The sequence below is a fragment of the Paraburkholderia sp. BGA-UO-ETr-F12 genome (assembly GCF_059567945.1).
This window is the reverse complement of the sequence record NZ_JCAQOZ010000058.1, coordinates 1-57,671: the sequence shown is the minus strand read 5'-3', so window position 1 is coordinate 57,671 and position 57,671 is coordinate 1. Positions and strand designations below refer to the sequence as shown.

Here is a 57,671-nt window from a genome sequence, read left to right as displayed (position 1 = left end):
GTTCGCTGCGCGTCGCGCGAATCGAATCAAGGTCGCTTAAGCCCATTTGCAAGGCCTTGCCGCTCGCTTCGGCGCGTTCGCGCAGCAACCGGTCATGCCGCTCGAAAGCGCGCTGATAGGCGACCCGCAGCACATCGCGATGAGGATCGCTGGCAACGGCCTCCGTCAAGTCATCCGCGCCGCGAAGCCGCGTCGCAATGGTGATGCACATGCCGTCGGGTTGCACGAGTTGCCGTTCGATCAGTTGTCCATCGGGGCTCGCCATCAACGATAGCCGCAGCCGCTCTTTCGCCGCCCAGGCGGTCTCAACGAACTCCAGGTCCACGGTACAAGATCCCCTTTCGCCGTGCCAGAAGACGCGGGTAGTCCAGCGTTGCCTGAAAATCATGTGCCCGCAGCCGTGGGAGAGATGCGGGGGCGCCGCCTTGCTGCAGGCAGCACATGGACGCGCGATATTCTTATTGCCATCTCAGGTCACCCGTACGTTCGTTTTTCCTCGGACGTTGAACGATGCGGTCTGTCGTGACGTTAGTGCAAAGCGCTGCAATAGAACATACCTGGAAATGAGTATGTCCATACCGCTTCTGAGGCCCGTTCGACATCCGGTCCGCGAATCTTACGAATATTGCAAACATCGCGCATCGGACTAAAGTCCCATGCCGACGATAAAAATCTGTGGGAGACTCCCGCTGCGAACCGGTCGTGACTCAACGCCAAAGGCCCTGGAACAATGAACCGTCAAGCGGCGCCGATCGCCGTGCCCCCTTCCCCTTATGCCGATCAGATTTTTGCGGCGCAGATGGCGGCGCTGCGCCGCAACTTTCCTGTGGCGCTCGCGGGCTCGTTGCTCACGGTCGGCCTGATCGTCGTTGTATTACACGGTAATTTTTCGCTGCGCGAACTGCTTGCCTGGTTCGCCGCGAATGCGTTAGTCACGCTCACGCGTGCGGTGCTGGTGGCGCGTTATGACCGCGCGAGCCGGCAGATGATGTCACTGCGGCGCTGGGAACGTTCGATACGCTGGTGTACCGCGCTCGCCGGCGCGCTCTGGGGTCTGCCGTATGCGTACTGGCTGTTTCATGCGCCTTTCGAACAGCAGATGTTCCTGATCATCGGTCTGCTCACGCTCGGCACCGGCGCCATTTACGCGTATTGCATTCATCTGCCGCTGCTGTATGCGTTCGAAGTGCCCTATTTCGTGCCGTCGTTCGTCGCGCTTTGCTTGCTGCCGGGCACGATCGCCCATGCGCTTGGACTCGCGGGTGTGTTGTATCTGGCCGTCACGTTCGCCTTTGCGCATCGCATGTACCGGACGCAACTCGACTCGCTGCGCATCCGCTTCGAGAACACCGACTTGCTGCAACGTCTGGCGGTCGAGAAAGAAGCGGCTGAACGCAGCAATCTGGCCAAGTCGCAATTTCTCGCCTCGGCGAGTCACGATCTGCGTCAGCCGGTCCACGCGCTGAGCCTGTATGTCGGAGTCCTGCGCGAACAGCAACTGAATGCAAAGAGCCGCCAACTGGTCGATCACATCGGCCGGGCGACCGCGGCGATGGGTAGTCTGTTCGATGGCCTGTTGAACATCTCGCGTCTCGATGCCGGCGTCATCAAACCGCGACGCCGCCATTTCCCGATCGACTCGCTGCTCGATCAAATTCAACGCGAATATGCACCGCAGGCGGCGGCACGTCGGCTTATCCTGCGTTTGCATTGCAGCGGCGCGCCTGCGGTCTATTCCGATCCCGTGCTGCTCGACCGCGTTCTGCGCAATCTGGTCGACAACTCAATCCGGCACACACGGCAAGGCGGCGTGTTGATCGCGTGCCGTCAGCGCGGCACGACGTTGCGGGTGGAAGTGTGGGATACCGGCGTCGGCATCGCGCCGGAAGAGCACGAGAGCATCTTTCTCGAGTTCCGCCAGCTGAGCAACCCGGAACGCGACCGCAACAAAGGACTGGGGCTCGGCCTTGCTATCGTGCGCCGCACCGCCGACCTGCTCGGCCATCCGCTCGAATTGCGTTCCCGGCCCGGACGCGGCAGTGTGTTCGCGATCACGTTGCCGGTCGGCGAGACAGCGGCAGCCGCACCGCTGCCGCTTACCGCCGATGCGGAAATCGGCGCCGGTGACCACAAGCAACGTCTCCAGGGGCAACTGATCTTTGTCGTCGAAGACGACGCGGACAATCTGCAGGGTCTACGACTGCTGCTCGAAACCTGGGGCTATCGGGTGATGGTCGGCGGCAGTGGCAATGAGATCCTGCAGGCGGCAGCCGACGCCGCCGGGAAGCCGGCGCTGATCGTATGCGACTTCCGGCTGCGCGATCATGAGACCGGCATCGAGGTTATTGACCGACTGCATGAAGAGTATGCAGACGACACGATCCCGGCGATGCTGATTAGCGGCGACACCGATCCGTCGCGGTTGATCGAAGCGTCCGCGCGCGCGTGGCCGCTGCTGCACAAGCCGGTCGACTCGGTTCATCTGCGTCATGTGATTACGGAGTTGCTCGCACCCGCCGCACGCGAACGGAACGGCAACACCGTCTAGCGCGTCAGGTCGGCTTGCCGAATAGCCCGGCACGGCGCGCGATAAGTACCGCTTGCGTGCGATTGATTACGCCGAGCCCGGCCAGGATCGCCGTCATATGCGCCTTGACGGTTTTCTCGCTAGTGCCCAGACGCGTGGAGATTTCGCTATTGCGCAAGCCGTCGCAGACGAGCCGCAACACTTCGATCTGCCGTGGCGTCAATGCGCTTAGCAAGGCTGCGTCGTCGGATTGAGAGAGGCGGCGCCCGTTCGTTTCGATGGCCGCGTAGGTGTCCGGCACGATCTGTTTGCCTTCGATCACACCATTGAGCGCTTCCAGCAATGTCTTGCTCGAAGCCGATTTGTGAATGAAGCCCTGGGCGCCGGCTGACAACGCGGCGTGCACGTCATCAGGGTCCTCCGACGCGGACAGCACGAGTATGTGAACGCCCGGACGCGCCTGCCGAAGACGCCGTAGCAAGACGCTGCCCCCTACGTCCGGCAAGTAGTAGTCCATCATCACAACGCTGATCCCGCTGTGCGCTTCGAGTTCGGCAATGGCCTCGCTGCCATTGGAGACAGCGTGCACGGTGAAATCGGGCGCGGCTTGAGTGAGCGCGAGGACGAGCCCTTCGCGAAACATTGCGTGATCGTCGATCAACAGAACTGCTCGCATCGGATCCTCGGTCTCCGTGGATGGGCCAGGCGGCGCTCAGGTTGTAGTCAGGCGGTAGTCGGGCAGTAGTCTGGCAGGAAGCGGGACAGGGTAGAACAGAAACCGCCAGGAAACGAAAAAGGCCTTACAAGCATTGCTTGTAAGGCCTTGATTTCTTTGGTCGGGGCGAGAGGATTTGAACCTCCGACCACCTGCACCCCATGCAGGTACGCTACCAGGCTGCGCTACGCCCCGAACAGCTAAAAATTATAACAGACACTTCAGGCGATTAGAACTGTCCGAGCCCAACAAAGCCAACTAGTGGCCCAACAGATCGATCACGTGCAGCAACTCTTTGCGCAACTGCTCCACGTCTACCGCAGCCGTTTTTGCTGCTGGTGCCGCTGCACCCTCACCTTCCTCGACGATCTCAGCAGGCGCATTGTGAGCGCCACCGCCGTGCGAATCCAGCCGATTGCGCGCACCGTTGATCGTAAAGCCCTGCTCATACAACAACTCGCGAATCCGCCGGATCAGCAGCACCTCATGATGCTGGTAGTAACGGCGATTGCCGCGCCGCTTGACCGGCCTCAACTGCGTGAACTCCTGTTCCCAGTAGCGCAGCACATGCGGTTTCACACCGCATAGTTCGCTGACCTCACCAATCGTGAAGTAGCGCTTCGCCGGAATCGGAGGCAAGACGACTTTTTCGATCGTCGCTGTCATCGTCAGTTAGCCGTCGTGGTGGGTTGCGCAGGGACGCGCCAGTCGATCAGCGCGTAAAGCTCGCTTCAGCGCCGTTCTCGACCAGCGCTTTCAGCTTTTGACTTGCATGGAACGTCACAACGCGGCGCGCGGCAATCGGAATCGCCTCGCCGGTCTTCGGGTTTCTGCCGGGACGCTGGGGTTTGTCGCGCAACTGGAAGTTGCCGAACCCCGACAGCTTCACGCTATCGCCACTCTCAAGCGCGTCGCGGATCACCTCGAAGAATGCTTCGACCATGTCTTTCGCTTCCCGCTTGTTGAGCCCGACATTGTCGAACAGCAACTCGGCAAGTTCAGCTTTGGTCAGCGTCGGCGTTTCGGTAGAAACGGCCGCGGGTGATGTCGGAATATCGCGAATCATGGCGCTACGCTGCGCCGTAAGAAGGGCTTCGAAATCACTCGAGTTCATTTCATTCATATCTATCAAATGGCGCGCCAAGCAGAAACGGAAGTTGCGGAAAAATGCCGTGCAAATGTTAACTGCGGGTTATCCACGCAACCGTGCGCCATATACTCGAGCCAGACGTTCCACCAGAGTTTGAATGGCCAGATCGACCGTTTCATCCTGAAGGGTCCCGCCAGTATCTTGCAAGGTCACACGGAACGCAAGGCTTTTCTCATGCGCGGCCAGACCACCGGAAGTGTTTGATTTTGGACGGAATTCGTCAAAAAGCGCAACCTTCTGGATAGCCTTGCAGGCCGGTTCGGATTGAGCCTTCTGAAGCTCGTCCAGCAGCGCCTGCACCTCGATTTTCTGATCGACGACTACCGCAATATCACGCCGTACCGGTGGGAATTTCGACACCTCCGCCGGCGTGGGCAATACCCGCTGCATTAATGCTTCCGCTTCGATTTCAAACAGAATTGGCGCATGCGGCAAATCATACTTTTGCATCCAGCGCGGATGCAATTCGCCAATCCAGCCCACTGCGCGGCCATTCAGTTCAATACGCGCACTGCGGCCCGGATGCAATGCCGGATGCTCCGCTTTCACGAAGCTCGCCACGGCCGGCGCAAGCACCGCTTCCAGATCGCCCTTCACGTCGAAGTAGTCGACCGGGCGCGTTTGCGCACCCCATTGCTCTTCCAGAGCGGGACCATAGGCGAGGGCGCCGATCATCTTCGGCTGAGCAAAACCTTCCACCGTCAGTTCACCCGCCTTGATCGACGGATCGTGCAGGAATACGCGGCCGGCTTCGAACACGCGCACGCGGTCGGCCGCGCGACGGTTCAGGTTGGTGCGCAATACATTGATCAGGCTGCCGAACAGCGTGGTACGCATCACCGACAACTGGCTTGCAATCGGATTGAGCAGACGTACCGGCCTGTCGTTGCCGGCGAAATCCTGCTCCCACTCGGCGTCCACGAAACTGAAGTTGACCGTTTCCGCGTAGTCGCGTGCGGCGAGCGCGTGACGGATCACGTGAATCGAGCGCTTCGTTTCGTTGGTCGGCAGCATTTCGCTGGTGGCGACCGGCGGACGCGCGGGGATCTTTTCGAAGCCGTAGATACGCGCGACTTCTTCGATCAGGTCTTCTTCAATTTCGATATCGAAGCGGTATGACGGCGGGTTCACCGCGAAGGTATCGCCGTCGCGTTCGAACGTCAGGCCGAGGCGCGTGAAGATCTGCGCGATTTCGTCCGCGTCGATCTTGATGCCGATAATGCGGTTCGCACGCGAGACACGCATCTTCACGGGCTCGCGCTTCGGCACGTTGACGATCTGATCGTCGACCGGGCCGGCTTCGCCGCCGCAGATATCGAGAATCAGTTGCGTAATGCGTTCGATGTGCTCGACGGTGGTCGCGTAATCCACGCCGCGCTCGAAGCGATGTCCGGCATCAGTCGAGAAGTTGTACTTGCGCGAGCGGCCACGAATGCTATCGGGCCACCAGAACGCGGCTTCGAGATAAATGTTGGTGGTGTCGAGCGTCACGGCGGTGCTGTCGCCGCCCATGATGCCGGCGAGGCTCTCGATGTGCTGTTCATCGGCGATCACGCCGACGGTTTCATCGAGTTCGACGGTACTGCCGTTCAGCAGTTTGAGCGTTTCGCCCTTGCGGCCCCAGCGCACATCCATGCCGCCGTGGATCTTGTCCAGATCGAACACGTGCGACGGACGGCCGAGTTCGAGCATCACATAGTTCGAGATGTCGACGAGCGCGGAAATGCTGCGCTGGCCCGAGCGCTCGAGACGCTGCACCATCCATTGCGGCGATTTCGCGCGCGCATTCACGCCACGAATCACGCGACCCGAAAAACGGCCGCACAGATCGGGAGCCGAGATCTTGACCGGCAATGTTTCGTTGAGCTTCACTTCGGCCGGCTTGATCTCGAGCGGACGCAGCGGCGCGCCGGTAATCGCCGAGGTTTCGCGCGCCACGCCAAACACCGACAGGCAGTCCGCCTTGTTCGGCGTCAGCTTGATTTCGAAAATCGTGTCGTCGAGATTGAGCGTTTCGCGAATGTCCTGGCCGATCGGCGTAGCTTCCGGCAGGATCATCAGGCCGCTATGATCTTCCGAGAGCTTCAACTCGCGTGCCGAGCAAAGCATGCCCTGACTTTCCACCCCGCGCAGCTTCGAGAGCTTGATCGCGAACGGCGCACCGCCCTCTTCGGCCGGCGGCAGTTGCGCGCCTACCAAAGCGACCGGCACCTTGATGCCCGGCGCGACATTCGGCGCACCGCACACGATGTTCAGCGTCGCGCCGGTGCCGGCGTCGACCTGACACACGTTGAGCTTATCCGCATCCGGATGCTTGACGACCTCCAGCACCTGGCCGACGACGATCTTCGAGGTCGGCGGCGCGGCCGGCCGCAGGTCTTCGACTTCGAGACCCGCCATCGTCAAAGCGTGCGACAGTTCATCGGTCGTCAGTTGCGGATCGACAAAGGTTCTCAGCCAGGATTCCGGGAATTGCATGGTTCTGTGTACGTTCTGATCAGGTTAGGTCCATGTCCGGCAAGCGGCCCATTGATTCGCTGGGCACTGCCGGGGACGCTGCTGGCGGCACGCACTGCGTGCGATGCCGCGCTCTATGCTAGTCGCGTTCGTACGCGCCGGTTCACGCGAATTGACGCAGGAAACGCAGGTCGTTTTCGAAGAACAGACGCAGGTCTTGCACGCCGTAACGCAACATGGTGAGCCGTTCGAGGCCGCTGCCGAAAGCAAAACCGATGTAGCGTTCGGGGTCGAGGCCCATGTTGCGGATCACCGTGGGGTGAACCTGGCCGGAACCCGAAATTTCGAGCCACTTGCCGGCGTTCTTGCCCGTTTCGAACAGCATGTCGATTTCAGCCGACGGTTCGGTAAACGGAAAGTACGACGGACGGAAGCGCACCTGAATATCGTCGCGCTCGAAGAATTTCTTAAGAAAGTCGGAGTAGACGCCCTTCAGATCCGCGAAGCTGATGTTCTCGTCGATCCACAGGCCTTCGACCTGATTGAACATGGGCGAGTGAGTCGCGTCGCTGTCCACACGATAGGTGCGGCCCGGCACGATCACCTTGATCGGCGGCGTGTTGGTACGCGCGTAGCGCACCTGCATCGGGCTGGTATGCGTGCGCAACAGCAATTGACGGCCGTCGGCATCTTTGCCGTCGACGTAGAAGGTGTCCTGCATCGAACGCGCCGGATGGTTTTCCGGGCTGTTCAGCGAGGTGAAGTTGTACCAGTCGGTTTCGATCTCGGGGCCGTCGGCCACGTCGAATCCGATCGTACGGAAAATCTGTTCGACGCGCTCCCATGTGCGCATCACCGGGTGCAGGCTGCCCGCACCGGTGCCGCGGCCGGGCAGCGTAACGTCGATGGCCTCGGCGGCGAGGCGCTGGTTCAGCAACGCGTCGGCCAGCGCCTGACGGCGGGCCGTCAACGCGGCTTCCACCTGCTGCTTGACGAGGTTGATCCGTGCGCCTTCGGTCTTGCGCGTTTCGGGGTCAAGTTTGCCAAGGCCCTTCAACAGCTCGGTCAGCGCACCCGATTTACCGAGAAAGCGGGCTTTCTCGTTCTCGAGGGTGGTGACGTCGGAGGCTTCTGCGAAGGCTTTTTGCGCGTCGGCGACAATCTGGTCCAGATCCATTGATCCCATCATTTCAACGTCAGTGTTCAATCGTTGCAAAACTGGTTCTACCAACAAAAACGGGGCTCGGTGAGGAGCCCCGTTTTTGTTGCAGCGTCACCGAAACTACCGGATGTTCGCTGCAACGAACCACGCAGTTTAATTGCCCAAAGCGCAATCAGGCTGCAACGGCGGCTTTCACCTGCTGAACGATCGCAGCAAAAGCAGCCTTGTCGAACACAGCCATGTCGGCCAGCACCTTGCGGTCGAGTTCGATCGAAGCCTTCTTCAGGCCGTTGATGAACACGCTGTACGTCATGTCGTGCTGACGCACCGCCGCGTTGATACGCGTGATCCACAATGCGCGGAACACACGCTTCTTGTTGCGGCGATCGCGGTAGGCGTATTGGCCTGCGCGCATGACCGCCTGCTTGGCGATGCGATAGACGTTATTGCGACGGCCGCGGTAACCCTTGGCCAGCTTGATGATCTTCTTGTGACGGGCCCGTGCGGTAACCCCACGTTTTACTCGAGGCATGTCTTGCTCCTATGAGTGTCGGTTAAGGGTTAAGCGAACGGCAGCATTGCGCGCACGGAGTTCATATCTGCTTCATGAACTGCCGTCGAACCGCGCAAATGGCGTTTGTTCTTGGTGGTCTTCTTGGTAAGAATGTGGCGCTTGAAGGCTTGACCGCGCTTGACGGTACCGCCCGGACGCACCACGAAGCGCTTTGCAGCACTCTTCTTGGTCTTCATCTTCGGCATGACAACTCCATTATTAGATGGATATGGGTGTGCGGTCGGCCAGATGGCCATTACCCGCCCTTCGAAACCCATTCCACTTGGTATGCAGACCGCCGGCAAGTGAGAATGCCGCCGGCAGCCGCTTTTCAGGACACAGTGCCCATTTGCATGGACACCGATCCGAAACCTGCCGATACCGCACCGGACACCCGGCACAGCACCGTTCAATCTTTCACAATGACAACCAGAGCGCGCGCCACACGGCGCGCCGCCGCTCCAATCGCTTACTTCTTTTTCTTCGGCGCGAGCACCATGATCATCTGGCGCCCTTCCATTTTCGGCATCTGCTCGACCTGACCGACTTCGTCGAGGTCAGCACGCAGACGCTCGAGCATGCGCATACCGATTTCCTGGTGAGCCATTTCGCGGCCACGGAAACGCAACGTGATTTTCGTCTTGTCGCCGTCGTCGAGGAAGCGGATGAGGTTACGCAGCTTGACGTTGTAATCGCCGTCATCGGTACCCGGGCGGAATTTGACTTCCTTGACCTGGACCACCTTCTGCTTGAGCTTGGCCTCGTGCTGCTTCTTCGCTTCCGAGTACTTGAACTTGCCGTAATCCATCAAACGGCAGACCGGCGGAACCGCTTGCGGAGCGATTTCGACCAGATCCACATCTTGCTGTTCCGACATGCGGAACGCATCAGCGAGTTTCACGATGCCGAGCGGTTCGTTCTCGACTCCGACCAGACGCACCTCGGGTGCAGTAATCTCACCGTTGATGCGGTGCGCAGACTTATCAGTAGCGATGTTACGTTTCCTCTAAAAATTAAAAAAACGAGCCGGGCTGCCAAGTGGCTCAGTTGAACGACTGCACGTCCTGACGCAGACGCTCAATGAAGGTATCGAGAGGCATCACACCCAGATCGACACCACCACGGGCACGCACGGCTACCGTTTGGGCTTCACGCTCTTTGTCGCCGACCACGAGCAGGTACGGCACCTTTTCTAGCGTGTGCTCACGTATTTTATAGCTAATCTTCTCGTTGCGCAAATCGGCCTCTACTCTAACCCCTTGTTTTTGCAACGATTGGGCTAGAGACTGCGCATATTCGGCCTGATTCTCCGCGATATTCATCACTACGACCTGCATCGGCGCAAGCCACGACGGCATTGCACCAGCATGGTGCTCGATCAGAATCCCGAGGAAGCGCTCCATTGATCCGACGATTGCCCGGTGCAGCATGATCGGGCGGCGGCGGCTATTGTCTTCGGCGACGTATTCGGCGCCCAGACGCTCCGGCAGCACCATATCGAGCTGCAAGGTGCCGCACTGCCACGAGCGGCCGAGCGCGTCCTTGATGTGGTATTCGACCTTCGGACCGTAGAACGCACCTTCACCGGGCAACTCTTCCCAGGTTACGCCGCAGGCCGTCAGCGCCTCGCGCAGACCCTGCTCCGCGCGATCCCACGTCTCGTCCGTGCCGGCGCGCGCATCCGGACGCAACGACAGCTTGATCTCGACATTCTCGAAGCCGAAGTCTTTGTAGACGCTCATCGCCAACGTATTGAACGCGATCGATTCGCTGATGAACTGGTCTTCAGTACAGAAAATGTGGGCGTCGTCCTGCACGAAACCGCGCACGCGCATCAGGCCGTGCAGCGCGCCCGACGATTCGTTGCGGTGGCACGAGCCGAATTCCGCGTAGCGCAGCGGCAGATCGCGATACGAGCGCAGACCGTGGTTGAACACCTGCACGTGACCCGGGCAGTTCATCGGCTTGATCGCGTAGTCGCGCTTTTCCGACTCGGTCGTGAACATGTTTTCACGATAATTCTGCCAGTGGCCCGACGCTTCCCACAGCGAGCGGTCCATGATCATCGGCGTCTTGATTTCGAGGTAGCCGGCGTCGTTCACGCGGCGGCGCATGTACTGCTCGACCTGCTGCCACAGCGTCCAGCCACGCGGGTGCCAGAACACCATGCCCGGCGACTCGTCCTGCATATGGAACAGATCGAGTTGTTTGCCGAGCTTGCGGTGATCGCGCTTTTCCGCCTCTTCGAGCATGTGCAGATACGCGTCCTGGTCTTCTTTCTTCGTCCAGGCCGTGCCGTAAATGCGCTGCAACTGCTCGTTCTTCGAATCGCCGCGCCAGTAGGCGCCGGCCAGCTTCATCAGCTTGAAAACCTTCAGCTTGCCGGTGGACGGCACGTGCGGGCCGCGGCACAGATCGGTGAAGCTGCCGTGCGAGTAGAGCTTGATTTCGTCGGTAGCCGGAATCGATTCGATGATTTCGGCCTTGTACTTCTCGCCGATGCTTTTGAAGTAGTCCACCGCTTCGTCGCGCGACACCACGCGGCGCGAGACCGGCTCGTCTTTCTTCGCCAGTTCCTGCATGCGCTTTTCGATCTTCTCGAGATCTTCGGGCGTGAAGGGACGGTGGTAGGAAAAGTCGTAGTAGAAGCCGTTGTCGATAACCGGGCCGATCGTGACCTGGGCTTCCGGGAACAGATCCTTCACCGCGTACGCGAGCAAGTGCGCCGTGGAGTGGCGAATGATATCGAGGCCGTCTGCGTCTTTCTCGGTGACGATGGCAAGCGCCACGTCGTGATCGATCAGCGTGGACGTGTCGACGAGTTCACCGTCGATCTTGCCGCCGAGCGCGGCCTTCGCGAGGCCGGGGCCGATCGAGGCGGCCACTTCGGCGACGGTCACCGGATGCTCGTACTGTCGAACAGAACCGTCGGGCAGACGTATCGAAACCATTGTGTTCTCCGTGGTGCCGACCGGCGGCGGCACATACAACCATCAAACAAGCCAAAAAAAATGCGGCCCCGCTTTCGAGGGGCCGCATTCACATTTTTTGCAAACTACATTGGCGAAAGTGGTCCTCGACTAGCGTCGCTCCGAAGTAGTTTCGGTCAACGTTCGCGGTGCCATAACCGTATTTGCCTTTTGCGCCGAAGCGCTTACTGCAGTTTGCGAAACCCCGGCAGAACCGGAATTTCTCTTTCGTTGGTAGGCTCGATTGGACTCGAACCAACGACCCCCACCATGTCAAGGTGGTGCTCTAACCAGCTGAGCTACGAGCCTGAAGAAACGAGATTATATGGAGCGCCACACCGCTTGGCAAGTACTTTTATGCATCGACTTTAAATTTCTACGCACGCGCCCGGACGCGCGGAAGCGATGCCGAGGGCAACCCGCCGCCGCGCCCAAACCTCAGTTCTTGCGTGAAGCGCGCATCACGCCCGTCACCTCACCGAGCAACGTGCACGCGCGCTGAATCTGCGCCGCGCTCGATACCTCGACGGTAAATTGCATGAACGCGGCGTTACGCCGCGATTGCGTTTTCACCCCGATCACGTTCATCTTCTCTCGCGCGAAAACTTCGGAGATATCGCGCAGCAGGCCTTGCCGATCCGTTGCCTCGATGCTGAGGTCGACTGGATAGACCGATTGCCCGCGCCCGCTCATCACATCGGCCGACCATGCAGTTTGCAGCACACGCTCCGGCGCGCGTTCGGCCATGCGCAGGAAGCTCGGGCAATCGCTGCGGTGAATCGACATGCCCTTGCCGCGCGTGACGAAGCCACTGATCTCGTCAGGCGGAGCGGGACGGCAACAGCGCGCGAGTTGCGTAAGCAGCGCGTCGACGCCGACCACCAGCACGCCGGTCGAAGCGCCACGGGCGACACTCGCGCCGCTACTGCGCTTCTCGAACTGTTCCGGCGCCTCGACGACAGGCTCGGGCGGCGGCGCATCGTGCAACGCCTGCTCGACGAGCCGCAAGCTGAACTCTTCCTTGCCGACCACCGAGAACAGATCGTCGGTAGTCTTGAAACCGAGTTTGGCGGCGAGCTGATCGAGATTGACGGACGTCTTGCCCTCGCGCTGCAGGGTCTTTTCGACCATCGCACGGCCGCTCGCGATGTGCTCCTGCACTTCGACCGCGTTGAACCAGGCGCGCACTTTCTGCCGCGCCCGATGGCTCTGCAGATATCCGAGTTGCGGGTTGAGCCAGTCGCGCGACGGACCGCCCTCTTTCACCGCGACGATCTCGACCGTTTGACCGTTCTGCAACGGCGTATTGAGCGGCACCATCGCGCCGTCGACGCGCGCGCCACGGCAGCGATGCCCCAGCTCGCTATGCAGGTGATACGCGAAGTCCACCGGCGTCGCGCCATGCGGCAACGGAATCACCCGCGCTTGTGGCGTAAGCACGTAGATGTGGTCGTCGTCGAGCGTGGCCTGGCGCAGTTGCTCCCACGGCTGCGCCGCGCGCTTCTCGCCGTGCTCGCCTTCTGACACTTCGTCTTTCCACGCGAGCAGTTGACGCAACCACGCAATCTTTTCGTCGTACTTCTCGTTGGCGCTGAACTGGCCGCCGTAACCCCGCGTACCCGCTTCCTTGTAGCGCCAGTGCGCCGCCACGCCGTACTCGGCGAACTGATGCATTTCCTGCGTACGGATCTGCACTTCGAACGCACGGCCGTCGTCGCCGATCACAACCGTATGCAGCGATTTATAGCCGTTCGGCTTCGGCCGCGAGATGTAGTCGTCGAACTCTCTGGGCACCGGCTGCCACAGGTTATGCACGATGCCGAGCACCGTGTAGCAATCCTTGATGTCCGGCACGATCACGCGAAACGCGCGCACGTCGTACAGTTCGGCGAAGTCCAGTTCCTTGCCGCGCATCTTGCGCCAGATGCTATAGATATGCTTGGGCCGGCCGCTCACTTCGGCCTGCACGTTCGCCGCGGCCAACTCCTGCTGCAACCGCTCGATCGCCTGTGCGACATAGCTTTCGCGCTCGACGCGTTTCTCGTCGAGCAGCTTGGCGATGCGCTTGTACGTGACCGGCTCTTCGAAACGGAACGCGAGATCCTCGAGCTCCCATTTCAGCTGCCAGATGCCCAGACGGTTGGCAAGCGGCGCATAAATATCGAGCGTCTCACGCGCAACGTCGGGCGACGGTGTGATCTTCGCCGCCGCGTAATAGCGCAGCGATTGCAGGCGCGACGCGAGCCGTATCAGCACGACACGAATGTCCTGCGCGAACGCGAGCAGCATCTTGCGCAGCGCCTCGACCTGGGCACGGCGCGCGGCCTGCGCATCGCGCCCGGCCTCAGGCATTGCGTTCTGCGCGGCGCGCAAGCTCACCGTACCGAGGCGCAGCAGCTTGCGTACATCGCCGACCAGTTGCGCGACTTCTTCGCCGAAGTTGTCGGCGATCACGCGCTCCGGGTCTTGCAGATGCGGCGTCAGCGCGAACAGCGCCGCCGCCAGCACCGCCGGCGGATCGACGTTGAGCGTACGCATGATCGACGCCGTGCCCGCCGCATGATCCGCCAGCAACTCACCCGACGAGAGTCGCACCTCGCCCGCGTGTTCGCGCACGAACGCCATCGCTTCGTCGAAGGAAGGGATGGGGGCTGGCGTGCTCGTAACGATTTCGGTAGTCATGGTGCGACGGCCCACCGGGCCAGACGGATCAACAGAATTTCAACAACTGCGAGACCGGGTGCGGTCACGCTCAATCGCGCTGCGCCGCGACCACGACGATTTCGACGAGGCACTTCGGATTCGCGAGCTTCGCTTCCACGGTAGCGCGCGGCGGCGTGGCGCCTTGTGCGACCCACTCGTCCCACACGGCGTTCATGCCGGCGAAATGCACCATGTCCGAGATGTAGATCTGCACGGACAGCAAATGCGACTTGTCGCTATTCACTTCCTCCAGCAGACGGTCGATGTGGCCGAGCACTTCGCGCGTCTGACCCGTGATGTCCTGATCCGCGTCTTCGGCGATCTGGCCTGCGAGGTACACGGTACCGTTGTATACGGCGGTTTCCGAGAGGCGCTTGCCGACGTGATGACGAATGACTGCCATGAAGAATCCTGAGTTGGGTTGAAAGTTGATCTAAGATGCGTTCCGCATTGCACCCGACCAGAGACGAAAGGGCCGTGTGCGGAACCCTACATTATGACGCGTCAGTGGCCGGCCCGATGAAGAACTGCCTCGCGAGGTCGATCTGATCGGCCGACAGGAACGCCGGCGCATGCCCGACGCCCACGATTTCCGCGCTCGATACGGCACGCCCGGTTTCGACCATCTTCGCGACGGTCTCGCGAGAAAGCAGATCCGATTGCTCGCCGCGCACCACCAGCACCGGCCCCTGAAACGCCGCCAGCGAATGCCACAGCGCGGCTTCGCCCAGTTTGGCCGCCTCTTCGGTGGTCGCGGTAAATGGCTGCGCGATTCGCGGGTCGTAGCGGAACAACCATGCGCCGTCCTGCTCGTGCAAAAGCGGCGTATTGATCTCGCGCCACTCCTCTGGCGTGAGCGGGCCGAACGTTTGCGCAAGCAGCGCGGCGTAATCGATACCCTGCTGCAACGATTCGAAACGCACCGGCTTACCCAGGTAATCGCCGATTCGCTGCACGGCCACCGGTTCCAGATGCGGACCCACGTCGTTCAGCAGCATCTTGCGAATCGGCGTTTCCGGCAGACCGGCCAGCGCGAGCCCGATCAGACCGCCCATCGAAGTGCCGAACCAGTCGACCGTTTCGACGTTCAGGCGCGCGATCAGCGTGACCATATCGGCGACGTATTGCGGCACGGTATAGAAGTTGGGGTTCGCGAGCCATGAAGACAAGCCCCGCCCCGCCACATCCGGACACACCACGCGGTAAGTGCCGGCGAATTCCGCCGCGAGGCGGTCGAAATCGCGCCCCGAGCGCGTCAAGCCGTGCACGCACAGCAGCACACGCGGGTTGGCCGGGTCGCCCCACTCGGTGTAGGCGATACGGTGCAAGCCGCCGCCGCTTGCGCATTGCACATAACGTTGGCGCGGCGCAGGCCGCCCGGTAGTGGAAGTGGACGTGTCGGTCATCGGGTTTCCTTGCAAAAGCGCTGCGGATTCGGCTTGGGCACAGCAGGGATCAATAAGCGTCCAATCTTCGAAAGATTGTAAACCGCTTTGCCGTGCGGCAAGGATCGGCCAAACGTCATAGGACGGCCCGGGACACGTATCGAACGGACTTCAGGCGCAAAAACAAAGCGGGCGAGACTCGCGCCTCGCCCGCTCCGGGTCCTGCCCCGCCGCCACGTTCCCGTCATGCAGACCGAACCCGCGGGCGGCTCATAAAAACATTCAGCTCACCGCGCTCACATCCAGCGGCGCGCCCGTCTTCGCCTTGATTTCCTCGACGCTGACGCCCGGCGCCAGTTCGGTCACTTTCAGACCGTCTTCCGTCACTTCGATCACGCCGAGATCGGTGATGATCTGATCGACCACGCCCACGCCCGTCAACGGCAACGTGCACTCTTCAAGGATCTTGTGCTGGTCGCCCTTGGCGACGTGCTCCATCAGCACGACCACGCGCTTGACGCCCGCGACCAGATCCATCGCGCCGCCCATGCCCTTGATCATCTTGCCGGGGATCATCCAGTTGGCCAGATCGCCCTTCTTGCTGATCTGCATCGCGCCCAGAATCGCCAGGTTGATGTGGCCGCCGCGAATCATCGCGAACGAATCCGCCGACGAGAAAATCGACGAACCCGGCAGCGTGGTCACCGTTTGCTTGCCGGCGTTGATCAGATCGGCATCCACTTCTTCTTCGGTCGGGGACGGGCCGATGCCGAGCAGGCCGTTCTCCGACTGCAGCCACACTTCGACGCCGGGCGGCACATGGTTCGCCACCAGGGTCGGCAAGCCGATGCCGAGGTTCACGTAGAAACCGTCCTGCAATTCCTTCGCCGCGCGGGCGGCCATTTCGTCACGAGTCCATGCCATGATCAGTCTCCTTTCGCGCGGACGACGCGTTGTTCAATGCGTTTTTCCGGATGCGCATTGAGCACAATGCGCTGCACGAAAATGCCCGGCGTGTGGATCGCATCCGGATCGAGCTCGCCCACTTCCACGATTTCCTCGACTTCGGCGACCGTGATCTTGCCGGCCATCGCGCACATCGGGTTGAAGTTGCGCGCGGTGCGGCGATAGATCAGGTTGCCCGATTTATCGGCCTTCCATGCCTTGACCAGCGCGACGTCGGCCGTCAGCGAGTGTTCGAGCACATAGTGGTTCTCGCCGAACTGACGGGTTTCCTTGCCTTCGGCGATCAGCGTGCCGTAGCCGGTGTTCGTGAAGAAAGCCGGAATGCCCGAGCCGCCGGCGCGCAGCTTCTCGGCGAGCGTGCCTTGCGGCGTGAATTCCAGTTCGAGTTCGCCGGCCAGATACTGGCGTTCGAACTCCTTGTTCTCGCCCACGTACGACGAAATCATCTTCTTGACCTGGCGCGTTTCGAGCAACAGACCGAGGCCGAAACCGTCGACGCCCGCGTTGTTGCTGATGCAGGTGATGCCCTGCACCTTCGAATCGCGCAGCGCGCCGATCAGCGCCTCGGGAATGCCGCACAGCCCGAAACCGCCGACGGCAAACGTCTGCCCGTCCTTGACGATGTCTTTCAGCGCCTCGGCAGCGCCTGGATAGACCTTGTTCATCTGTATGTCCCTTCCTTTATGGAAACCCGAAATCGGTTCGTTGCGGCCTCGATATGACGCTCGGCGGGCAAAAGCCCGACACGTCATTCTAGTCATCTGCGGCTGGCCCTGCGCTCAGGTCGTCTAACCTTGCGCCAACGCCCGCCGCGAATGCTTCGCCGCCTTGTCATGTGCCCGAAAGAGTACGCTGGGCGCGCCATGCGGCACAATACGCAAAAATACATAAGTACTTGCCGCCAGCCCATGCCCGCACTGGATTACCAAACCGCGTTTCAACTCGCCCCGATCGGACTCGTGCTGTCGCGCGAACGGATCATTGAAGACTGCAACGACGAACTGGCGTCGATATTCGGCTACCCGCGCGAAACGCTGCTCGGCCAGTCGTTCCAGATGCTGTACCCGTCGACCGACGAATTCGAGCGGATCGGCGCGCGGATTCCGCCGATCATGACCGCGCAAGGCAGCTACGCGGACGACCGGATCATGAAGCGAGCCAATGGCGAACTGTTCTGGTGCCACGTGACGGGCCGCGCGCAGCAACGCGCCGACGCGCACGCAGCCGGAGTCTGGACCTTCGAGGATTTGAGCGCGACGCGGCGCGTGGCGGTCGAACTGACTCCGCGGGAACGTGAAATCGCCGCGCAACTGGTGACGGGCAAAACCAGCAAGCAGATCGGGCGTGCGCTGGATATCAGCCCGCGCACGGTCGACGTCTACCGCGCGCGGCTGATGCGCAAATACGATACCGGGAACGCGACCGAGCTATTGCAGCGGTTGCTCGGTCATTGAGGAGCGATCGGGCCGCCTGAATCAGGCAGCCTTCACCAGCGCCGCGCGCTCGATTGTCTCGCGCAGCAGATCGGGAACCGGCACCGATTTACCGGCCGCGTAGTCGATCCAGACGCAGCGGGCGGCACCACGGGCATAGACGGTGTTCGGATCGTCGGCACGCACGAGCTCGAAGGCCGTGTCAAAACTGCTGCGCCCAGGCGTCGCGACGGACATCCGGCCGATCACGTCGCCGGGATAGTGCAACTGCTTGAGAAACTCCATCGACGCATTGACGATCACCGGCCCCTGCCCGTCGGCGTTGCTGCCGGCCATACCCATCTGTTCGAACCAGGAAATCCGCACCTGCTCCATATAACGAAAATAGACCGTGTTGTTCACATGGCCGAACGCGTCCATGTCGCCCCAACGGATCGGCATAGACATCTCAAAAACTGCGTGAAAATCGCTCATCGTACTTCTTTAACGGGTTGAAACGAGGGTGAAACCGGCGAGTAAGCCGGCGCAAAAAATGACATGCCGCGAAATGCGGCCAGTGTTCCGGCAAACGGTCCGCGCGTTCAGGCAAGTCCGAAGCCATCGTCGGCGGCAATCACCGACCCATTGATGAACTGCGATTCGTCGGCGGCCAGCAGCAGCAACAGCCCGTCCAGATCCTCCGGCTTGCCGACACGATGACGCGGCAGCATCGATACCAGCTTCTGCCCCTGCTCGGTCGACCAGTGATGGTGGTTGATCTCGGTATCGATATAACCCGGGCAAATGGCGTTCACGTTGATACCGTGTTTGCCCCACTCCAGCGCCATAGCCTTGGTCATATGGACCACGGCGGCCTTGCTCATCGAGTACAGGCCAATCTGCGGCAACACCCGCAAGCCCGCCATCGACGCGATATTGATAATCCGGTATGAAGGCTTCTGGGCACTATTGCCGCGCATGATCATGCGCTTGGCAACCTCCTGGGCGACGAAGAAAGCACCGCGCGTGTTCGTGTCGAATACGTACTCGAAATCGGCCGGCGTCACTTCCGCAAGCTTCTGCGTGGTCGACACGCCTGAATTGTTCACCAGAATATCGATCGTGCCCGCTTCGGTTTCCGCGTGCGCGACGGCCGACTTGATGCTCTGATAGTCCGTGACGTCGAGCGAGACAACATGCGCCGCGCCGCCCGCGGCCTCGATCTCGGCGCGCAATTCCTTCAGACGCTCGGTGCGGCGGCTCGCCAGCACGACTTTGGCGCCGGCCTGCGACAATACCTGAGCAAAGCGCTTCCCCAACCCGCTCGAAGCGCCGGTAATCAGCGCGACTTTGCCTTCCAGATTGATCGAACGGCCCATTGTCGTTCCCTTGTTCGGTTGTTGTTACAGACGCGATTGACGGATGCGGCAAGACCGCCACTGCGGGTCACACCGTATCACAAAAATAGAACGATCGTGCTAATCTCCGCTGATCGGGTTGCGGTGGCGGAGACCATCGCCCACAATACGATCCCGAAAAAAGCATTCTAACGGTAACAAGAGGAGCATCAATGACCCCCGCAAGCCTCATTGAGCAATACGGACCACGCGAGTCGATGGAATACGACGTCGTGATCGTCGGCGGCGGCCCGGCTGGCCTGTCCGCAGCGATCCGCCTGAAGCAGCTGGCGGCCGAGAAAGGCGTCGAGATTGGCGTGTGCGTACTGGAAAAAGGCTCGGAGATCGGGGCTCATATCCTGTCGGGCGCGGTGATGGATCCGCGCGCGATCACCGAACTGATCCCCGACTGGAAGGAAAAAGGCGCGCCGCTGACGGTGGACGTGACCGAAGACAAATTCCTGTTCCTGACCGAAACCGGTTCGAAGAGCGTGCCGACCTGGGCGCTGCCGGACAACTTCAAGAACCACGGCAACTACGTGATCAGTCTCGCGAACGTCACGCGCTGGCTCGGTCAGCAGGCCGAAGCGCTCGGCGTCGAGATTTTCCCGGGCTTTCCGGCCGCGGAGATTCTCTACAACGACGACGGCTCGGTCAAAGGCGTCGCCACCGGCAACCTGGGTATCGGCAAGGACGGCCAGCCGACCGAGAACTTCCAGCTCGGCATGGAGCTGCACGCCAAGTACACGCTGTTCTGTGAAGGCGCCCGTGGGCACCTGGGCCGCCAGTTGAACGACAAGTTCAAGCTGCGCGAAGGCGTCGATCCGCAGGTCTACGGCATCGGCATCAAGGAACTGTGGGAAATCGATCCGGCCAAGCACAAGCCGGGTCTGGTGATGCACACCGCCGGCTGGCCGCTGGAGAACGACACGTACGGCGGCTCGTTCCTCTATCACATGGACAACAACCAGGTGGTGGTGGGCTTCGTGGTCGGCCTGGGCTACACGAACCCGTACCTGTCGCCGTTCGAGGAATTCCAGCGCTACAAGACGCATCCGGCGATCCGCGCGATTCTGGAAGGCGGCAAGCGGGTGTCGTACGGCGCGCGGGCCATTACCGCAGGCGGCCTGATGTCGCTGCCGAAGCTGGTGTTCCCGGGCGGCGCACTGGTCGGCGACGATGCGGGCTTCCTGAACGCATCGCGGATCAAGGGTTCGCATGCGGCGATCAAGACCGGCATGCTGGCCGCCGATGCCGCCTTTGAAGCCGTGCAGGCCGGCCGCACCAGCGATGAACTGACGGCCTATCCGGAATCGTTCAAGACCTCGTGGCTGCACACGGAACTGCATCGCGCGCGCAACTTCAAGCAATGGATGAGCAAGGGTCTGTACCTCGGTACGCTGATGGTCGGCATCGAGCAGAAGCTGCTGGGCGGCAATGTGCCGTGGACGCTGCATCACCAGCATTCCGATCACGAGATGCTCAAGCCCGCGTCGCAGTGCAAGCAGATCGTCTATCCGAAGCCGGATGGCAAGCTGACGTTCGACCGGCTCTCGTCGGTGTTCATTTCGAACACGAATCATGAAGAGAACCAGCCGGCGCATCTGACGCTGAAGGATCCGACGGTGCCGGTGAACGTGAACTGGCAGACCTATGCCGGTCCGGAATCGCGCTACTGCCCGGCTGCGGTGTATGAGTTCGTGAAGAACGACGACGGCAGCGAGCGGCTGGTGATCAACGCGCAGAACTGCGTGCACTGCAAGACCTGCGATATCAAGGACCCGACCCAGAACATCGTCTGGGTGACGCCTGAGGGCGGCGGTGGTCCGAACTATCCGAATATGTGATCCGGAGTTGATTTGCCGTGCGCGGAGCTTGTTGGTCTGCCCGCGCACGGTCCGTAACCAACCGTTCTGAGTCGGCAGAAAAGAGGGCGTCTACGGCCGACTCGCTGTCAATGCCAATCCCAAAGCCGCCGCAAGGCAGAAAGCTCAGACACGCCGCATCATTTCAATCCGCTCCCGCACCTTGGCCAGCACCGGCGCCCACGCGCCAATCTCGGGCTGCCGGAATATCTCGATCGAATCGTACCAGGCCGTGGTGCGCGATTCATCCCCCCAGAACCATGCCGACACATGATCGATCATCAGACAGGTCGGCACGCCAAGTGCGCCCGCCAGATGCGCCGGCCCGCTGTCGATCGTGACAACCAGATCCAGATTCGCCAGCAAAGCAGCGACGTCATCGAATCCGGACCGAAAATGGTGAGTCAGATCGGCGACATCGTGACCTTGGGCCCGCCACTGCGCAACCGTCTCGCCGCGCCCGGGCGACAAGGCAAACCAGGTCACGCCGGGCACGCTCAATAGCGGCGCGAGTTGTTCGACGGGCACTGAGCGCCGCCTGTCGCGGACATGGTCAGGATTGCCATTCCACACCAGACCGACTTTGCGATTAGCCGGTTTGCGCGCCGTGTGCGCATGAACCCGCTCGCGCCAAACCTTCACACGCGCGGGCTCGGCGCTCATATACGGCGCACCCCACCCTTTCGCATCGAAGACCCCAAGCCGCAGCGGCAAGCTCATCAATCCGCAATGGAAATCAGGCTGGGTTTCGAGGCTCGTTTCGAGCCGCAGATCGGCAGGCAGCATTCGCTCGAATAGATGCCGCAACGGCCCGTCGTGACCGAAAATTACGCGACCGCCCTCACGGCGCGCCCTCTCCGCCAGCAGCGGCAGAAAGCGCACCGCCCAGAGACAGTCGCCGTTGCCTTGCTCGCCGTACACCACCAGCGTTTTGCCTTGCAGCGATTCGCCCTGCCAATGCGCGCTGATTGCAGCAAGCGCATGCTGCGCATTGTTCAAATCGTCACCGAACGCGACCCGTGATTCGTAATGCGTCCAGCCGGCGGCGAAACGCCCGGTGCGGATTTCGAGCTCCGACAGATCGAATAGCGCATGCACGTTATCCGGCGACAACTCCAGCACCTGCCTGAGCAACGCTTCCGCTTCCTCGAAACGCGCCTGCTCCTTGACGCACAACGCAAGTTTGTGAAGCGCCACCGGATTGCCCGGCGCGACGCGCACCGCTTCGCGCAGCAGGTGCTCGGCCGTGTCGAAGTCGTTGCGTTGTTGCACGGCGGCGGCGCGCCAGATCAACGCGTTGGCGTCTTCGGCGTTGCGTTCGAGAAGCAGCGTAGTGGCGGAGTCGACGAGTGCCCAATCGCGCGCGATGAACGCTGTTTGCGCAATCGTGTGAAGCAAGGTGGGTTCGCAGGAGGGATCAAGCTGATAGGCCCGTACGAGCACTGCAAGCGCTTCGCGCTGGCTGTCTTTGTTACGAGCGGCGTGTTGCAACAGTATTTGCCCGAGCGCGAGGCAATCGGCCGCGCCGGCCTGCGGCGCGGCCGCGCGGGCACGCAGATCCGCGAGTTGGCTAATTGCCGGCTCGATGTTCGGATCGGTCATTGAAACGATGCCGCGCGCACTACGAGGACGCTCGAAACGCGCTCTTTACGGCGCGCTCGCCGCGATCTTCGGCGTGCTGACGGCAACATCGCCGCATTGCGCGCGGTGACGCAGCGCGTGGTCGATCAATACCAGCGCGAGCATGGATTCGGCGATCGGCGTAGCGCGAATGCCGACGCACGGGTCATGGCGCCCGAACGTTTCGACGATGGCCGGCTGCCCCGCCTTGTCGATCGAACGACGCGGCGTGCGGATGCTCGAGGTCGGCTTGATCGCGATGGACACCGTGATGTCCTGCCCGGTCGAAATACCGCCGAGCACGCCGCCCGCGTGGTTGCCGACGAAGCCTTCCGGCGTCAATTCGTCGCCATGCACCGAACCGCGTTGCGCGACGCTGGCGAAGCCCGCGCCGATCTCGACGCCCTTCACCGCATTGATACCCATCATCGCGTGCGCAATGTCCGCGTCGAGACGATCGAACAGCGGCTCGCCAAGCCCAACCGGCACGCCGGAAGCCACGACGTTGATGCGCGCGCCGATGGAATCGCCGTCTTTACGCAGTGCGTCCATATAGGTTTCGAGTTCCGGCACGATCTGCGCATTCGGCACGAAGAACGGATTCTCACGCACATGGGCCCAGTCGACGAACGGCACGTCGATCTCGCCGAGCGCCGCCATGTAGCCGCGAATCTCGGTCCCGAATTTCTCGCGCAGCCATTTCTTCGCCACGGCGCCGGCCGCCACCGTAGGCGCGGTCAGACGGGCCGACGAACGGCCGCCGCCGCGATAGTCGCGAATGCCGTATTTCTGCCAGTAGGTGTAATCGGCGTGGCCGGGACGGAAAGTGTCCGCGATATTGCCGTAATCCTTGCTGCGCTGGTCCGTATTGCGAATCAGCAGTGCGATCGGCGCACCGGTGGTCTGGCCTTCGAACACGCCCGACAGGATCTCGACCTTGTCCTCTTCCTGGCGCTGCGTGACGTGGCGCGACGTGCCCGGCTTGCGGCGGTCGAGTTCGAGCTGGATGTCGGCTTCGTTAAGCGCCATGCCCGGCGGGCAGCCGTCGATCACGCAGCCGATAGCGGGGCCGTGCGATTCGCCGAAGGTCGTGACAGTGAAAAGCGTACCGAGCGTATTGCCGGACATGGGCGTCGTCCAAAGAAATGCGGGGAAAACGCTATTATGCCAGCCTTGATGCGGCCAAGGCCGCGCTACGGGACGGCGATGGGCTCAGGGCCCGACCGGCAGGCCCGTGATCCGGTGGCGCTACTTGCGCGCCCCGCGCAATTCGGTGACGATCTGCTGCAGCAGTTCCGGCGTCGCCTCAGCCGGATCGATCGGCTCACCCACGGCCAGCGTCAGCCGGCTCATCACGCCCTTCTGGATCGGTCGCGGCCAGCGCGCGTCGTCGGCGCGCGAAAACACGCTGCCCCACAATCCGCGCAACGCCATCGGTATCACCGGCGCCGGCGTGCGGCGGATGATCTCGGTCACGCCGTGGCGGAATGGACTCATCTCGCCGGTCTTCGTCAGCTTGCCTTCAGGGAAAATGCAGACCAGATCCCCTTCAGCCAGCGCCTCGGCACAACGCTCGTAAGCGCGCGCCAGCAGCGCCGGATCCTGATGGGCGGGCGCGATCGGAATCGCCTTCGCGTGACGGAACACCCAGCCGGCGAACGGCGACTTGAAGATCTGATGGTCCATCACGAAGCGGATCGGTCGCGGGCTCTCGGCCATGATGACGATCGCATCGACGAAACTCACGTGGTTGCACACCAGCACGGCCGCGCCCTCTTCCGGAATCCGCTCGGCATGAACCAGGCGAATCCGGTAGAACGTGTGCACCAGCACCCAGGCGATAAAGCGCAGCAGAAACTCGGGCACGAGCGAATAGATATACGTCGCGACGACAATATTCAGTAGCGCGGTGACGAGGAAAATCGCTGGAATACTGAACCCCGCCGCGGTTAGCCCCATTGCCATTAACGCCGACACGATCATGAACAGCGAATTCAAAATATTGTTCGCCGCGATGATGCGCGCACGGTGGCTCGGCTGGCTGCGGCTCTGGATCAGCGCGTACAGCGGCACGCTATAGAAGCCGCCGAACATGGCCAGCAGAAACAGATCGGCCAGCACGCGCCAATGGGCCGGCCGCACGAGGAATTCGCCGACGCTCAGCAGATGCCCGGCGGCCGGCAGCGCATGGCTCGCGAAGAACAGATCGATCGCGAACACACTCATGCCGATCGAGCCGAGCGGCACAAGGCCGATTTCGATGCGCCGCTTGGAGAGCTTTTCGCATAGCAGCGAGCCGATGCCGATGCCAATCGAGAAGGTGCCGAGCAGCACGGTCACGACGTCCGGATCGGCGGACAGCACGTTTTTCGCGAAGCTGAAAAACGAGGACAGAAAGGTCGCGCCGACGAACCACAGCCAGGAAATCCCCAGCAGGCTCAGAAACACCGTCCGGTTTTCGCGCGCGAGCTTCAGGTTGCGCCACGTTTCGCTGACCGGATTCCAGTTGATGCGCAGATCGGACTGCGGCGCCGCCGTCGCAGGCACGAAGCTCGATACCAGCCGCCCCACCAGCGCAATCGCGACACATGCGCAAGCGAGCACCACGGCGCCATGCTCGACGAAACCCGCACCCACGCCACCGACGATCGTGCCGATCAGAATGGCGACGAAGGTGCCCATCTCGACCATGCCGTTACCGCCGACCAGTTCCGACTTCGACAGATGCTGCGGCAGGTACGAATACTTGACCGGCCCGAACACGGTCGAATGGACGCCCATCAGGAACGTGCACAAATAGAGCAGCGACGCGCTATGCAGCCAGAAACCCGCGCCGCCGATCAGCATCACGACGATTTCGAAGCTTTTGACGAAGCGCGTGAGCATCGCCTTGTCGTACTTGTCCGCGATCTGACCCGAGGTCGCCGACAGCAGCACGAACGGCAGAATGAAAATCGCCGAAATCAGGAACGCGGCCGTTTTCGGATCGACGCCGGAAAAGCGCGCCGCCTGATACGTGACTAGCGACGTGAAGCCGATCTTGAACACGTTGTCGTTCATTGCGCCGAGAAACTGGGTCCAGAAAAACGGCGCGAAGCGGCGTTGACTGAGCAGGCGGAACTGCGACTCGTGCGCCTCGTGAGAGCGGGCGGGACGGCGGGCGGCAGGTATCGGACGATCGCTCATGAAGTTCGGGAACGGGCTAGAAACTGGCTAATGGCAACAAAGGAGAAATAGAGGGGAAACAAAAAAGCAAACAATAAGCAAACAAAAGGACTCCGGCCGGAAAAGCGCGCGCACAAAAAAAGCGCACGCTTTCGCGCGCGCCTTGAGCGCATCTTCACACTCACGCTAACGGCGCGGACGCCGCGGTGAGCCCACGCGCGTTCTGCTTAGCGCGGCGCCGATTGCTGTTCCTGCTGCTCTTCCGGCCAATCGCGAATGTACGCCTTCAGCATGCGATTTTCGAAGCCCTGCTCTTCGACCACCGCCTTCGCGACGTCGTAAAACGAGATCACGCCCATCAGCGTGCGGCTTTCCAGCACCGGCAAATAGCGCACGTGATGCTCGAGCATCATGCGACGCACCTCGTTGACGTCCGTTTCGGGCGTGCACGTGAGCGGATGGTCGTCCATCAACTTGCGGATCGTGGAGGTGCCGAGGCTGCCGTGATGTTTGCTCAAGGTCAGAATAACTTCACGAAACGTCAGCATGCCGACGAGGTCGCCGTACTCCATCACGACCAGCGAGCCGATATCGTGCTCGGCCATGGTATTGACTGCGTCGTGCAGCGTGGTATCCGGCGTAACCGTGAAAAGGGTGTTGCCTTTGACTTTAAGAATGTCGCTGACTCGCATGGTCTGTCTCCGTGATGCCCGCTAAGCTGATAATGCCTGATTGACTTTCGATCCTAGCGGAAAGGCCCGTAAAAGGAAAGCGGCCCGCCCATCAAGGCGCAGCGGGCATTTTCAGCTTCTGTGCGGTGCCGTCCGAAGCGCGCGCATCGGGAAAACCGCGCTTGATGCGATTCACGCCGGTGATAGGATGGCCGCCACTTTCACCTTTCGCGAGGCCGTCCGTGGCTTCGCCGCCCAGGATGTCCGCCAACCGTTTCGACACGCTTGCGCTGCACGCCGGCGCAGCGCCCGACCCAGCCACCGGCGCGCGCGCCACGCCGATTTACCAGACTACCTCGTTTTCGTTCCGCGACTCGGACCACGCCGCGGCGCTCTTCAATATGGAGCGCGCCGGCCACGTCTACTCCCGCATCTCGAATCCGACCGTGGCCGTGTTCGAGGAACGTGTTGCCGCGCTGGAAAACGGCGCGGGGGCGATCGGCACGGCCAGCGGCCAGGCCGCGCTGCATCTGGCGATCGCGACGCTGATGGGCGCCGGCGCCCATATCGTCGCCTCCAGCGCGTTGTACGGCGGCTCGCACAACCTGCTGCACTACACGCTGCGGCGCTTCGGCATCGAGACGACCTTCGTCAAACCGGGCGACCTCGACGCCTGGCGCGCCGCGCTACGCCCTAACACACGCCTGCTGTTCGGCGAGACGCTCGGCAACCCGGGCCTCGACGTGCTCGATATTGCCGCCGTGGCACAACTCGCCCATGAGCACCGCGTGCCGCTGCTGGTCGATTCGACCTTTACCACGCCCTATCTGCTCAAGCCGTTCGAGCACGGCGCCGACTTCGTCTACCACTCGGCGACCAAATTCCTCGGCGGCCACGGCACGACGATCGGCGGCGTACTGGTGGACGGCGGCCTGTTCGACTTCACCGCGTCCGGACGTTTCCCCGAATTTACCGAACCGTACGAGGGCTTTCACGGCATGGTGTTCGCCGAGGAAAGCACCGTCGCGCCGTTCCTCCTGCGCGCGCGCCGCGAGGGCTTGCGCGACTTCGGCGCCTGCCTGCATCCGCAGGCCGCGTGGCAACTGCTGCAAGGCATCGAGACGCTGCCGCTGCGCATGGAGCGGCACGTCGCGAACACGCGCAAGGTCGTCGAGTTCCTGTGCGCCCACCCTGCCGTCGAAGCCGTGGCCTACCCGGAGCTGCCGTCGCATCCGGACTACGCGCTCGCGAAGCGTTTGCTGCCACGGGGCGCGGGCGCGGTATTCAGCTTCAATCTGCGCGGTGATCGCGCCGCCGGACGCAGCTTCATCGAAGCGCTTTCGCTGTTCTCGCATCTCGCGAACGTCGGCGACGCGCGCTCACTGGTCATCCACCCCGCATCGACGACGCATTTCCGCATGGACGCCGCCGCTCTCGCCGCAGCCGGCATCGCCGAAGGCACGATCCGTCTGTCAATCGGTCTTGAAGACCCCGACGATCTGATTGACGACCTCAAGCGGGCGCTGAAGGCCGCGCAGAAAGCGGGCGGCGCGAGCGCGACTGCGACCGGACAAGCCGCTGCGTCCAATACTGCAAAAAACAGCTCCGCCGGTTCATCCGCTGCTTCGGCTCAAGGCGAGCCGTCCGCTGCGCCCGCCAATGCGGCCAACCCCCGCCCGGAGTCGGCATGATTCTCACCGTTCAAGGCAAGCCCGCCTATGCGTACACCGGCGGCAAACCATTCGACGCCAGCCTGCCGACCGCGGTCTTCATCCACGGCGCGGAGCACGACCATAGCGTGTGGGCATTGCAAACACGTTACTTCGCGCACCATGGCTTCGGCGTACTGGCGGTCGATCTGCCCGGCCACTGCCGCAGCGCCGGCCCGGCGCTCACCACCGTGACAGCCATGGCCGACTGGCTGGCCGCCCTGCTCGACGCCGCCGGCGTACAGCGCGCATTCGTGGCCGGCCACAGCATGGGCTCGCTGATCGCGCTCGACTTCGCCGCCCGCTATGCGCAGCGTGCAACGCACCTCGCATTGCTCGCCACCGCCGTGCCGATGGCCGTCTCGGACGCCCTGCTCGAGGCTGCCCGGCACCGCGAGCCCGATGCAATCGGCATGGTCAATCAGTGGTCGCATTCCACGCTCGCCGCCAAGCCGTCGTGCCCCGGCCCGGGCTTCTGGCTGCATGGCATGAATCAACGGCTGATGGAGCGGGTCTCGGCAAGCGGCGAGCCGCAGTTGTTCCACACCGACTTCACCGCCTGCAATAGCTACGCGGACGGCCTCGCACGCGCCGCCGAAGTACGCTGCCCGGCGCGACTGATCGTGGGCCGGCGCGATGCGATGACGCCGCCACGCGCGGCCAAAGCGCTCGCCGACGCGCTCGCCCGGGCCGGCGTACCGGTCGACACCGTGACGCTCGAAGCCGGCCACGCGTTGATGACCGAGCAGCCCGATGCCACGCTCGACGCGCTGTTCAGCTTCGCCTCGAAGGCCGCCAGCGCCGTTCAGTAGCCACTGCGAGTGGTCACAATAACCTCACAGGCAAGCGCGCACCATCGCCGAATGGCCAGGTTGCGCGCGTGGCCCGATAGCCGCACAATGGGCCAGACCTGTCCAGTTTCAAGCGCGCTGCGGGCATCCGGCGCGACGAAGTAGCAGAAGTAGTGGAAGTACAAGACGTAAAGAGAGCGACGGGCACGGAATCGAGTAGCGTCGACATTCGGAGGCCGCAATGGCTCAAACCGCACATACCGATCACTTCGCGAGTTTCGCGGAGTTCTATCCGTACTATCTGAGCGAGCATCGCAATACGGTGTCGCGGCGGCTGCATTTCGTGGGATCGCTCGGCGTAATCGGTTGCCTCGCCATGGCGCTCGCCACCGGTAACTGGCTATGGCTGCCGGCTGCTGTTATCTGCGGATATGGCTTTGCCTGGGTCGGGCATTTCTTCTTCGAGAAAAACAGGCCGGCGACCTTCCGGCATCCGCTTTATAGCCTGATGGGCGATTGGGTGATGTTCAAGGACATCTGTGTGGGGAAGATTTCGCTGTAGATGGCGATCAAGTGGTGATCAAGCGGCGATCGGATTGCGCCCGCTCCCGGCACCCCGCTCAAGCAGCCTGATGCGGCATTGAAGAAGCGGCCTGTTCGTCTTCCCGAGCGCGCGCCGCCCGCGCGGCAGCACGCGCCGCCAGCAGCGTAGCGAGCGTCACCTTCAGTTTGTCGTTTTCCAGCGCCGTCAGAAGCATCTGGCCATCCACCCGCGTGGAGTTCAGTTCAAGCTGATATTCGAGCTCCGCGCGATCGATCACAAACAGGTCGAACAGACGCTCAACCGTAATCTGCGCCGGATTTGCCAGCAACAGGAAATGCGGCCGCGTACCGTCCTCCTGCAAGCGCGCAATCCATTCGATCTCCTCGAGCTTTTGCAGCAGATTGACCGTGGTATCCATCTCGCGGCGAAGCATCCTGGAAAGTTCCTGCACCGTGTAGCCACGCTTACCCGCGTCGCGCGCTTCCGAGAGCCGCGCGAGAAGTTCAAGCGAATCGAACAGATCGCTGCCCTCGAACGTCGGCCGGTGAAACTGCCCTATGCGAATCGCAGGTAACGCCGATGCGATCATTGCGCCGGCCAGCGCAATGAACCAGCATAGATACATCCACAGCAGGAATAGCGGCACGGCAGCAAACGCACCGTACACCGCGGTATAGGTGGGAATCCGGCGTACGTAATAGCCAAAGCCGCGCTTGGCGAGTTCGAAGGCGATCGCGGCAGCAACCCCGCCGATCACCGCGTCGCGCCATTCGACCCGACAATTCGGCAGAAACACGTAAAGCATCGTGAAGGCGAGTGCCGTCAATGGCAGCACGGCACTGGTCAACGCCCAGTCGATCACCGGCGGAATATGTTGAGCGGCCGTGAACGCCATGGAGCGCGTGAACAGATAGGACGACATCGACAGGCTCACGCCGATCAGAATCGGACCCAGCGTGATGATCGCCCAGTAGACCAGAATGCGCTGCGCGATCGGCCGCGCCTTGCGCACCCGCCAGATCACGTTGAAAGCGGATTCCACCGTCATCATCGTCATGACGGCGGTGACAAACAGAAAAATCATGCCGATGGTCGTCAACCCTTTCGCCTTCGACGCGAACTGGTTCAGGTAATTGAAAATCTGAGTGTTGAGCTGCGCGGGCATCAGATGATCGGCAAGGAAAATCTGCAGCGACATCTGAAACGAGCTGAAAATCGGAAACGCGGTGAATAGCGCGAACGCGACCGTGGCGAGCGGCACGAGCGCGAGCATGGTGGTGAACGTGAGGCTGCCGGCCACCTGCGGAATGCGGTCTTCGCTGCTGCGCTTCGCGGCAAACTGCGCGAGTCGTTTGAGCTTGTCGAGATCGAAACGCACCCTGGACAACACACCCACCTTCTTACCTCCCTGCTTTATCAAACAGTGTTTCAGGACCGTGCGCGAAGCCTGGCCGAATGGCTATGGATGGCCTCTACAGCGGACCCAGCCCCTATAATACCCGTTCACCGATGAGGCCTATGAAAGACATTCTCGTGCTCTATTACAGCCGTCACGGCGCCACGCGCGAGCTTGCGCTGGCGATCGCGCACGGCGTCGACAGCGTCCCCGGCATGCAGGCGCGCGTGCGCACCGTACCGGCGGTTTCCACCGTCTGCGAAGCGACCCAGCCGGATATTCCCGCTGAAGGGCCGCCCTACGTCGAGCTGCGCGATCTCGAAGAATGCGCGGGCCTCGCGCTCGGTTCGCCCACCCGCTTCGGCAACATGGCCGCGTCGCTGAAATACTTCCTCGACGGCACCACGCCGCAGTGGCTTTCGGGCGCGCTGTCCGGCAAACCGGCTTGCGTGTTTACCTCCACGGGCAGCCTGCACGGCGGCCAAGAGTCGACGCTGTTGTCCATGATGCTGCCGCTTTTGCATCACGGCATGCTGATCGTCGGGATTCCGTACTCCGAGAGCACGCTCTCCACCACGCAAACCGGCGGCACCCCCTACGGCGCGTCGCATTTCGCGCGCGCGGGCACGGCCGAACAAGGCATCTCCGCCGACGAGAAAACGCTTGCGATTGCGCTCGGCGCGCGCGTTGCCCGTACGGCGGCGTCTATGAGCGAACGGCCGTGAGCGAGCCGACTGCGCCAAAGGCCTCGAACGATTCGCATGCCGGGATGCGCGTAAGCGGCAGCAACGCGCAACACGCCGGCTCGTCTCCCGCGGATTCAGCAACGAACGCTCCCATGCGCGCAACCACCATGCCTGTGCAGCAAAACCGCGCCGCGGCTTTCGGCGCCACCGCCAGCCTGCTCACGCTGATCGCGCTGTCCGTCGCGTGGGAATGGTGGCTCGCGCCGCTGCGTCCGGGCGGCTCGGCGCTGGTGCTCAAAGCCGTGCCGTTGCTGCTCGCCCTGCCCGGCGTGTGGCGGCACCGGCTTTACACGCTGCAATGGGCGTCGATGCTGATCCTGCTGTACTTTGCGGAGGGCATCGTGCGTGGTTGGAGCGACCCCGGTCTGAGCGCCCGCCTCGGCTGGCTCGAAGCCGCCCTCGCCGTCGTTTTCTTCATCTGCACGCTCGCCTACGTCGCGCCGTTCAAGCGCGCGGCCAAACGGGCAGCGCGGCAGGCTGCAACCGGGAACGCCAGACTGAACACCGGGCAGACCGAGGAAAGCTCGCGATGAGAATCGTGCTTCCCGGGCCACCTGCCAGATAGCCCACCCGTCAAGCTCCGCCGAATTTCCTGACCGACCAATATGACCCAAGCCGCTTTCCTCACCGCTTGCCGCGATGCCATCGGCACCGCCCACGTGCTGACCGACCCGCATGACACCGCCCCTTACCTCACCGACTGGCGCCGCCGCTACACCGGCACCGCCTGCGCGGTGCTCTGTCCGGCCGCGCCTGACGAGGTTGCAGCGCTCGTCAAACTCGCCGTCGAGCATCGCGTCGCGCTGGTGCCGCAAGGCGGAAACACCGGTCTGGCCGGCGGCGCCACGCCGGATGCAAGCGGCGCGCAGGCCGTGATCAGTCTGCGGCGTCTGAACCGGGTGCGCGACATCGATCCGCACAACAACACGATCACAGTCGAAGCCGGCGTCATCCTTGCCGAAGTGCAAAAGCACGCTGAAGAAGCCGGCCGCCTGTTTCCCCTGAGCCTCGCCGCCGAAGGCAGTTGCACGATCGGCGGCAATCTCGCCACCAACGCGGGCGGCACCGGCGTACTGCGCTACGGCAACACGCGCGAGCTGTGCCTCGGCCTCGAAGTGGTCACGCCGCAAGGCGAACTCTGGGACGGCCTGCGCGGTTTGCGCAAGGACAACACCGGCTACGATCTGCGCGATCTGTTCATCGGCGCGGAAGGCACGCTCGGCATCATCACCGCCGCCGTGCTCAAGCTGCATCCGCAGCCGGCCGCGCGTGTCACGGCGCTTGCCGCGCTCGCGTCGCCGCACGCGGCGCTCGACTTCCTCACGCTCACGCAACGCGTCGCCGGGCCGCTGCTGACCGGCTTCGAACTGATGTCGGATTTCTGTCTGCGGCTAGTGGGGCGGCACTTCGAACAGATGCGCTATCCGTTCGCCGAAACGCACGCGCAGGTCGTGCTGCTGGAACTGTCGGACAGCGAAAGCGAGGCGCACGCGCGCGGCCTGTTCGAGCGTCTGATGGAAACCGCGCTCGAACAAGGTCTGGTCGAAGACGCGGTGGTCGCTGAGAACCTCACGCAATCGCGGGCATTCTGGAATCTGCGCGAACACATCCCGCTCGCGCAGGCTGAGGAAGGTCTGAACATCAAGCACGATATTGCGGTGCCGATCTCGCGCATCGGCCACTTCATCGAGGAAACCGATGCAGCGATCGCGCAGGCCGTGCCGGGCGTGCGAATGGTCACGTTCGGCCATCTCGGCGACGGTAATCTGCACTACAACGTGCAGGCGCCCGAAGGTGTCGATGCGAAAGCGTTTCTCAAGGCCTGGCAAAGTCCGATCAACCAGATCGTCTACGACAGCGTGCACCGGCATCGTGGCAGCATCAGCGCGGAACACGGGCTCGGCCAGTTGAAGATCGACGAGGCAATGCATTACAAACAGGACGTCGAAGTGCAAATGATGCGCGCGCTCAAGCACGCACTCGACCCGCTGAACCTGATGAACCCGGGCAAGGTGCTACGCTAGAGTTTGCAGCCGTCGCCGTTGGTGCGAGGCCCATTGCAGGAGTCGTCGTCGTGAAGATTCGAGTGCTGTCCGATCTGCATCTGGAATACGATGAGCCCGAGCTGATCCCGCATGCGCAGGCGGATCTGATCGTGCTGGCCGGCGACATCCATAATCATGCAGCGGGCCCGCGCTGGGCCGCGCAAACCTTCGACGGCGCCGTGCCGGTCGTCTACGTGCCCGGCAATCATGAGTATTACGACGGCGAATTCGGCGCGCTCGAAGCCGCCCTCTACGATGCAGCCGCGCAAGTCGACAACGTGCATGTACTGAACAATGCCGCGCTGGTCGACCCGCAAGGCCGTTGGCGCGTGCTCGGCACCACCTTGTGGACCGACTTCGCGTTATACGGCGCGGATCCTGACACGCTCGCTGGCTGCATCGACGCATCGCGCCGGGTGATGCTCGACTTCCGCGGCCTGATCCAGATGAACTGGCCGCACGACACCGAGGATTCGGCGCGCGACTTCACGCCTGACGATTCCCTCGCGCTGCACCGGAAAGCGCGCGCCTGGCTCGAAAGCGAACTGGCGCAACCATTCGAGGGCAAGACGATCGTCGTCACGCATCACGCACCGCACCGCTTGAGTCTGGCCGAGCGCTACGCGGAAGATCGCGTTTCGGCCGGGTTCGTCAATCATTTGCCGGAGCTGGTGCGCGCGCCTGTCGCCCTGTGGATTCACGGGCATACGCATACGCCGTTCGATTACACCGTGAACGGCACGCGCGTGGTGTGCAATCCACGCGGCTACCTGGACCGGCGCACCGGTCAGTTGGAAAATCCGCAATTCACGTGGGACAAGGTCGTCGAGATATAGCGGCGGCTTGGGGCCGATCTGGGTAGCGCGGCTGAGCGCCACGCACTACGCTGGGGTTATTGTCGGGTGCGGGTCGGGTTTGGACCGGCGATCTCCGGAGGTGTCGCTCATGTGTGGTCGAATCAGCCAGTACCGCGATCCGCATCTGTACACACAGCAGCTTGGTCTCGCCGACCCGCTGATGCTGTTCGACGCCGCCGATCGCCGCCCCGGCTACAACCTCGCGCCGGGCACTCATCCGCTCGCGATTTACCCAGACCAAACGCTGCGTGCGATCCACTGGGGTTATTGCCCGGACTGGGCGCGCGCGCAACATCTGCCGGCGACGATCAACGCGCGCGCCGAAACCGCGCCGCACACGCGCTACTTCAAAGATTTGTGGAAAACCGGACGGGTTTTGGTGCCGGCGGATGGCTGGTTCGAGTGGCGCATGGAAACGGCGCCACGAGCATCAAGCGGGGATCACACGGGGCAAGCCGACGCAACGGTCCGCCAGCCCTATTTTGTGCATCTGAAAAGCGATGCACCGATGTACCTCGCGGCCCTGTCGAGCGTACGCGGCACAGAACCGCAAACGGAAGGCATGGGATTGGTGATCGTGACGGCCACCGCCGACGCGGGTCTCGTCGACGTACACGGTCAACGCCCGCTTGCGTTCGCGCCCGAAGCGGCGCGCCGCTGGCTAGACCCGGCTCTGCCTGTCGACGAACTCGGACAACTCGTACAAGGTGCCTGTCTACCCGACGCGCGATTTCGCTGGCATCGGGTGAGCCTCGAGGTGGACCGCACGCTCAACGACGAGCCGGGTCTGATCGAAGCGCTGGTTTGAACCTACGAAATGAACCACAGAACGCGGATCGAAACAGACTGACAAGCCTCAACGATCGCGCCGTTGCCCTTGCGAATCGGGACGTTCGACCTTAACCGGCACCAGTTGCGGCTGCTGGTCGCGCAGGCGGCGCAGCAGATCGCGCGATGCGGCGATTCCAATCAGTCCCAGCATGACGGCCACGCCGATCATCAGATGCGTATCCATGAATTCCTCGTCCTAATTGTTGCGGTTGTTGCAGTTTGCCGAACAGCGGCGAATTGAACACGTCCGGCAGAATGCGGCAGCGCGTGAAACCACACGTTAGCAAATCGACCGCGGCGCAGAAGTAAGAAAATGTTGCGGCGCGGCGCTTATGTAACAGGCTATCACGGCCCTTTGCGCGGCCTCGTCAATCAAGGTCAACCGCCCGCGCGGCGCGGCTTCAGCCTCGCGCGAACTGGCGCAACTCTTCCTGATCGACGGCCAGCGTGGCCGGCAATTCGTCGCGCAGAAATTCGACCCAGGTGCGAATTTTCGCGTCCAGATACTGCCGCGACGGATACAGCGCGTACAGGTTCATTTCCTGCGACGTGTATTCCGGCAACAGCCACACGAGTTCGCCGCTGCGCAAGCCGCTGATCGCCGAATAGATCGGAATCAGTCCGATGCCCATTCCGTTACACACCGCGACTGCCATCGCTTCGGCGACATTCACCTGGAAGGTGGCCGGGCCCAGAACGATCGTTTCCTCGCCGTTCGGGCCGTCGAAAGTCCATCTGTCGGCGGGAAACACCGGCGTGACCATTTGCAGGCAAGTGTGCTGCGCGAGGTCCGCGGGCGTTTGAGGCACGCCATGCCGCTGCAGATAAGCCGGCGACGCGCAGGCGATACTGAACGCGCTGCCGAGGCGCTGCGACACCAGCCCCGAATCCGGCAAGCCGGTTGCGAGTGTGAGCGACACGTCGAAACCTTCGTCCAGCAGATCGGGCATACGCTGCGCGAGCGTCAGTTCGATATGCACGTCCGGATAGCGCTCCTGATAGCGGCCCACCGCCGGCACCACATAATGCTGGCCGAAGCTCGTCATCGCATGCACCTTAAGCTTGCCGGACGGACGCGCGTGGGCGTCGCTGGCCTCCGCTTCCGCCTGATCCACGTACGCGAGAATCTGCTCGCAGCGCTGCAGATAGCGCTCACCCGCCTCGGTCAACGCGATGCGGCGCGTCGTGCGGTTCAACAGGCGCGTGCGCAAATGCGCTTCCAGATCGGAAACCGCGCGCGAAGCGTACGCCGTGGTCGTGTTCAGGTGCTGCGCGGCACCCGTGAAGCTGCCCGCTTCCACGACACGGACAAATACGCGCATGTTTTGAAGCGTATCCATACTTTTCCTTGTCGATCCGGAGTTGGCGCTTTAGCTGTCGGCCATGCAAAGCGCTTACCCCGGTCCCCTACAACATAGTCGCAACATAATTGCGAATGATCGGCAGCGATTGTTACATGATTCGCAAAGGCGATTGTCTCATATTCCGTAAAAATGCCTTGCATCTTTACCGGTTATTCCTCAATCAATCAAAAAATATAATGGCGCACATGCTTCTATAGCCAATTTTGGAGGAAATCGTGCAGTCTCCGGTACAGAAAGGGATCGCCGCAGCCGCGGTTCTTACGATCCTATTAACAATCGCCGGCTGTGCAAGTACCGGAGGCATCGCGCCGCACGATCGCGGAATCGAGCCTTCATCGCTCGATGCGGGCAACGCCATCCGGGCGGCCAATGCGGACGCTCAATGGCCCGCCGCCGACTGGTGGCGCGCCTATAACGATCCGCAACTCAACGCATGGGTCGAAGCCGCGCAGGCGGGCAATCCGAGCCTCGCTGTCGCCCAGGCGCGCGTGCGCGAAGCAGTATCGATGGCAGGCGTCGCCCGTTCGGCGCTCTCGCCGCAAGTCAACGGCAGTCTGTCGATCCAGCGTCAGAAATGGGCCGACAACCTCTACTACGGCCCGGGTCCGCTCGCGGGCGAGCAGTCGTGGAACAACACTGGTACGCTGGGTCTGTCGTACAACCTCGACATCTGGGGCAAGGACAAGAACGCCGCCGAGCGCGCACTCGACGCCGCCCACGCGAGCGCAGCGGACTTCCGCGCCGCCCAGCTCGAACTCGAAGGCAACGTGGTGCGCACCTACATCGAGCTGTCGATGAACTACGCGCTGCTCGATATCGCCAGGTCCACGCTGCAGCAACAGCAGCAGATCGTCGACCTGGCGAACCGGCGTCTGAAAGGCGGCATCGGCACGCAGCTCGAAGTGAGCCAGGCGCAAACGCCGATGCCGGAATACGAACGCCAGATCGACGCGCTCGAGGAAAAGATCGCGCTCGGCCGCAATCAACTCGCCGCACTGGCCGGCAAGGGTCCGGGCGCCGGCGACACGATCCAGCGTCCGACGCTCGCGCTCGACAACGCCCCCGCCGCCCTGCCGAGCGCCCTGCCCGCGGATCTGATCGGCCATCGGCCGGACGTGGTCGCGGCGCGCTGGACGGTCGCGGCGCAAGCGCGCGGCATCGACGTCGCCAAGGCCAGTTTTTATCCGGACATCAACCTGCTGGCGTCGATCGGCGGTTATGCGGCCATGGGGCCGCTGTTCCAGTTCCTGAAAGACCCATCGCATAGCTGGAGCGCGGGTCCGGCATTGTCGCTGCCGATCTTCGACGGCGGCCGGCTGCGCTCGCAACTCGGGGCGGCGTCGGCGGGGTACGACGAGGCGGTCGACCGCTATAACCAGTCGATCGTCGGCGCGCTGAAGGATATCTCCGATCAGGTGATCCGGATCCGTTCGCTCGCCACCCAGGCCGAGGACGCCGACCGTTCGGTCGCGGCGGCTCGCAAGAATTACGATCTGTCGCGCGAAGGTTATCGGCGCGGTTTGACTGACTATCTGAATGTGCTGATCGCGCAGAGCCAGTTGCTGCGCGCGCAGGAAGGCGTCGCGAAGATTCAGGCCGAGCGGCTCGCGGCGCACGCGTCGCTGGTCACGGCTCTCGGCGGCGGACTCGACGAACCCGCCAACGGACCGCAAGCTAACGAGACGCTGCCGGCGCATGGCAAGGGCAAAGGCCAGCCGGCGGCTGTGGCGCCTGCGGCTGCATCGGGCGCATCGGCGCAAACGGCCTCGACTGAGCGTGCCGGGGCCAGCGCGCCGGCGCCAGCCCTGGCCGGCAGCACGCACGCACAGGGGCCGTCCGCCAACGCGCCCGCGGCTGAGTAAGGAAGCCGGCCATGTCAGCCTCCCCCTCTCCCGCCTCACGCCCGGCGTCGTTTGCCGCGCTGTACTCCGCTGCCGCCGACTGGGCGCGCACCGATGGCCTCACCTGGGTCTATCTGTTCAAAGCGCTCGCCGCCTGCTTTCTGGCGCTCGGCATCGCGATGAAACTCGACCTGCCGCAGCCGCGCACCGCCATGACCACCGTGTTCATCGTCATGCAGCCGCAAAGCGGGATGGTGTTCGCCAAGAGTTTCTACCGGATCTGCGGCACGCTCGTCGGCCTCGTCGTGATGCTCGCGTTGATCGGTCTGTTCGCGCAGCAGCCCGAACTGTTCATCGTCACAACCGCGATCTGGGTCGGCATCTGCACGGCCGGCGCAGCGCGCAACCGCAACTTCAGGTCGTATGGTTTCGTGCTGGCCGGCTACACCGCCGCGCTGATCGGCATTCCGGCCTCGCAGCATCCGGACGGCGCGTTTTTGAGCGCGCTCACGCGGGTGGCCGAAGTGGTGGTCGGCATTCTCTGCGCGGGCGCGGTTAGCGGCCTCGTGTTTCCGCAATTCACCGGCCTGCAGATGCGCGGCACGGTGCGCGCGCGTTTCTCGGCCTTCGTCGAGTACGTGTCGACCTCGTTGGCCGGCCGCAACGACCGCGCGCAGATCGAAGCGACCAACGCGCGCTTTGTCGCGGACATCGTCGGTTTCGAAGCGGCGCGCAGTGTCGCCGTGTTCGAAGGCCCCGATTCGCGGATGCGCGGCGGCCGTCTGGCGCGTCTGAACAGCGAATTCATGACCGCCTCGACGCGCTTTCACGCGCTGCATCAACTGATGAACCGGCTGCGCGATACGAACACGAACGGCGCGACCATCGCGGTCGAAGCGCTGGAGCCGTACTTCAAGGAAATCGCCCCGTTGCTGGCGAAATCCGGCGAACCGGTGTTGAGCGCCGCCGACGCGGCCCACGCCGCCGCGCAACTCGACGTGTACAAGGCCGCGCTGCCCAAGCGGGTACGCGAGACCCGCGCCGCGCTGGAAACGCAGCCGGACGCGCCGCTGCTCGACTTCGACACCGGTGCCGAACTGCTGTACCGCTTCATCGACGATCTGCACGCGTACGCGGCCACCTATGCCTCGCTTGCGGTCGACACGCACGAACGCGAGCGCTGGATCGAGCGTTACGAACCTAAGACCAACGCGATCGCCGCGAGCGTCGCCGGCTTGCGCGCCACCATCGTCATGATCGTGCTCGGCGCATTCTGGATCGCGACCGCGTGGCCGAGCGGCTCGACCTTGACGCTGGATGCCGCGGCGGTATGCGCGCTGGCGTCGTCGTCGCCGAATCCGAAGCGCACGGCGTTCCAGATGGCCGGCGGCACGCTGGTCGCCTCGGTAATGGGCATGATCGCGGTGTACGGCGTGTATCCGCATATCGACGGTTTCCCGCTGCTGTGCGCGGCGCTCACGCCATTCCTGCTGCTCGGCGTATTCATGACGACGCGCCCGGCGCTGGCCGGCTACGGCGTCGGCTATTGCATTTTCTTCTGCTTCCTGGCCGGCCCCGACAACCTGATTCACTACGACCCGAGCGGCACCATCAACGACGCGATCGCGCTGGTGCTGTCGATGCTGGTCTGCGCGCTTGCCTTCGCGGTGATGCTGCCGCCTTCGACGCCGTGGCTGCGCAACCGTCTGCTGGTGGACCTGCGCCGTCAGGTCACGCTGGCGAGCCGCGCGGGCATGCGGCGGGTGCGTTCGCGCTTCGAGAGCGGCGCACGCGATCTGATGTTCCAGATCAACGCGCTCGCGCAGAACGAACCCGAACTCAAGCGCGACACCTTGCGCTGGCTCTTTTCGGTACTCGAAGTGGGCAACGCGATGATCGATCTGCGCCGCGAAGTGGCGGCGCTGCCCGCCGACGCGCGCTATGCGAAGTCGATGCCGTGGCGGGTCAGCTTGCGCGCGATGCGCGATGCGCTGACTGCGCTGTTCGAACGGCCACGCGCGGACCGCTTCGACCGCGCGCTGTCCGCAACCGTCGACGCTATCGGCGCGGTTCAACTGATGATGGCGACCTTCACGCCGCCGCGTGAGGAGCGGCATCAGTTGCAACGCATTCTGAGTCAACTGCATTTCATTCGTACCGCGCTGCTCGATCCGCAATCGCCGCTTGAACCGCTGGTGAACGGACGTGCCGACGCGTCAGAAGGAGTTCGTCATGCCACGTGATATCGCCGTATTCGACGCCTACGTGCCGGCCATTGTGCTGCTGTTCGTCGCGGGCGCCGCGCTTACCTGGATGCTGGACCGCGTGATTGCCTATACGGGCCTGTATCGCGTGGTGTGGCATCCGTCCTTGTTCCGGGCCAGTTTGCTCGTGTGTGTGTGCGGCGTGCTGGGTCTTGCCGTTTATCGTTGATCAGAGTCGAAACATGACCATCCGAAATATTGTTGGCTTCGTCGCGACAGCCATTATTTTTATCGTCGCGATTTTGATTGGGCGCGTGTTGTGGGTTCATTACATGGATGAACCGTGGACTCGCGATGGGCGCGTGCGCGCTGAGATTGTCAATGTGGCGCCTGATGTGTCTGGCGCGGTTGTTGATTTGCCTGTTAAGGATAACCAACTGGTCAAGAAGGGGGATCTGTTGATGCAGATCGATCCTTCGCACTATCAGATTGCTGTTGAGCAGGCGCAGGCTGCCGTTGCCGCGCGTAAGGCCGAGTTGCAGATGAAGCGCGATGATGCGCAGCGGCGGGCGGATATGGATGCTTTGGTTGTGTCCAAAGAAAGCCGTGAGAATGCGACGCACACCGCTTCTGCTGCTGAGGCTTCCTATCAGCAGGCTTTGGCCGCGCTCGATGCCGCGAAGTTGAATCTCGAGCGGACTCGGGTGGTCTCGCCGGTTGATGGGTATGTCACTAATCTGAACGTCTTTCGCGGTGACTATGCCACGGCCGGGGCCGCCAAACTGGCGATCGTCGATAGTCACTCGTTCTGGGTTTATGGGTATTTTGAAGAGACCAAGCTGCCTCATGTTCGCATCGGCGATAAGGCTGAAGTTCGGCTTATGAGTGGGGGGACGCTGCAAGGGCATGTCGAGAGCATCTCTCGAGGGATTTATGATCGCGATAATCCTGAAAGCCGTGAGCTGCTTGCTGATGTGAATCCAACCTTCAACTGGGTTCGGTTGGCGCAGCGCGTGCCCGTGCGGGTGAGGATTGATTCTGTGCCCGATGGGGTTGTGCTGGCTGCTGGGATTACTTGTACTGTGGTTGTTAAGCCTAGCTGAGGTGCTCTTTTTTTTGCCTGGGAGGCGCCTGTTTTGTTTTGGCTGGGCTTGGGGGGTGTTGGCCTTTCCTTGTTTTCTTAGTGGTCTATTGGCGTTGCCCCTGTGCGGGGCGGCACCTACTTTTCTTTGCCGGCCGCAAAGAAAAGTAGGCAAAAGAAAGCGGCTTTACACCGCTAATTCTTAAGCGGGTCCCCCGCACAGCCGCGGTAGTGGTGCATCTGGAATCTGTGTTCTCGCACATTCCGCCTCAGTGACAAGGCAGTCATACTTCCGGCGGCGCTGCGCGCGCCGACGCGGTAGTTCGTTCGTGGGCTTTCGCACGCGGTGGTTTGGCGTTTTATAACCTGAACTTTCCAACCATCTGCTTCAGGCCGCGGGCCTGGTCGTCCAGTGATCGGGCAGCCGCGGTTGCCTGCTCCACCAGCGCTGCGTTCTGCTGCGTGCCGGAATCCATCTGCGTTACCGCCAGGTTGATCTCCTCAATCCCCGCGCTTTGCTCGGACGACGCCGCCGAAATCTCGCCCATGATGTCCGTCACGCGCTTCACCGCCTTCACCACTTCATCCATCGTCTGACCAGCGTCCGCCGCCAACGTCGAGCCATTACTCACCCGCTCCACCGACGTACTGATCAACCCCTTGATCTCCTTCGCGGCCGCCGCGCTGCGCTGCGCGAGATTGCGCACTTCGGCCGCGACTACCGAGAATCCCCGACCCTCTTCGCCAGCTCGGGCAGCTTCCACCGCCGCGTTCAACGCGAGAATATTGGTCTGGAATGCAATTCCCTCAATCACGCCAATGATGTCGCCAATGCTTCGCGCGCTGTCGTTGATCTCGTTCATCGTCGCCACCACACGGCTTACTACAGCACCGCCCTTCTCCGCTATCTCCGATGCGTTGTTGGCCAAGGTGCTCGCCTGCTTCGCGTTGTCGGCGTTCTGTCGCACCGTCGAGGTCAACTGCTCCATGCTGCTCGCCGTCCGCTCAAGCGCCATCGCCTGCTGCTCCGTACGCTGCGACAAGTCGAGATTGCCCATCGAGATTTCGCCCGACGCCGTCGCAATCGCGTCGGCACTCGACGCGATGTCGGAGACCGTCGTCGCAAGGCCGCTTTGCATGTCGTGCAGCGCGTACAGCATGCTCGACTTGTCCTTGCGGCCCAGCACGATCTGATTCGATAAGTCGCCCGCAGCAATCCGGCTCGCAATTTCCTTGGCGTAGGCAGGCTCGCCGCCAAGCTGGCCGGCAAGGCGGCGCACCACCCACTCGCTAATGCTGAACGCCAAGGCGATCAGTCCAACCGTCATCACGGCGATCATCACGAACGACGAATGGAAAATAAAGCCCGATGCCTCGATCGTCGCCTTGGCAGCCGTGCCGCGCTCTGCAACGAGTTCGTCGACGAGTTTTTCAAGCTTGCCAGTCTCGACCAGCAACGATACGTCCTGCGTGCCGACCTGCCAGTTCATCTGCGAAAGATCGAGCGGTTGCGCCTTCACGAGCTTCACGAAATCGCGCAAGTGGCCGCTCCACACTGCAACGGCCGCGGCAAATTTCTTCTGCTGGTCGACCGCCTTCGCATCGGACGTGTCGACGTACTGTTGCAGCGTACCGAGTTCCGTGCCGAGACCGTTCAGGCCCTTGTCGATGTCGGCGCCGAGGTCGTCGCGCTCCTTGGCCGTGGTCGCGGTGAGCAGCATCTTCTGTGCACGGCTCGCACGCAGCATGTGGCCGCGCGCCTCTTCGGCAGCGCGGCTCGCCACGTGTCCCTGGTCGTAGATCGATTGCGCGGAAGCGTTCAGGCGGCTGATCTGGGTCAGCGAAAATATGCCGATGACGAGGGTGCCGATCAGGAGCACGGCAAAGGCAAGCCGCAACGTCGCCTTCACCGACAAACCCTTGAGCCGCACGGCGCGCGAACGGCCCTCCTGCCCATGTGACGGCTTGCCCGCCGCTTCCCCTTCCGGTACGAACCCCGCGCCCGTCTGGCCACCCAGCGAAACTGCTTTCATATTCCTCGTCCCCGCGTATCGACTGCCGGAAAGGTCGGTTCCGGCATTAATGCTTATCTCTCCGGGTCTACGGCATAAACGTCCGCGATCTTTAACGCCGCTCGTGTCAGCCAATCGTCATGCCCGGTCCTCGACGCGCCGCTTTGTAAGCTTCGCGCCCGCGACCGCTTTATACATGGCCAAAAATCGCAAAACCGCATTTATCAGAGGGCTTGCCAATCATCCGTGGCAATGGCAACACACCGGCCGAAAGCACCGCTGCGGTGCACCAGAGGGCCAATTTCGAGGCAGCCGCAGGCACCGCGCCGCTCGGACGTGTCCGATTCGCGACAAAACTTGTCCTTACATTTAGCCGAAGCCACATTAAACTTCGACAAATAGCTGACAAACCCGGACATCGCGTCGAAATGCCGCAGCGCTCGCTTTCCGTCTAACCGGCAAGCGACCCGGAGGAATGCCGACGCGTCAGTAGCCGAACGCCGGCAGCCAGAAATCACGACCTTTCACCCTTTTTTCTCTCTCATCTAGCGTATGGAAACGAGCCTCGAAAAAAGCGCCCTCGCCGGCGCATCAGCCTCTCCCGCCAGTGCAGCCGCCCCTGCCGCCAAAGTCCAGCGCACGGTCTACTCGGTGCTGGGCGCGATCAGCTTTTCGCATCTGCTCAACGACATGATCCAGTCGTTGATTCTGGCGATCTACCCGATGCTGAAAGACAACTTCTCGCTGTCGTTCGGGCAGATCGGGCTGATTACGCTGACCTATCAGATCACTGCTTCTTTGCTGCAACCGCTGGTCGGCAGCTATACCGACAAGCATCCAAAGCCGTATTCGCTGCCTGTCGGCATGGGCTTCACGCTCGCCGGCCTGCTGCTGATGTCGGTCGCGCCGAGTTTCGGCGTGCTGCTGGTGGCCGCGGCGCTAGTCGGTTGCGGCTCGTCGGTGTTTCATCCGGAATCGTCGCGCGTGGCACGTCTGGCGTCGGGCGGCAAACACGGCCTCGCGCAGTCGCTGTTCCAGGTGGGCGGCAATGCGGGTTCGTCGCTCGGGCCGTTGCTCGCCGCGTTGATCGTGATCCCGCATGGCCAGCGCAGCATCGCGTGGTTTTCGGTGGCCGCGCTGGTCGCGATCGTCGTGCTCGCGCAGATCGGCCGCTGGTACAAGCAACATCCCGCTGTGAAAAAGACGCGTAGCCAGGCCGGTCACGCGACCCTGTCGCGCAATCAGGTCATGTTCGCGATGGCCGTGCTGATGCTGCTGGTGTTCTCGAAGTACTTCTACCTCGCCAGCATCAACAGCTATTTCACGTTCTATCTGATCGACAAGTTCCATCTGCCGGTGCAGGCCGCGCAGGTCCATCTGTTCGTGTTCCTCGCCGCAGTCGCGGCAGGCACGGTGATCGGCGGTCCGATCGGCGACCGGATCGGCCGCAAGTACGTGATCTGGGTGTCGATTCTCGGCGTTGCGCCGTTCACGCTGCTGCTGCCCTACGCCAACCTGTTCTGGACCGGCGTGCTGACGGTGATCATCGGTATCGTGCTGGCCTCGGCGTTCTCGGCGATCCTCGTCTATGCGCAGGAGTTGATCCCCGGCAAGGTGGGGATGGTTGCCGGCCTCTTCTTCGGTTTCGCGTTCGGCATGGGCGGGGTCGGCGCCGCCGTGCTCGGGCAGTTGGCCGACGCGACCAGCATCACCTATGTGTACAAGGTCTGCTCGTTCCTGCCGCTGATCGGCGTGCTGACGGTGTTCCTGCCGGATGTCGAAGGCAAGCGCGCGAAAGCATGATGGCTTTGACTGTCCGCAAGTGAATGAAAAAAAAGGCGCCGCGGCGCCTTTTTTATTGTCCCCGCTCATGGTGAACCCGCGTTGTCCGCACCGCCGCGCCTGCACTATCCTTGTGCGGATAGTCGTACCGCTCTCTCGCCACGCCCCGGCGTCGTACGACTCGCCAACCGTTCACTCACGCAGCAGAAGGATCGCCGCCGATGACCACCTACCGCGACTTCCACCGTCGTTCGATTGAGCAACCCGAAGCGTTCTGGCGTGAGCAGGCGCAGCGGATTCATTGGCAAACCCCGTTCGATACCGTGCTCGATCGCTCGAATCCGCCGTTCGCGCGCTGGTTCGTCGGCGGCCGCACGAACCTGTGCCATAACGCGGTGGACCGGCATCTGGCGGAACGGGCGCAGCAAAACGCGCTGGTGTATGTGTCGACGGAAACCGGTATCGAGCGGCGTTATACCTACGCCGAGCTGCATGCCGAAATCAACCGCATGGCCGCGGTGATGCGCTCATTGGGTGTGAAGCGCGGCGACGTCGTGCTGCTTTACCTGCCGATGATCCCCGAAGCGCTGTTCGCGATGCTCGCATGCGCGCGGCTCGGTGCGATTCACTCGGTGGTGTTCGGCGGCTTCGCGGCCCCCAATCTGGCGGCCCGCATCGATGACGCGAAACCTGTGCTGATCGTCACGGCCGACGCCGGTGCGCGCGGCGGCAAGGTGATCGACTACACGCCTCTGATGGACGAGGCGCTCGCGCGCGCCGCCCACAAGACTCCGCATGTCTTGCTGATCGATCGCCAGCTCGCGCCGGAGCGCCTGAACGCGAGCTACCTCGTCGCCTACGAGCCGCTGCGCGAACAGTTCTTCGATGCGCACGTGCCGTGCGAATGGCTCGAATCGAACGAGCCGTCGTATGTGCTCTACACCTCCGGCACCACGGGCAAGCCGAAGGGCGTGCAGCGCGACGTCGGCGGCTATGCGGTGGCGCTGGCGGCATCGATGGAACACATCTTTCAGGGCAAGCCCGGCGACACGATGTTCACCGCCTCGGACGTGGGCTGGGTGGTCGGCCACAGCTACATCGTCTATGCGCCGCTGATCGCGGGGCTCACCACTGTGATGTACGAAGGCACGCCCATTCGCCCGGATGGCGGCATCTGGTGGCGCCTCGTCGAACAGCACAAAATCAACCTGATGTTCACCGCGCCGACCGCGTTGCGCGTGCTGAAAAAGCAGGACCCGGCACTGCTGAAAAAATCCGATCTGTCGAGCCTGCGCACCCTGTTCCTCGCCGGCGAACCGCTCGACGAACCGACCGCCAGCTGGATCGCCGGTGCGCTCGGCAAGCCCGTGATCGACAACTACTGGCAAACCGAAACCGGCTGGCCGATGCTGGCGATTCCGCGCGGCATCGAGGCCTTGCCCACCAAATTCGGCTCGCCGGGCGTACCGTCGGCGGGTTTCAATCTGACCTTGCGCAACGAACTGACGGGCGAGCCCTGCCCGCCTGGCGAAAAAGGCGTGCTCGCGCTGGGCTACCCGCTGCCGCCTGGCTGCATGTCCACGGTATGGGGCGACGACAAGCGATTTATCAGCACGTACTGGTCGAGCGTGCCGAACCAGCAGGTCTACTCGACCTTTGACTGGGGTATTCAGGACGAAGACGGCTACGTCACGATCCTCGGCCGCACGGACGACGTGATCAACGTTGCCGGCCATCGGCTCGGCACGCGCGAGATCGAAGAAGCGTTGTCGAGCCACGCGGCGGTCGCGGAAGTGGCCGTGGTCGGCGTGAACGATGCGCTCAAAGGTCAGGCGGCGATGGCCTTCGTCGTGCTGCGCGATCCGCAGGCTTACCCGGACGACAAGGCGCGGGCCAAGCTGGAAACCGAACTCACCGCGACCGTCGACCGCCATCTCGGCGCGATTGCGCGGCCGGCGCGCGTAGTGGTGGTGTCGATGCTGCCGAAGACGCGCTCCGGCAAGTTGCTACGCCGTGCGATTGCGGCGCTGGCGGAAGGCCGCGAGCCGGGCGATCTGCCGACGATCGAGGACCCGTTCGCTTTGCAGCAGGTGCGCGAGGCGCTGGGAGACTCAACGAAGCACTAGGCCTTTCGTGCCATAAACGGGCGACGCACTCGTGTGCCGCCCGTTCGATTTATTGCTAGCGGGCCGACGGATCATCACGATGAACCTGCGGCGGCGAGCAAATCACGCCACCTGGCGCGCTTCCAGAAACCGCTTCAGAATCGCGTTCGAATACGTCCCGGCGATCTCGGTGAGAAACGACACGAACGATTGCGGCGCGTGATCGTCGGCGGTGTCCGAGATAGTGCGCACGACCGCGCACGGTACGCCGTATTCGTAGCAGACCTGCGCGATTGCCGCGCCCTCCATCTCGACCGCGAGCGCATCCGGCAGCGCATCGCGCAACGCCTTGACGCCCGCCGCACTCGCGACGAACTGATCGCCGCTGATAATCAAGCCGCGATGCACGCGCGGTTCGCGTGTGCCGAAACGCGCCGCCGACGCGGCACCTTCTTCGGCGACAAAGCGCTCGCATGCCGCGGCCAGTTGATCGGCAAGCGCCGCGTCGGCTGAGAAACGCGACACGCCGAGCAGCGGCACTTCAAAGCGCGGAAACAACGGCGACGCGTCGAGATCGTGCTGCATCAGCATGTTAGCGACGACGATATCACCAACCCGCACTTCAGTCTCGACGCCGCCGGCGACACCCGTAAACACCACCGCTTCGACATCGAACACGTGGATCAACGCGCTGACGGTAGCCGACGCCGCGACCTTGCCGACGCGCGCCAATGTCACGACGCAAGCCGTGCCGTGCACGGTGCCGAGGTGGTAGTCACGCTGGCCGTGCGTGATGGTGCGTACGCCGGATTCGGCGCGCATCGCTTCGATCAGATCACCGAGTTCCTGCGGCAACGCCGCCAGAATGCCCAGCGGACGATGCGAGACCGGTGCGCCACCGCGGCGTGAATCGATGCTACCTGTGCTCATTCGACCGCCTGCAATTTAGCGACCGCGAGCGCCAGCCACTTCTCGCCGTGCCGCTTGAATTTGACCTGGGCCTTGGCATCGGTGCCGCCGCCTTCCAGCGCGGTGATCGTGCCTTCGCCGAACTTGGTGTGGAATACCTGCTGGCCGACGCGAAAACCCGTTTCAGCCGCACGCTGTTCGTTCGCAAAGGCCGGCAAAGGCGCCGGCGTCGACGACGATGCACCCGTGTAACCCGGCCGCGCGAACCAGTCGCGGCCGTAACCGGCGTTGTCCGAACGGCCGCCCCAGCGCGCGCCCGCCTCGACCTTCGGCGTGAGCCACTTGAGGTTTTCCTGCGGCAGTTCGTCGAAGAAGCGCGAACGGATGTTGTAGCGCGTCTGGCCGTGCAGCATCCGGCTCTGCGCAAACGACAGATACAAACGCTCCTTGGCCCGCGTGATCGCCACGTACATCAGACGGCGTTCTTCTTCCAGCCCGTCCGACTCCATCGCGCTGTTTTCATGCGGGAACAGACCTTCTTCGAGCCCGGTAATGAAGACCGCCGTGAACTCGAGGCCCTTGGCCGCGTGCACTGTCATCAGTTGCACGGCTTCCTGACCGGCTTGCGCCTGGTTGTCGCCCGCTTCCAGCGATGCGTGCGACAGGAAACCGGCGAGCGGCGTCATCGTGTCCGGATTTTGTGCTGGATCGTCGATGCCGGGTGCGTCCAGCACGACGGTATTCGGATCGTCGGTGGCGACAGCCAACTCGGGCGCAGCCGTGGCGCCCGGACGCAGCGGAATCGAGCGCGCCGGCGTATCCATGCCGTAGCCTTCTTCGCTGACGAAAGCAGCAGCCGCGTTGACCAGTTCCTGCAAGTTCTCCAGCCGGTCCTGGCCCTCGCGTTCGTTCTGATAGAACTCCGTGAGACCGCTCGTGCGAACCACGTATTCGACCGTTTCCGGCAGGCTCATCTGCTGCGTTTCCGCGCGCATCTTGCCGATCAGGTTCGCGAAACTCGCGAGGCTCGACCCTGCTTTGCCCGCGACATACGGAATCGCCGCCGCCATCGAGCAGTTGTACAGACGCGCCGCGTCGGCAAGCTGCTCGATCGAGCGCGCGCCGATGCCGCGCGTGGGGAAATTGACGACGCGGGCAAACGCGGTGTCGTCGTTCGGATTGTCGATCAGGCGCAGATAGGCGAGCGCGTGCTTGACTTCCTGGCGCTCGAAAAAGCGCAGACCGCCGTACACCCGGTACGCGATGCCCGCATTGACCAGCGTGTGTTCGATCGTACGCGACTGCGCGTTGCTGCGATACAGGATGGCGATTTCGCTGCGCGACGTGCCGGTGCTGATCAGCGCCTTGATTTCCTCGACGATCCAGCCGGCTTCCTGCGTATCGGTGGCCGACTCGTAGACGCGCACCGGTTCGCCATGACCCGCGTCGGTACGCAGATTCTTGCCCAGGCGCCGGGAGTTATTGGCGATCAGGTGATTGGCCGCGTCGAGAATATGGCCGTGCGAGCGGTAGTTCTGCTCCAGCTTGATCATGTGCCGGACATTGAACTCGTGTTCGAAGTCGCGCATGTTGCCGACGTTCGCGCCGCGGAAGGCGTAGATCGACTGGTCGTCGTCGCCCACCGCGAAGATCGAGTTGGTTTGCCCGGCCAGCAGCTTCAGCCATGCATATTGGAGCTTGTTGGTGTCCTGGAACTCGTCGACGAGGATGTGCCTGAAGCGTGCCTGATAGTGGGCGCGCAACGGCGGATTGTGTGCGAGCAGTTCGAAGCAGCGCAGCAGCAGTTCCGGGAAGTCGACCACGCCTTCACGCTGGCATTGCTGGTCGTAGGCTTCGTAGAGTTCGACGAATTTGCGGTTGAAGTTGTCGGTAGCGTCGACGTCTTTCGGCCGCAGGCCTTGCTCTTTGGAATTGTTGATGAAGTACTGGAGATTTTTCGCCGGGTACTTTTCGTCGTCGATGTTCAGGCCCTTCATCAGACGCTTGATCGCGGAGAGCTGGTCTGCGGTATCGAGGATCTGGAAGGTGGCCGGCAGGCCGGCGTCGCGATGATGCGCGCGGAGCATGCGGTTGCACAGGCCGTGGAAGGTGCCGATCCACATGCCGCGCGTGTCGATCGGCAAGAGTGCCGAAAGACGCGACATCATTTCGCGGGCGGCTTTGTTGGTGAAGGTCACCGCGAGGATGGTGGCGGGCGACGCCAGACCGTGCTGGATCAGCCACGCGATCCGCGTGATGAGGACGCGGGTTTTGCCGCTGCCCGCGCCGGCAAGGATGAGCGCTGGCTCGTTGGGGAGCGTGACGGCGGCGTGTTGTTCGGGGTTTAGATTGGCTAGCAGATCGGGCATGTTTTGGGAGAACGGCGAGGGCAATCGGCATTATATGCCCGGGAGGGGATCAGGTTTTTTTGCCTGTTCGGCGGGGTTGTTGTTGGGCTGGATTTTTTGGCGGTGCCTTGCTGGGTTTGTGGTCTGTTTTGTTTTTTGGTCCTTTGGCCTTTCCTTGAATTGTTAGTGGTCTATTAGCGTTGCCCCTGTGCGGGGCGGCACCTACTTTTCTTTGCCGGCCGCAAAGAAAAGTAGGCAAAAGAAAGCGGCTCACACCGCTAATTCTTAAGCGGGTCCCCCGCACAGTGGCGGTAGTGGCGCATCTGGAATCTGTCGCCTCGCACACTCCGCCTCAGTGACAAGGCCGTCATACCTCCGGCGGCGCTGCGCGCGCCGATACCCAGTTCATATCGCTCCCGCTACGGCTTCCACCCTTGATTCGTCCGCTGCGGTTTCGCGCCTCGATTCACCCGCTGCGGTTTCGTGCTTCAATTTACCTAGATCCTGACTCGTCGGCAGCATCGCTGTCACCAGGCCGGGGCTTCACTCTCCCGTGAGCCCCGGTTCCCTGCTCGCCGCTGCCTCGCTGTTGCGAGTGCAACCGCTGCACCGATCGTGATCGCACCGCGAAAGCGAAAGCAACGCACCGACATTTCCGAAGTGGGGGGCCAATCAGAGCGGGGGCGTCTCGCCGAGGCGAAGCCGACGGCCCCCGCTGCGCGAAGCGAAGCCGCTGGTTTCCCTGGCAGACCCGTCCGCGACGCGCGCAGTGCGGAGTGGGAGCTGATGAGCGCCTTGTCGCTGACGCGGAGTGCGCGGGAACACAGATTCCAGATGCACCACTACCGTGGCTGCGCGGGGGACCCGCTTAAAAATTAGCGGTTTAAGCCGCTTTCTTTTGCCTACTTTTCTTTGCGGCAGGCAAAGAAAAGTAGGTGCCGCCCCGCACAGGGGCAACGCTAATAGACCACTAACAAAGCAAGGAAAGGCCAAGAGACCAAAGGACCAAAAACAAAACACACCACGAACCCAGCAGGAAAACGCCAAAGCACGAAAGAACCACAAAGAGCCAGACCACGAAAACCGCCGAACAGGCCCCAAACCATCCCCCAAAAGCCCGCCGCGCCCAGCGCCCCTTATAATCGAGCATTCTTTGCATCCACCAGCAGACCGAAAAATGAGCGAGACCCCGAGCGACCCGACCTCTACGCTTGCCAAAAGCTTCGAGCCCCACACTATCGAAGCCCACTGGGGCCCCGAATGGGAAAAGCGCGCCTACGCGGCGCCCACCTTCGACGAGAACAAAAAAGATTTCTCGATCCAGTTGCCGCCGCCGAACGTCACCGGCACCCTCCATATGGGCCATGCGTTCAACCAGACGATCATGGACGGCCTCACCCGCTATCACCGTATGCTCGGCGAAAACACCCTGTGGGTGCCGGGCACCGACCACGCAGGCATCGCCACGCAAATCGTCGTCGAACGTCAACTGGACGCCCAGGGCATCTCGCGCCACGATCTCGGCCGCGAAAAATTCACCGAACGCGTCTGGGAATGGAAGCAGCAATCCGGCTCGACCATCACGAACCAGGTCCGCCGCCTCGGCGCATCGATCGACTGGTCGCGCGAATACTTCACGATGGACGACAAAATGTCGGCCGCCGTGCGCGATGTGTTCGTACGCCTGTATGAACAAGGCCTGATCTACCGCGGCAAACGCCTCGTGAACTGGGATCCGGTGCTGCTCACCGCCGTCTCCGACCTCGAAGTGGTCAGCGAAGAGGAAAATGGCCACCTCTGGCACATCCAGTATCCGCTCACGGACGGCTCGGGCCATCTGACGGTCGCCACCACGCGCCCGGAAACCATGCTCGGCGACACCGCCGTGATGGTCCATCCGGAAGACGAACGCTACGCGCACCTGATCGGCAAAACGGTCACGCTGCCGCTGTCCGGCCGTGAAGTCCCGATCATCGCCGACGACTATGTCGATCGCGAGTTCGGCACCGGCGTGGTCAAGGTCACGCCCGCGCACGATTTCAACGACTATCAGGTCGGCTTGCGCCACAAGCTGCCGATGATCGAAATCCTCACGCTCAACGCGAAGATCAACGACAACGCGCCGGAAAAATACCGGGGTCTGGACCGTTTCGAGGCCCGCAAGCAGGTGGTGGCAGACCTCGAAGCGCTCGGCGCGCTCGAATCGGTCAAACCGCACAAGCTGATGGTGCCGCGCGGCGACCGCACGGGCGTCGTGATCGAGCCGATGCTGACGGATCAATGGTTCGTCGCCATGAGCAAGCCGGCGCCGGAAGGCACCTTCAATCCGGGCAAGTCGATCGCCGAAACCGCGTTGGACGTGGTTCGCAACGGCGAAATCAAGTTCGTGCCGGAAAACTGGAGCACGACCTATTACCAGTGGCTCGAAAACATTCAGGACTGGTGTATCTCGCGCCAGCTCTGGTGGGGCCACCAGATTCCGGCCTGGTACGGTGAGAACGGCGAAATCTTCGTCGCTCAAACCGAAGAAGGCGCACGCGATAAGGCGGCCGCTGCCGGTTACACGGGCCCGCTCAAACGCGACGACGACGTGCTCGACACGTGGTTCTCGTCCGCGCTCGTGCCGTTCTCGTCGCTCGGCTGGCCCGCGCAGACGCCGGAACTGAAGCACTTCATGCCCTCGTCGGTGCTGGTTACCGGCTTCGACATCATCTTCTTCTGGGTCGCGCGCATGGTCATGATGACCACGCACTTCACCGGCAAGGTGCCGTTCGACACGGTCTACGTGCACGGTCTGGTGCGCGATGCCGAAGGCCAGAAGATGTCGAAGAGCAAGGGCAACACGCTCGATCCGATCGATATCGTCGACGGCATCGACCTCGACGCGCTGGTCGCCAAGCGCATCACCGGCCTGATGAATCCGAAGCAGGCTGCGTCGATCGAAAAGAAAACCCGCAAGGAATTCCCGGACGGCATTCCGGCTTTCGGCACGGACGCGCTGCGCTTCACGATGGCGTCGATGGCCACGCTCGGCCGCAATGTCAACTTCGACCTGGCGCGCTGCGAGGGCTATCGCAACTTCTGCAACAAGCTGTGGAACGCCACCCGTTTCGTGCTGATGAACTGCGAAGGCCACGATTGCGGTTTCGGCAAGCCGGAACAATGCGGCGAATGCGGCCCGGACGGCCACCTGAATTTCTCGGCGGCCGACCGCTGGATCGTGTCGCGCCTGCAACGCGTGGAAGCGGAAATCGCCAAGGGCTTCTCCGACTATCGTTTCGACAATGTGGCCAACGCCCTATACAAGTTCGTATGGGACGAATACTGTGACTGGTATCTCGAACTCGCCAAGGTTCAGATCCAGACGGGTCAGCCGAACCAGCAGCGCGCAACCCGCCGCACGCTGCTGCGCGTGCTCGAGACGGTATTGCGCCTCGCGCATCCGGTGATTCCGTTCATTACCGAAGCGTTGTGGCAAAAAGTAGCGCCGTTGGCCGGCCGTTATCCGCAGGGCAAGGCAGAGGGAGAAGCGTCCATCATGGTGCAGCCCTACCCCATTGCCGAACCGTCGAAGCTCGACGAAGATGCGGAGCAATGGGCGGCCGACCTGAAAGCAGTAATCGATGCGTGCCGGAATCTGCGCGGCGAAATGAATCTGTCGCCGGCGGTCAAGGTGCCGTTGCTCGCGACTGGCAATGCGGAGCGCCTGCGCACCTTTGCGCCGTACGCTCAGGCATTGGCCCGTTTGTCGGAGGTACAGATCATTGCCGACGAGGCAAGCCTGGATGCGCAGGCGGATGGCGCGCCAATTGCTATCGTAGGAAATGACAAGCTGGTGCTGAAGGTGGAAATCGACGTCGCCGTGGAACGCGAGCGTCTGTCGAAGGAAATCGCGCGGCTTGGCGCGGAAGTCGTCAAATGCAATGCAAAATTGCAAAATGAAAGCTTTGTTGCAAAGGCGCCACCGGCGGTCGTTGAGCAGGAGCAGAAAAGGCTGGCAGAATTCGAAACCACTATCGGCAAGCTGAAAGCCCAGTTGGCTCGTTTGCCGGCCTGATCGACGCTCCGTGCCCCGCGCCATTGCAGGCGGGCGCGGATCAAGTGCTAAACCAGAGGATTCAGGGTAATCACATGCTAAAAGTTACAAAGGCAGTATTTCCGGTAGCAGGTCTTGGCACCCGGTTCCTCCCTGCCACGAAGGCAAGCCCGAAGGAGATGCTGCCGATCGTCGACAAGCCGCTGATTCAATACGCGGTGGAAGAGGCAATGGCGGCCGGCATCACTGAAATGATCTTCGTCACGGGCCGCAGCAAGCGCGCGATCGAGGACCATTTCGATAAGTCATACGAAATCGAGGCGGAACTCGAAGCGCGCGGCAAGGCCAAGCTGCTGGAATTGGTGCGCAGCATTAAGCCGAGCCATGTGGACTGCTTCTACGTGCGTCAGCCGGAAGCGCTCGGCCTTGGCCATGCGGTGATGTGCGCCGAAAAGCTGGTGGGCGATAACCCGTTCGCCGTCATTCTGGCGGACGACTTGCTGTACGGCACGCCGCCTGTGATGACGCAGATGATCGAAGTGTTCGATCACTATCACAGCTCGGTGATCGGCGTCGAAGAGATCCCCGCGGCGGAGACGAAGTCGTACGGTATCGTCGACGGCAAGGAGTGGGAAGACTCGATCATCAAGATGTCGGGTATTGTCGAAAAACCGGAGCCGAGCGTGGCGCCATCGAATCTCGGCGTGGTGGGCCGCTATGTGCTGAAGCCGCGGATTTTTGAGCATCTGCGCGCGCTGAAGCCGGGCGCTGGGGGCGAATTGCAACTGACGGACGCGATTCAATCCCTGCTCGCCGATGAACAGGTGCTGGCGTACAAGTACCACGGCACCCGTTTCGATTGCGGCAGCAAGCTGGGTTATCTGAAGGCGACGGTCGAGTTCGCTCTGCGTCACCCGGAAGTGGCAGCCGATTTCGAAGAGTATTTGCGTACCCGTTCGCCGGTGCTGGAAGGCTGAGGAATCGGGTAGCTGCGCGCAGCTTCTTGCGCTGGTAGCCCCTCGCGATGGGCGTCGGTCAGACGTAAAAAAGGCGCTGTGTTCCACATTCGTGGGCGCAGCGCCTTTTTTTCTTTGTTCTTTAGCGGCGCTTCATCAGAAAGGTAAAGACCTTGTCATGCGCCGAGCTTTCGACGATTTCGTTGCCGGTTTGCTTCGCGAACGCGGCGAAATCGCGCTGCGAGCCCGGATCGGTCGCCAATACCTTGAGGATCTGACCGCTTTCCATGTCGGCGAGCGCCTTTTTGGCGCGCAAAATGGGCAGCGGGCACATCAGTCCGCGTGCATCGACTTCCTTATGAACCTGAATTTGCATCGACGATAACCTTCGGGGGAGACGCTGAAGAGTTCGATTTTACAGTAGGTGGCGGGGGGACGCCTGAAGGCGGTGTGGGTTTGGTCTTTTTTGTTGGTCCGGTTTTGGGGTGTTGTTTTGATGTGTTCGTGGTCTGTTTGGCGTTGGTCTTTTGGCCTTTCCTTGATTTGTTAGTGGTCTATTAGCGTTGCCCCTGTGCGGGGCGGCACCTACTTTTCTTTGCCTGCCGCAAAGAAAAGTAGGCAAAAGAAAGCGGCTCAAACCGCTAATTCTTAAGCGGGTCCCCCGCACAGTAGCGGTAGTGGTGCATCTGGAATCCGTGTTCCCGCGCACTCCGCGCCGTTGACAAAGGATTCATCAGCTCCCACTCCGCACTGCGTGCGTCGCGGCCGGGTCTGCCTGGGAAACCAGCGGCTTCGCTTCGCGCAGCGGGAGCCGTCGGCTCCGCCTCGGCGGGATGCCCCCGCTCTGATTGGCCACCCCCCCACTTCGGAAATGTCGGTGCTTTCGCGATGCGATCGCGATCGCCGCCGCGGTTGCGCTCGCAACAGCGAGGCGACAGCGAGCAGGGAACCGGGGCTCACGGGAGAGTGAGGCCGTGGCCTGGTGACAGCGATGCGCCGACGAGTCAGGATGGACAAATCGAGGCGCGAAACCGCAGCGGGCGAATCGAGAGGGAAACCGTAGCGGGTGGTGGTATGAACTGGGTATCGGCGCGCGCAGCGCCGCCGGAGGTATGACTGCCTTGTCACTAAAGCGGAATGTGCGAGGTGACAGATTCCAGATGCGCCACTACCGCCACTGTGCGGGGGACCCGCTTAAGAATTAGCGGTTTGAGCCGCTTTCTTTTGCCTACTTTTCTTTGCGGCCGGCAAAGAAAAGTAGGTGCCGCCCCGCACAGGAACCTGTCCGCATTTTTGTGTGCGAGGCGGTTAGCGGAGTTACCCGCGTGCGTTGGTAAAACGCTCTCCAAACAGAATCGCGAACTGGTTCATGGCTGAGGACCAGTCGAATGCCGCCC

General features: G+C 62.3%; 48 protein-coding genes and 2 tRNA genes (1 of these 50 running past the window's edge). 19 read left to right on the top strand and 31 right to left on the bottom strand.

Annotated features, from left to right (window positions below; translation table 11 throughout):
• Positions 1 to 325: the start of a helix-turn-helix transcriptional regulator gene (locus tag AC57B6_RS28215; protein ID WP_030101570.1), read on the bottom strand. 704 nt of this gene lie to the left of the window's left edge; 325 of the gene's 1,029 nt are visible here — the first part of the coding sequence; it begins with the start codon at positions 323 to 325; the stop codon falls past the left edge of the window.
• 405 nt (positions 326 to 730) lie between these two features.
• Between AC57B6_RS28215 and AC57B6_RS28210 the strand changes: the two genes are divergently transcribed.
• On the top strand, positions 731 to 2,548 hold the full coding sequence (locus AC57B6_RS28210; RefSeq protein WP_496422550.1) for an ATP-binding response regulator: 1,818 nt from the start codon (positions 731 to 733) through the stop codon (positions 2,546 to 2,548).
• Between the two features lie 4 nt (positions 2,549 to 2,552).
• Here AC57B6_RS28210 and AC57B6_RS28205 read toward each other — a convergent pair whose 3' ends face one another.
• The 16 genes from AC57B6_RS28205 to AC57B6_RS28130 form a co-directional block, all read right to left on the bottom strand.
• Entirely contained in the window at positions 2,553 to 3,203 is a 651-nt protein-coding gene (locus AC57B6_RS28205; RefSeq protein ID WP_444513038.1) for a response regulator, read from the bottom strand.
• Between the two features lie 157 nt (positions 3,204 to 3,360).
• A tRNA-Pro gene (locus AC57B6_RS28200) sits at positions 3,361 to 3,437 on the bottom strand.
• A 63-nt stretch (positions 3,438 to 3,500) separates the two neighbouring features.
• Positions 3,501 to 3,908 (bottom strand): MerR family transcriptional regulator, encoded by a 408-nt coding sequence (locus AC57B6_RS28195; protein WP_028200203.1) that lies wholly within the window; start codon positions 3,906 to 3,908, stop codon positions 3,501 to 3,503.
• A gap of 46 nt (positions 3,909 to 3,954) precedes the next feature.
• Positions 3,955 to 4,365: an integration host factor subunit alpha gene (locus AC57B6_RS28190; protein ID WP_028200202.1), complete on the bottom strand. Its 411-nt coding sequence runs from the start codon at positions 4,363 to 4,365 to the stop codon at positions 3,955 to 3,957.
• Between the two features lie 69 nt (positions 4,366 to 4,434).
• Positions 4,435 to 6,870: a phenylalanine--tRNA ligase subunit beta gene (pheT, locus tag AC57B6_RS28185; protein WP_496422549.1), complete on the bottom strand. Its 2,436-nt coding sequence runs from the start codon at positions 6,868 to 6,870 to the stop codon at positions 4,435 to 4,437.
• Positions 6,871 to 7,012: 142 nt separating this feature from the next.
• The gene (pheS, locus tag AC57B6_RS28180; RefSeq protein WP_028200200.1) at positions 7,013 to 8,026 is read right to left on the bottom strand and encodes a phenylalanine--tRNA ligase subunit alpha; all 1,014 of its coding nucleotides are present in this window, start codon (positions 8,024 to 8,026) and stop codon (positions 7,013 to 7,015) included.
• Positions 8,027 to 8,183: 157 nt separating this feature from the next.
• Entirely contained in the window at positions 8,184 to 8,543 is a 360-nt protein-coding gene (gene rplT / locus AC57B6_RS28175; protein ID WP_006052502.1) for a 50S ribosomal protein L20, read from the bottom strand.
• 29 nt (positions 8,544 to 8,572) lie between these two features.
• Positions 8,573 to 8,770: a 50S ribosomal protein L35 gene (gene rpmI, locus AC57B6_RS28170; protein ID WP_028200199.1), complete on the bottom strand. Its 198-nt coding sequence runs from the start codon at positions 8,768 to 8,770 to the stop codon at positions 8,573 to 8,575.
• 263 nt (positions 8,771 to 9,033) lie between these two features.
• Positions 9,034 to 9,558: a translation initiation factor IF-3 gene (infC, locus tag AC57B6_RS28165; protein ID WP_081833249.1), complete on the bottom strand. Its 525-nt coding sequence runs from the start codon at positions 9,556 to 9,558 to the stop codon at positions 9,034 to 9,036.
• A 49-nt stretch (positions 9,559 to 9,607) separates the two neighbouring features.
• Positions 9,608 to 11,515 (bottom strand): threonine--tRNA ligase, encoded by a 1,908-nt coding sequence (gene thrS / locus AC57B6_RS28160; RefSeq protein ID WP_046570199.1) that lies wholly within the window; start codon positions 11,513 to 11,515, stop codon positions 9,608 to 9,610.
• Positions 11,516 to 11,765: 250 nt separating this feature from the next.
• A tRNA-Val gene (locus tag AC57B6_RS28155) sits at positions 11,766 to 11,842 on the bottom strand.
• 129 nt (positions 11,843 to 11,971) lie between these two features.
• Positions 11,972 to 14,215 (bottom strand): RelA/SpoT family protein, encoded by a 2,244-nt coding sequence (locus AC57B6_RS28150; RefSeq protein ID WP_030101424.1) that lies wholly within the window; start codon positions 14,213 to 14,215, stop codon positions 11,972 to 11,974.
• Between the two features lie 70 nt (positions 14,216 to 14,285).
• Positions 14,286 to 14,639, bottom strand: a complete 354-nt coding sequence (locus AC57B6_RS28145) for a RidA family protein (RefSeq protein ID WP_028200195.1) — start codon at positions 14,637 to 14,639, stop codon at positions 14,286 to 14,288.
• A gap of 91 nt (positions 14,640 to 14,730) precedes the next feature.
• On the bottom strand, positions 14,731 to 15,642 hold the full coding sequence (locus AC57B6_RS28140) for an alpha/beta fold hydrolase (protein WP_046568319.1): 912 nt from the start codon (positions 15,640 to 15,642) through the stop codon (positions 14,731 to 14,733).
• 261 nt (positions 15,643 to 15,903) lie between these two features.
• Positions 15,904 to 16,545 (bottom strand): CoA transferase subunit B, encoded by a 642-nt coding sequence (locus tag AC57B6_RS28135; protein WP_028200193.1) that lies wholly within the window; start codon positions 16,543 to 16,545, stop codon positions 15,904 to 15,906.
• A gap of 2 nt (positions 16,546 to 16,547) precedes the next feature.
• Positions 16,548 to 17,252: a CoA transferase subunit A gene (locus AC57B6_RS28130; protein ID WP_028200192.1), complete on the bottom strand. Its 705-nt coding sequence runs from the start codon at positions 17,250 to 17,252 to the stop codon at positions 16,548 to 16,550.
• 243 nt (positions 17,253 to 17,495) lie between these two features.
• Here AC57B6_RS28130 and AC57B6_RS28125 point away from each other — a divergent pair, with 243 nt between their 5' ends.
• Complete coding sequence (locus AC57B6_RS28125; RefSeq protein WP_028200191.1) at positions 17,496 to 18,041, top strand: LuxR C-terminal-related transcriptional regulator; 546 nt, start codon at positions 17,496 to 17,498, stop codon at positions 18,039 to 18,041.
• Positions 18,042 to 18,062: 21 nt separating this feature from the next.
• On the opposite strand, the gene AC57B6_RS28120 is transcribed toward AC57B6_RS28125, so the two are convergent.
• Together AC57B6_RS28120 and AC57B6_RS28115 are read right to left on the bottom strand one after the other, a co-directional pair.
• Complete coding sequence (locus AC57B6_RS28120) at positions 18,063 to 18,494, bottom strand: acyl-CoA thioesterase (RefSeq protein WP_028200190.1); 432 nt, start codon at positions 18,492 to 18,494, stop codon at positions 18,063 to 18,065.
• A gap of 107 nt (positions 18,495 to 18,601) precedes the next feature.
• The gene (locus AC57B6_RS28115) at positions 18,602 to 19,378 is read right to left on the bottom strand and encodes an SDR family oxidoreductase (protein WP_028200189.1); all 777 of its coding nucleotides are present in this window, start codon (positions 19,376 to 19,378) and stop codon (positions 18,602 to 18,604) included.
• A gap of 191 nt (positions 19,379 to 19,569) precedes the next feature.
• On the opposite strand from AC57B6_RS28115, the gene AC57B6_RS28110 reads away from it, so the two are divergent.
• On the top strand, positions 19,570 to 21,243 hold the full coding sequence (locus AC57B6_RS28110) for an electron transfer flavoprotein-ubiquinone oxidoreductase (protein ID WP_178369456.1): 1,674 nt from the start codon (positions 19,570 to 19,572) through the stop codon (positions 21,241 to 21,243).
• A gap of 144 nt (positions 21,244 to 21,387) precedes the next feature.
• Here the strand turns inward: AC57B6_RS28110 and AC57B6_RS28105 are convergent, their stop codons facing one another.
• The 5 genes from AC57B6_RS28105 to AC57B6_RS28085 all read right to left on the bottom strand — a co-directional run bounded on the left by AC57B6_RS28105 (position 21,388) and on the right by AC57B6_RS28085 (position 27,000).
• Positions 21,388 to 22,863 carry a tetratricopeptide repeat protein gene (locus AC57B6_RS28105; protein ID WP_496422548.1) on the bottom strand — a complete coding sequence of 492 codons (1,476 nt, stop codon included), beginning with the start codon at positions 22,861 to 22,863 and terminating at the stop codon, positions 21,388 to 21,390.
• Between the two features lie 45 nt (positions 22,864 to 22,908).
• Positions 22,909 to 24,009 (bottom strand): chorismate synthase, encoded by a 1,101-nt coding sequence (gene aroC, locus AC57B6_RS28100; protein WP_178369454.1) that lies wholly within the window; start codon positions 24,007 to 24,009, stop codon positions 22,909 to 22,911.
• A 120-nt stretch (positions 24,010 to 24,129) separates the two neighbouring features.
• Positions 24,130 to 26,067: an MFS transporter gene (locus AC57B6_RS28095; protein WP_496422547.1), complete on the bottom strand. Its 1,938-nt coding sequence runs from the start codon at positions 26,065 to 26,067 to the stop codon at positions 24,130 to 24,132.
• Positions 26,068 to 26,273: 206 nt separating this feature from the next.
• Positions 26,274 to 26,738, bottom strand: coding sequence for a CBS domain-containing protein (locus AC57B6_RS28090; RefSeq protein ID WP_028200184.1), 465 nt, complete (start codon positions 26,736 to 26,738; stop codon positions 26,274 to 26,276).
• A gap of 91 nt (positions 26,739 to 26,829) precedes the next feature.
• The gene (locus AC57B6_RS28085; RefSeq protein ID WP_496422546.1) at positions 26,830 to 27,000 is read right to left on the bottom strand and encodes a hypothetical protein; all 171 of its coding nucleotides are present in this window, start codon (positions 26,998 to 27,000) and stop codon (positions 26,830 to 26,832) included.
• On the opposite strand from AC57B6_RS28085, the gene AC57B6_RS28080 reads away from it, so the two are divergent.
• The 3 genes from AC57B6_RS28080 to AC57B6_RS28070 all read left to right on the top strand — a co-directional run bounded on the left by AC57B6_RS28080 (position 26,978) and on the right by AC57B6_RS28070 (position 29,779).
• Entirely contained in the window at positions 26,978 to 28,408 is a 1,431-nt protein-coding gene (locus AC57B6_RS28080) for an O-acetylhomoserine aminocarboxypropyltransferase (protein WP_496422545.1), read from the top strand. The two genes, AC57B6_RS28085 and AC57B6_RS28080, sit on opposite strands and share 23 nt — an antisense overlap.
• On the top strand, positions 28,405 to 29,238 hold the full coding sequence (locus AC57B6_RS28075; RefSeq protein WP_028200182.1) for an alpha/beta fold hydrolase: 834 nt from the start codon (positions 28,405 to 28,407) through the stop codon (positions 29,236 to 29,238). The genes AC57B6_RS28080 and AC57B6_RS28075 overlap by 4 nt, the downstream gene beginning before the upstream one ends.
• Positions 29,239 to 29,458: 220 nt before the next feature.
• Positions 29,459 to 29,779, top strand: coding sequence for an Mpo1-like protein (locus AC57B6_RS28070; RefSeq protein ID WP_028200181.1), 321 nt, complete (start codon positions 29,459 to 29,461; stop codon positions 29,777 to 29,779).
• A 58-nt stretch (positions 29,780 to 29,837) separates the two neighbouring features.
• Here the strand turns inward: AC57B6_RS28070 and AC57B6_RS28065 are convergent, their stop codons facing one another.
• Positions 29,838 to 31,151 carry a YihY family inner membrane protein gene (locus AC57B6_RS28065; RefSeq protein ID WP_496422569.1) on the bottom strand — a complete coding sequence of 438 codons (1,314 nt, stop codon included), beginning with the start codon at positions 31,149 to 31,151 and terminating at the stop codon, positions 29,838 to 29,840.
• A 128-nt stretch (positions 31,152 to 31,279) separates the two neighbouring features.
• Between AC57B6_RS28065 and wrbA the strand changes: the two genes are divergently transcribed.
• The 5 genes from wrbA (at position 31,280) to AC57B6_RS28040 (ending at position 35,613) form a co-directional block, all read left to right on the top strand.
• Positions 31,280 to 31,882: an NAD(P)H:quinone oxidoreductase gene (gene wrbA / locus AC57B6_RS28060; protein WP_046568307.1), complete on the top strand. Its 603-nt coding sequence runs from the start codon at positions 31,280 to 31,282 to the stop codon at positions 31,880 to 31,882.
• 113 nt (positions 31,883 to 31,995) lie between these two features.
• Positions 31,996 to 32,436, top strand: a complete 441-nt coding sequence (locus AC57B6_RS28055) for a DUF2069 domain-containing protein (protein WP_260332215.1) — start codon at positions 31,996 to 31,998, stop codon at positions 32,434 to 32,436.
• Positions 32,437 to 32,508: 72 nt separating this feature from the next.
• Positions 32,509 to 33,927 carry an FAD-binding oxidoreductase gene (locus AC57B6_RS28050; protein ID WP_028200177.1) on the top strand — a complete coding sequence of 473 codons (1,419 nt, stop codon included), beginning with the start codon at positions 32,509 to 32,511 and terminating at the stop codon, positions 33,925 to 33,927.
• Between the two features lie 50 nt (positions 33,928 to 33,977).
• On the top strand, positions 33,978 to 34,784 hold the full coding sequence (locus tag AC57B6_RS28045) for a metallophosphoesterase (RefSeq protein WP_144194272.1): 807 nt from the start codon (positions 33,978 to 33,980) through the stop codon (positions 34,782 to 34,784).
• 109 nt (positions 34,785 to 34,893) lie between these two features.
• Positions 34,894 to 35,613 (top strand): SOS response-associated peptidase, encoded by a 720-nt coding sequence (locus AC57B6_RS28040; RefSeq protein WP_496422544.1) that lies wholly within the window; start codon positions 34,894 to 34,896, stop codon positions 35,611 to 35,613.
• 48 nt (positions 35,614 to 35,661) lie between these two features.
• Here the strand turns inward: AC57B6_RS28040 and AC57B6_RS28035 are convergent, their stop codons facing one another.
• Positions 35,662 to 35,820, bottom strand: coding sequence for a hypothetical protein (locus AC57B6_RS28035; RefSeq protein WP_167346788.1), 159 nt, complete (start codon positions 35,818 to 35,820; stop codon positions 35,662 to 35,664).
• A gap of 217 nt (positions 35,821 to 36,037) precedes the next feature.
• On the bottom strand, positions 36,038 to 36,976 hold the full coding sequence (locus AC57B6_RS28030; protein ID WP_028200174.1) for a LysR family transcriptional regulator: 939 nt from the start codon (positions 36,974 to 36,976) through the stop codon (positions 36,038 to 36,040).
• Positions 36,977 to 37,215: 239 nt separating this feature from the next.
• On the opposite strand from AC57B6_RS28030, the gene AC57B6_RS28025 reads away from it, so the two are divergent.
• From AC57B6_RS28025 to AC57B6_RS28010, 4 genes are read left to right on the top strand one after another with little or no spacing between them, the layout of a single operon-like run.
• A complete protein-coding gene (locus tag AC57B6_RS28025; protein ID WP_496422543.1) occupies positions 37,216 to 38,862 on the top strand; it encodes an efflux transporter outer membrane subunit in 1,647 nt (548 codons plus the stop codon).
• Positions 38,863 to 38,873: 11 nt separating this feature from the next.
• Complete coding sequence (locus AC57B6_RS28020; protein ID WP_496422542.1) at positions 38,874 to 41,084, top strand: FUSC family protein; 2,211 nt, start codon at positions 38,874 to 38,876, stop codon at positions 41,082 to 41,084.
• Entirely contained in the window at positions 41,074 to 41,274 is a 201-nt protein-coding gene (locus AC57B6_RS28015; RefSeq protein WP_028200171.1) for a DUF1656 domain-containing protein, read from the top strand. The genes AC57B6_RS28020 and AC57B6_RS28015 overlap by 11 nt, the downstream gene beginning before the upstream one ends.
• Positions 41,275 to 41,287: 13 nt before the next feature.
• Positions 41,288 to 42,148, top strand: a complete 861-nt coding sequence (locus tag AC57B6_RS28010; protein ID WP_028200170.1) for an efflux RND transporter periplasmic adaptor subunit — start codon at positions 41,288 to 41,290, stop codon at positions 42,146 to 42,148.
• A 337-nt stretch (positions 42,149 to 42,485) separates the two neighbouring features.
• Here AC57B6_RS28010 and AC57B6_RS28005 read toward each other — a convergent pair whose 3' ends face one another.
• Positions 42,486 to 44,159: a methyl-accepting chemotaxis protein gene (locus tag AC57B6_RS28005; protein ID WP_496422541.1), complete on the bottom strand. Its 1,674-nt coding sequence runs from the start codon at positions 44,157 to 44,159 to the stop codon at positions 42,486 to 42,488.
• Between the two features lie 531 nt (positions 44,160 to 44,690).
• Here AC57B6_RS28005 and AC57B6_RS28000 point away from each other — a divergent pair.
• Both AC57B6_RS28000 and AC57B6_RS27995 read left to right on the top strand, forming a co-directional pair.
• A complete protein-coding gene (locus AC57B6_RS28000; RefSeq protein WP_030101402.1) occupies positions 44,691 to 45,941 on the top strand; it encodes an MFS transporter in 1,251 nt (416 codons plus the stop codon).
• A gap of 200 nt (positions 45,942 to 46,141) precedes the next feature.
• Positions 46,142 to 48,046, top strand: a complete 1,905-nt coding sequence (locus AC57B6_RS27995) for a propionate--CoA ligase (RefSeq protein WP_496422540.1) — start codon at positions 46,142 to 46,144, stop codon at positions 48,044 to 48,046.
• A gap of 102 nt (positions 48,047 to 48,148) precedes the next feature.
• On the opposite strand, the gene AC57B6_RS27990 is transcribed toward AC57B6_RS27995, so the two are convergent.
• Positions 48,149 to 48,955: a 5'-methylthioadenosine/adenosylhomocysteine nucleosidase gene (locus tag AC57B6_RS27990; RefSeq protein WP_496422539.1), complete on the bottom strand. Its 807-nt coding sequence runs from the start codon at positions 48,953 to 48,955 to the stop codon at positions 48,149 to 48,151.
• Positions 48,952 to 51,303, bottom strand: a complete 2,352-nt coding sequence (locus AC57B6_RS27985) for a UvrD-helicase domain-containing protein (RefSeq protein ID WP_028200165.1) — start codon at positions 51,301 to 51,303, stop codon at positions 48,952 to 48,954. Before AC57B6_RS27985 ends, AC57B6_RS27990 begins: the two co-directional genes overlap by 4 nt.
• Positions 51,304 to 52,459: 1,156 nt before the next feature.
• On the opposite strand from AC57B6_RS27985, the gene AC57B6_RS27980 reads away from it, so the two are divergent.
• Together AC57B6_RS27980 and galU are read left to right on the top strand one after the other, a co-directional pair.
• Positions 52,460 to 55,339, top strand: a complete 2,880-nt coding sequence (locus tag AC57B6_RS27980) for a valine--tRNA ligase (RefSeq protein WP_496422538.1) — start codon at positions 52,460 to 52,462, stop codon at positions 55,337 to 55,339.
• A gap of 74 nt (positions 55,340 to 55,413) precedes the next feature.
• Positions 55,414 to 56,295: a UTP--glucose-1-phosphate uridylyltransferase GalU gene (gene galU, locus AC57B6_RS27975; RefSeq protein ID WP_028199110.1), complete on the top strand. Its 882-nt coding sequence runs from the start codon at positions 55,414 to 55,416 to the stop codon at positions 56,293 to 56,295.
• Between the two features lie 121 nt (positions 56,296 to 56,416).
• Here the strand turns inward: galU and AC57B6_RS27970 are convergent, their stop codons facing one another.
• A complete protein-coding gene (locus AC57B6_RS27970; protein ID WP_025600552.1) occupies positions 56,417 to 56,644 on the bottom strand; it encodes a sulfurtransferase TusA family protein in 228 nt (75 codons plus the stop codon).
• Between the last annotated feature and the right edge of the window lie 1,027 nt (positions 56,645 to 57,671).

Bases quoted from the DNA above. Each gene is read 5' to 3' on its own strand.
- pheT (WP_496422549.1), bottom strand. From the start codon at position 6,870: ATGCAATTCCCGGAATCCTGGCTGAGAACCTTTGTCGATCCGCAACTG.
- AC57B6_RS28090 (WP_028200184.1), bottom strand. From the start codon at position 26,738: ATGCGAGTCAGCGACATTCTTAAAGTCAAAGGCAACACCCTTTTCACG.
- AC57B6_RS28055 (WP_260332215.1), top strand. From the start codon at position 31,996: ATGCGCGCAACCACCATGCCTGTGCAGCAAAACCGCGCCGCGGCTTTC.
- AC57B6_RS28075 (WP_028200182.1), top strand. From the start codon at position 28,405: ATGATTCTCACCGTTCAAGGCAAGCCCGCCTATGCGTACACCGGCGGC.
- AC57B6_RS28040 (WP_496422544.1), top strand. From the start codon at position 34,894: ATGTGTGGTCGAATCAGCCAGTACCGCGATCCGCATCTGTACACACAG.
- galU (WP_028199110.1), top strand. From the start codon at position 55,414: ATGCTAAAAGTTACAAAGGCAGTATTTCCGGTAGCAGGTCTTGGCACC.
- AC57B6_RS28105 (WP_496422548.1), bottom strand. From the start codon at position 22,863: ATGACCGATCCGAACATCGAGCCGGCAATTAGCCAACTCGCGGATCTG.
- AC57B6_RS28000 (WP_030101402.1), top strand. From the start codon at position 44,691: ATGGAAACGAGCCTCGAAAAAAGCGCCCTCGCCGGCGCATCAGCCTCT.
- AC57B6_RS28110 (WP_178369456.1), top strand. From the start codon at position 19,570: ATGACCCCCGCAAGCCTCATTGAGCAATACGGACCACGCGAGTCGATG.
- AC57B6_RS28115 (WP_028200189.1), bottom strand. From the start codon at position 19,378: ATGGGCCGTTCGATCAATCTGGAAGGCAAAGTCGCGCTGATTACCGGC.
- AC57B6_RS28140 (WP_046568319.1), bottom strand. From the start codon at position 15,642: ATGACCGACACGTCCACTTCCACTACCGGGCGGCCTGCGCCGCGCCAA.
- AC57B6_RS28120 (WP_028200190.1), bottom strand. From the start codon at position 18,494: ATGAGCGATTTTCACGCAGTTTTTGAGATGTCTATGCCGATCCGTTGG.
- AC57B6_RS28135 (WP_028200193.1), bottom strand. From the start codon at position 16,545: ATGGCATGGACTCGTGACGAAATGGCCGCCCGCGCGGCGAAGGAATTG.
- AC57B6_RS28035 (WP_167346788.1), bottom strand. From the start codon at position 35,820: ATGGATACGCATCTGATGATCGGCGTGGCCGTCATGCTGGGACTGATT.
- thrS (WP_046570199.1), bottom strand. From the start codon at position 11,515: ATGGTTTCGATACGTCTGCCCGACGGTTCTGTTCGACAGTACGAGCAT.
- AC57B6_RS28210 (WP_496422550.1), top strand. From the start codon at position 731: ATGAACCGTCAAGCGGCGCCGATCGCCGTGCCCCCTTCCCCTTATGCC.
- AC57B6_RS28010 (WP_028200170.1), top strand. From the start codon at position 41,288: ATGACCATCCGAAATATTGTTGGCTTCGTCGCGACAGCCATTATTTTT.
- AC57B6_RS28190 (WP_028200202.1), bottom strand. From the start codon at position 4,365: ATGAATGAAATGAACTCGAGTGATTTCGAAGCCCTTCTTACGGCGCAG.
- rpmI (WP_028200199.1), bottom strand. From the start codon at position 8,770: ATGCCGAAGATGAAGACCAAGAAGAGTGCTGCAAAGCGCTTCGTGGTG.
- AC57B6_RS28050 (WP_028200177.1), top strand. From the start codon at position 32,509: ATGACCCAAGCCGCTTTCCTCACCGCTTGCCGCGATGCCATCGGCACC.
- AC57B6_RS28005 (WP_496422541.1), bottom strand. From the start codon at position 44,159: ATGAAAGCAGTTTCGCTGGGTGGCCAGACGGGCGCGGGGTTCGTACCG.
- AC57B6_RS28015 (WP_028200171.1), top strand. From the start codon at position 41,074: ATGCCACGTGATATCGCCGTATTCGACGCCTACGTGCCGGCCATTGTG.
- rplT (WP_006052502.1), bottom strand. From the start codon at position 8,543: ATGCCTCGAGTAAAACGTGGGGTTACCGCACGGGCCCGTCACAAGAAG.
- AC57B6_RS28195 (WP_028200203.1), bottom strand. From the start codon at position 3,908: ATGACAGCGACGATCGAAAAAGTCGTCTTGCCTCCGATTCCGGCGAAG.
- wrbA (WP_046568307.1), top strand. From the start codon at position 31,280: ATGAAAGACATTCTCGTGCTCTATTACAGCCGTCACGGCGCCACGCGC.
- AC57B6_RS27985 (WP_028200165.1), bottom strand. From the start codon at position 51,303: ATGCCCGATCTGCTAGCCAATCTAAACCCCGAACAACACGCCGCCGTC.
- AC57B6_RS28150 (WP_030101424.1), bottom strand. From the start codon at position 14,215: ATGACTACCGAAATCGTTACGAGCACGCCAGCCCCCATCCCTTCCTTC.
- AC57B6_RS28145 (WP_028200195.1), bottom strand. From the start codon at position 14,639: ATGGCAGTCATTCGTCATCACGTCGGCAAGCGCCTCTCGGAAACCGCC.
- AC57B6_RS27980 (WP_496422538.1), top strand. From the start codon at position 52,460: ATGAGCGAGACCCCGAGCGACCCGACCTCTACGCTTGCCAAAAGCTTC.
- pheS (WP_028200200.1), bottom strand. From the start codon at position 8,026: ATGGATCTGGACCAGATTGTCGCCGACGCGCAAAAAGCCTTCGCAGAA.
- aroC (WP_178369454.1), bottom strand. From the start codon at position 24,009: ATGTCCGGCAATACGCTCGGTACGCTTTTCACTGTCACGACCTTCGGC.
- AC57B6_RS28030 (WP_028200174.1), bottom strand. From the start codon at position 36,976: ATGGATACGCTTCAAAACATGCGCGTATTTGTCCGTGTCGTGGAAGCG.
- AC57B6_RS27995 (WP_496422540.1), top strand. From the start codon at position 46,142: ATGACCACCTACCGCGACTTCCACCGTCGTTCGATTGAGCAACCCGAA.
- AC57B6_RS28070 (WP_028200181.1), top strand. From the start codon at position 29,459: ATGGCTCAAACCGCACATACCGATCACTTCGCGAGTTTCGCGGAGTTC.
- AC57B6_RS28095 (WP_496422547.1), bottom strand. From the start codon at position 26,067: ATGAGCGATCGTCCGATACCTGCCGCCCGCCGTCCCGCCCGCTCTCAC.
- AC57B6_RS28125 (WP_028200191.1), top strand. From the start codon at position 17,496: ATGCCCGCACTGGATTACCAAACCGCGTTTCAACTCGCCCCGATCGGA.
- AC57B6_RS28205 (WP_444513038.1), bottom strand. From the start codon at position 3,203: ATGCGAGCAGTTCTGTTGATCGACGATCACGCAATGTTTCGCGAAGGG.
- AC57B6_RS27990 (WP_496422539.1), bottom strand. From the start codon at position 48,955: ATGAGCACAGGTAGCATCGATTCACGCCGCGGTGGCGCACCGGTCTCG.
- AC57B6_RS28020 (WP_496422542.1), top strand. From the start codon at position 38,874: ATGTCAGCCTCCCCCTCTCCCGCCTCACGCCCGGCGTCGTTTGCCGCG.
- AC57B6_RS28080 (WP_496422545.1), top strand. From the start codon at position 26,978: ATGTCCGCCAACCGTTTCGACACGCTTGCGCTGCACGCCGGCGCAGCG.
- AC57B6_RS28130 (WP_028200192.1), bottom strand. From the start codon at position 17,252: ATGAACAAGGTCTATCCAGGCGCTGCCGAGGCGCTGAAAGACATCGTC.